Below are 55,631 nucleotides of genomic sequence, written 5' to 3'. Positions count from 1 at the left end.
GCGCCGGGCCCACATCATCAGCTACATCGAGGATGGCGCGCTGCTGAGTGAACTGTTCACCCGGGACGGTTCCGGCACGCTGGTCAGCAGCGACAACTACGAGCAGATCCGCCAGGCCCGGGTGGAGGATATCGGCGGTATCCTGGAATTGATCCAGCCGCTGGAGGAACAAGGCATTCTGGTGCGTCGTTCCCGGGAAATGCTGGAGACGGAAATCGACCGGTTCGTGGTGGCCGAGCGGGATGGCACCATCGTCGGCTGTGCCGCGCTCTATCACTACCCGGAGGAGGGCGCGGGGGAGCTGTCCTGTTTCGCCGTGGATCCGGCCTACCGCCGGGCTGGCCGGGGTGATGAGCTCCTGGCCCGGATCGAGAAACTGGCCCGGGGCCTGGGGATCCACAAGCTGTTCGTGCTGACCACCCAGACCGAGCACTGGTTCCGCGAGCGGGGGTTCCAGCCCACCAGCGTGCAGTCCCTGCCCGGGCCCAAGCTGGCGTCCTATAACACCCAGAGAAATTCGAAGGTCTTCTTCAAGTTGCTGTAACCCGGGGATCAGTAGCAAAAGGGGATAGATCTGACTAAGCTGTGGCTAGGGGTCGGGTGTATACTGTGACCCATTGCCCGCCGGAGACCAGGTCACCTGGGCGTGACCCGGATTTCCAAGCCTGTCCGGTGCTGTCGGCCTATGTGCCAGGGACGTGACCGGCCCGGGATGCGCCCGCGCCGGTAGTGCGAGAGATCAGGGTGTTCATGGATTCAAGAGAACGTCGAAGCAGTCCCCGCCAGCCCATCAAGCTTGCCGCCCAGATCGATCTGGGCACCGGCGAGACTTGGCCGTGCCAGATTGCCGATTTTTGCGCGGAAGGGCTGTTTGTCCGCTATTCCGCAGACACTTCCCGGAAGCTGGAGCAGGCTCTGGCCGTCGCGTCCCGCCCCGAATTCATCATCCGTTTCCGAAGCCTCGACGGTCACCAGCGCTATGAGCTGAGTGTCAGCTTGGCCCGCCGCATCGAGGGGGCCATGGGCGTGCATTTCACCCAACCCAATCCGGAGGCGGTGGCGGCCATGCTGCAGCAGTGTGGCGGCTCGCGCAACCTGGAGCGCGCCTCGCTGCGGGCGCCCAACGACCGCACCCAGTTCGTGCTGCACCAGTGCGCCAAGGCGATGGTCCAGTACATCGAACCGCTGATGGCGGCGGCCTTCCCGGCCATGGTCGAGGCCCTGAAACAGGCGGCCCACAAAGCGGCCAGCGACCAGCTGGCGAACGACTACATGGACGCCACGGGCCAGATCCAGAGTCGCCAGCGGGTGATCTGGCACCCGATGTCCCGGCATCTGGAGTCGCCGCTCAAGCCCGCTTCCCGGGGCTTCCCCGGTGCGGAGCTGTCGGTGGTGGACAAGGGCGAGTTCGAGGACTGGCTTACCCTGAGGGTCATGGTGACCAAGGCGGATACCCTGTACCGGGGTGACCTGCTGCAACTCAAGCTCCGGCTGGACAAGCTGGGGGTTGCCAACGCCACCGGCCACCACAACCCGCTCGGGCCGGCGCTGGTGTGCGAGGCCTTTCATGCCGGGCTGGGACAACTGAAACTGTCCCGCGAGGTCGAGAAGGTGTGCCTCAAGTCCTTCGAGCAGACTGTCCTGCAGCAGCTGGGGCCCCTCTACCAGGAGCTGAACAACATTCTGATCCGGCACGGAGTGCTGCCGGACCTGGACCTGAGCAAGTATCTGAGTGAAAAGTCGGTGAAGAAGGCGGAGTCGGAACCGGCCAATCCGCCGCCACCACGGCGTGAAGCACCCGAGCCGGCTTCCGAGGGCGTGACCGCACCGGCGGCGCCGGTGCGCCCGGCCGCCACCGACACCAGTGCCGCCGGCCAGGCCTTCCGGGGGTATGCTCAAGCGGCCCAGACCGCGTTCGCCACCGTCAGGAACCTGGTGTCCACCCTGACGGCCAGCCGTCGGGCCCGGGGTGACCAGGCGCCGGTGGCCTTCCCCGCCCATGCCCGTCCCCTGTCCACCGGCGAACTCCAGCGCGAGCTGCAGGAACTCCAGCTCCAGGCTGCCGAGGCGCCGGCCGCAGACGAGTCGCTGTTGCAGCGGGTGGTCGAGCGTGTGCGCGCCAGTGGTGACTACCGGCTCGACGAGGAGCAGCAGCAGACCCTGGACGTGGTCGACCGTTTCTTCAAGAGCGTGGTGGAAAGTCCGAAACTGAGCGACTACGCCCAGACCTTGATCCGGCAACTGGAGGTGCCGGTGCTGAAAGTGGTGATGCGCGACCCCTCCTTCTTCGACGACCAGGGCAGCCCCGTGCGGGGCGTCATGGACCGGCTGGCCCAACTCGGGGTCAAGGGCGGGCGGGTGAACCCGGTGGTCCGTCGTCGCGTGGAAGAGCTGATTCAGAAGATCGCCACCGAATTCCAGCAGGACACCGGGGTGTTCGAGCAGACGGTGGCGGAACTGGACACCCTGATCGACCGCCAGAACCTGGTCTACCGGCGCAATGTCGAGCGGGTGACCGCAGCGGCCGAGGGCGCCCAGAAAGTGGCCGAATCGAAGCAGGCGGTGGCTGAGGTGCTGGACCAGCGCCTGGCCGGGCGCCGGGTGCCCCGGGCCCTGTTGAGCCTGCTCGACGGCGGCTGGCGGGACCTGCTGTCTCTGACCTGGATCCGGCAGGGGCCGGACAGTCAGCTGTGGCAGGACTATTTGGCGGTCATCGACTCGCTGCTGACCTACGCGGACGACCCGGACAGCAACATCAACCTGCCGGAGTTGCTGCGGGTGATCCAGGATGGCCTGGCCTCGATTTCCAGCAACCACCTGCCATCGTCGCAGATTCGCGATGAGCTGAAACAGTTCCTGGTCCGGCGCCCGGACCAGACGCCGGAAATGGTGGAAATCCCCGCCGCCCGGCCCGAGGCCGACCCCAAGGCAAGCCTGTCGGAACGGGAGCAACGCAGCCTGCAGCGCTGGATGAACCGGGCCCAGCAGCTGCGCACCGGTGACTGGCTGCGTGACCAGGAAAATCCGGAGCAGCCCCAGTACATCCGCCTGGTATGGATTGCCCGGGGGTTCAGCCGCTTCGTGTTTGTGAACCATCAGGGCATGCGGGTGGTGGAGCTGGAGCTTGAACAGCTGGCCCGGCAGATGCGCAAGGGCATCATCGTGCCCGACAGCCAGTATGAGCGGCCGCTGGTGGACGAGAGCATCGACCGGATGGTGCGCAAGGTCTACGATCAGCTGTCCTGGGCTTCGACCCATGACGAGCTGACCGGCCTGCTGGGGCGGCGCGAGTTCGAGCGTATGCTGGACCAGCAGCTGGCCCGGCGGGAAGATGAACGGGCCCTGGTGCGACTGGATCTGCGGCGCTTCCGTATTCTTAACGACACCGCCGGCTATCAGGCCGGCGACGACGCCCTGAAACAGGTGGCGGACCTGCTGCGGACACACGTGGGGGACGGTATGCCGGTGGCGCGCCTGGCCGGCAATGAGTTTGCCATGCTGGTGCCGGCAGAAACCGCGCTGGACTCCGCGACCGGCCTGATTCAGGCCATCGAGGCCGCGCCGTTCCAGTTCGGTGGCCGGCGCTATCCGGTATCGGCCAGTGCCGGCGTGGTGCCGGCGTTCCCGGCCCTGGTCAACGCCGAGCGCTGGTTACGGGCCTCGGAACAGGCCCTGGCCCAGGCCAAGCAGCAGGGGCCCGGCAAGGTGGTGGCGTTCACCCCGGATGCCTCCGACCAGGCCCGGCAGGAGCAGATCGCGGCCCGGGTGGCCAGCCTCGGCGATCTGGACGAGGAGCGGATGCTTCTGCGCTGCCAGAAAATCATCCCGCTGCACCCGAAAACGGCGATGTCGCCCCAGTACGAAATCCTGATCAGCATGTACGACGATGCCGGCACTCTGATCACCGGCCACGATTTCGTCCGCATGGCGGAACGCTACGATCGGATGCAGGCGGTGGACCGTTGGGTGGTCGGGCACATGCTGGACTGGTTGCGCGAGCGGCGGCCGGACCCTAGGCACCTGGGGGGCGTGTGCATCAACATCTCCGGACACAGCCTGAACGATCAGGCGTTGCTGGAGTTCATCTACGAAAAACTGAGCGAGAAAACGGCACCGATTGAACGGCTCTGGTTCGGCCTGACCGAGGCTTCCGCCATCAGCGATCTCGACAGCGTTGCCGAGTTCATGGTTGAAATGAAGGAGCTGGGGTGCCGGTTCTGCCTCGGCAATTTCGGGGCCGGTCCCAACTCCTTCCACTTCATGCGGACGTTGCCGGTGGACCTGATCAAAATCGACAGTGCCTTCACCAACCAGCTGAACAGCAGCGAGACGGACCGGGCGGTGGTGCGTTCCATGGTGGACATGGCGCATTACATGAACCGGGAAGTCATCGCCTCCCAGGTTGAATCCCGTGAGGTTCTCGATATCCTGAGGCAATTGGGCGTGGACTACGCCCAGGGATTCGTGGTGGAAAAACCCCGCTCCCTCGACAGCCTTCTCTGAGTCTGGGATCAGCCCGTCATGTCAAAGCGTCATCCGATCATCGCGGTGACCGGCTCCAGTGGTGCCGGTACCACCACCACCGGCCACACCTTCAGCCGCCTGTTCGCCAGCGAAGGCATCAACGCCGCCATGGTCAGCGGCGACAGTTTTCACCGCTACAACCGGGAGCAGATGGCCCGCCTCGCCGCCAAGGGCCAGTTTGGCGAGCGCAACCACTTCGCCCTGGCCGCCAATCACATCGACAAGCTCGAAGCCCTGTTCTACGACTACAGCCACACCGGCAACGGCCGCTACCGTCAGTATGTCCACGACGAGGACGATGACCTCATCGCCGAGGGGCACAAGCCGGGCACCTTCACCCCCTGGGGGCCGTTGCCGGCGGACACCGACCTGCTGTTCTACGAGGGGCTGCACGGCGGCGTGATCAGCGATGCGTACAACATCGCCCAGTACGTCGACCTGCTCATCGGCGTGGTGCCGATCGTCAACCTGGAATGGATTCAAAAGATCCACCGGGATACCCACAAGCGCGGTTACAGCCAGGAAGCGGTGGTACAGACCATCATCAACCGGATGGAGGACTATGTGCACGACATCGTGCCCCAGTTCTCCCACACCCACATCAACTTCCAGCGGGTGCCGCTGGTGGACACCTCCAACCCGTTTGTGGTCCGAGACGTACCCAGCGAGGACGAGAGCATGGTGGTCATCTGCTTCCGGGACCCCACCGAGATCGACTTCGTGCGCCTGCTGCAACTGATCCCGGGCAGCCAGCTGTCCCGTCACGATACCCTGGTGATCCCCGGGCCCAAGATGGGGCTGGCGCTGGATCTGATCGTCCGCCCGATTATCCAGCGACTGCTGCTGCGGCGCGCCTACGCCTGAGCTAGCGGGCCAGGGTGCCGTCGCGGTAGTCGCGCAGGGCCTGCTGGATCTCCTCCTCGGTGTTCATCACAAACGGACCGTACTGCACCACCGGCTCCGCCAGCGGCCGGCCTGCCACCAGCAGCACCCGGGCGCCCGCGTCGCCGGCTGTCACGCTGACACGGTCGCCGGTGCCGAGCACACTGGCCGCGTGGCGAGCCAGGGGCGTTCCGGCCAGGTGAGCCTGCCCCTCGTACAGATAGAGGAAGGCGTTGTGGCCGGCGGGCACCGGCAGGTTCATCTGGCCGCCAGGGTGCAGGTCCAGGTCGGCGTAGAGGGGCTCGGTGCCGGGGCGTTGTATCGGGCCGCGGTGCGTCTGGCCGGCCAGGGCCAGGGTACCGGCAATGAGCCGGACCCGGCCGCCGTCAAGGGGGATCACCGGGATATCCTCCGGCTGCAGGTCCCGGTAGCCCGGCGCGGTCATCTTGTCCCGCGCCGGCAGGTTCAGCCAGAGCTGGAAGCCCCGCATCAGCCCCTCCTCCTGCTGGGGCATTTCCGAGTGGATGATACCGCGACCGGCGGTCATCCACTGGACGCCGCCGCTGCGCAGCTCGCCGCGGTTGCCCAGGTGATCCTCATGCAGCAGGTGGCCCTCGATCATGTAGGTGACCGTCTCGAAGCCCCGGTGCGGGTGGGGTGGAAAGCCGCCGATGTAGTCCGCCGCGTCCGCCGAGCCGAACTCGTCCAGCATCAGGAACGGATCCAGACGCGCCGACGGGCGTTGTCCCAGGGAACGGCGGATGCGGACGCCGGCGCCGTCGGAGGTTTCCCGGGCGATGATGGTGTGTGTGACGGCACGTTCTGCCATGGTGGACCTCCTGCCGGCCGGATCAGCCGATGACCTCGGCGATGTGCTGCCGGGCGCGTGCCAGGGCCTGGGATTTCTGTTCCTCGCCCATGTTCAGACCTTCGGCGTAGATGAAATGCAGGTCTTTCAGGCCCAGGAAGCCGAGGAAGGTGCGCAGGTACGGGGTTTGGGTGTCGTTCGGGGTGCCGGCGTAGAGGCCGCCGCGGGCCGCCAGGATGTAGACCGGTCGGTCTTCCAGCAGGCCGACCGGACCGTTCTCGGTGTACCGGAAGGTCACCCCGGCCCGGGCAATGTGGTCGAAATAAGCCTTGAGGGCCGAGGGAATGCCGAAATTGTACATGGGCACACCCAGCACCAGGATGTCGGCATCCCGGATTTCCTGGATCAGCGAATCTGAATAAGCGACCACCTGCTGCTGGTGGTTGTCCCGGTCCTCGGCGCCGGTCAGGAAGGCACCAAAGCGTCCGGCGTCCAAGTGCGGAACCGGCTCGGCGGCCAGGTCGCGGCGGGTGATGCGCAGTTCTCCGTGAACTTCTTGCAGCCGCGTCAGGGCCTGCTCGACCAGGTGCGAGGATTGACCGTCCTGGCCGTAGATGCTCGCGGTCACGACAAGAATGTGTTTCATGTTCGATATCTCCTGTGCAGAAACGATGACTGTCTGGGGAGATATTGAACTGCGACCGGAGTCAAGATGAAAACGGAGAATCTTGGAGGGATTGTTCAGATTTTTTGAAGGAACGCGGCCGCCCAGGCGGGCGGCCGGCGTTCACGGTTCAGGTGACGTTGCGGGAGTAGAAGATCTCCAGCATTTCCCGGCGCAGGCGATCCTCGATGGATTGCGCTTCACGCGGGTCCAGGTCGCTGGCGTTGACGCCGAACACGTAGTTGTCCAGCTTGAAGTCCTTGAGCATCATCTTGGTGTGGAACAGGTTTTCCTGGTACACGTTCACGTCGATCATCTGGTACGCGTTCTGCGTGTCCTCGGTCAGGTAGTTCTGAATCGAGTTGATGTCGTGATCGATGTAGTGCTTGGTGCCGTCCACGTCGCGGGTGAAGCCGCGCACCCGGTAGTCCACCGTGACCACGTCCGAATCGAAACTGTGGATCAGGTAGTTCAGGGCCTTGAGCGGGGAGATCAGGCCACAGGTGGAAACGTCGATGTCCGCCCGGAAGGTGCTCACGCCGTCGTGGGGGTGGCTTTCCGGATAGGTGTGCACCGTAACATGGCTCTTGTCCAGGTGCGCCACGATGGTGTCCGGCAGCGGGCCCGGGGACTCCTCGTTGTCGGCCTTGCCGTCGCTCACCTCGTGCTCGGCGATCAGCATGGTGACGGAGGCGCCATGGGGCTCGTAGTCCTGCCGGGCGATGTTGAGGATGTTGGCGCCGATGATCTTGACCACGTCGGTGAGGATCTGAGTCAGCCGCTCGGCGTTGTACATCTCGTCGATGTAGTCGATGTATGCCTTGCGTTGCTCTTCGGTCTGCGCGTAACAGATGTCGTAGATGTTGAAGCTCAGGGATTTGGTCAGGTTGTTGAAACCGTGAAGCTGGAGTTTGGTTTCCATGCTCAGCCCCTCTGGATTCTGGAGTTGGATGATCTGAGAGCCGGACGCTGTCCGCCCCGCCGAGGCCGCCACCGACGACTGACCAGGTTGTTCACCTTTTGCGCAGACCGGTGGATGAGGCGCGTATTATGCACATCGCGTATGGCGTTGAATAGTGCCTGCGATACATTTTGGCGGCCCCCGGCCGGCCGCGGCCGCGCCGGGCTCCCGACTAATCCTCCGCGTCGCGGATTTCAAAGCTGTGGCTGATCTCCACGCCGGCCTTTTCCAGCATGATGGAGGCGGAGCAGTACTTCTCCGCGGACAGGCTGACGGCACGCCGAACCTGGTTCTCCTTCAGGTTGCGGCCGGTCACCACGAAGTGCAGGTGGATCCGGGTGAACACCGCCGGCACGGCATCGGCCCGTTCCGCCTCCAGCTCGGCGTGACAGGCGGTCACCTCCTGCCGGCTCTTGCGGAGAATGCTCATGACGTCGAACGAGGAGCAGCCGCCCAGCCCCATCAGCAGCATTTCCATGGGCCGGGGGCCGAGGTTCTGGCCGCCGTGGTCGGGCGGGCCGTCCATCTGAACACTGTGGCCGCTGCCACTGGTGGCCCTGAAACTGGCGTTACCGGTCCAGTCGACGGTTGCTTTCATGGTGTCGCGATCTCCATGGCAAGGGGTTGGCGATATCGAAGGCGGATGCTAGCACAGAGGCGGGCGGGGCGGCAGCCGGTGTCCGGTCAAGGCCGGCGTGGTTTCCGGTTGCCGGATACCCACCTTCTTGCTATAAGTTGCCCTGTTTTTGAAGAAAAGTTAACGAACCCGCAAGGAAAGTGGGGTAAACAACAAGTATTCGGACCGTCAGCAGCTGAGGAGGCATGACCCGCACCATGGCCACTATCGTCAAGCCGGTTGAACAGAAGACCAAGCACCTGGACTATTTCCTGTCGCAGTGCCACCGTCGCCGCTACCCGGCCAAGAGCACCATCATTTACGCCGGCGACAAGAGCGATTCGTTGTTCTACATCGTCAAGGGATCGGTCACGGTCATCATCGAGGACGACGACGGGCGGGAAATGATCATGGCCTACCTCAACGCCGGGGACTTCTTCGGCGAAATGGGGCTGTTCGACAACATGGATTCCCGCAGCGCCTGGGTCAAGGCCAAGACCGAATGCGAGGTGGCTGAAATCAGCTACACCAAGTTCCGGGAAATTGCCCAGCAGGACCCGCGGGTCCTCTACTTCATCGGCGAGCAGATGGCCTCGCGCCTGCGCCAGACCACCCGTAAGGTGGGCGACTTGGCGTTTCTGGATGTGACCGGGCGGGTGGCCCGTACCCTGCTGGATCTGTGCAAGGAGCCGGATGCCATGACCCACCCGGATGGCATGCAGATCAAGATCACCCGGCAGGAGATCGGCCGGATCGTGGGCTGTTCCCGGGAGATGGTGGGCCGGGTGCTGAAGACCCTGGAAGACCAGGGACTGGTCCGGGTCAAGGGCAAAACCATGGTGGTGTACGGAACCCGCTGACCGGGGGCCGTGCCCGAACCGGTCGCCCGCCACAAAGGCCGCTGCTTGCAGCGGCCTTTTGCGTTCCGGTCCGGGGGCTTTACGGGTGGGCGGCGACGAACGCGCGGACCGACCGGCAGACCGCCTCCGGGTGGGTCAGTGGTGCCCAGTGGGGCGCGTCCAGTTCCTGGCGGGTCAGCTTGCCGGTCCAGCGTACCAGCGAGTCGGTCAGCGGCGGGCTGACGTAGGCGTCCTGGGTTGGCACGATCACCTGTACCGGGCAGTTGGCCCGGCGCGGCCGGGGCCGCAACAGCCTGGGCAGGACGTTGGCGCGGTAGAGCTTGACGCCGAACCGGCCGTCGGCTTTCTGGCTGGTGCGGTAACGGGCGTCGGCGATGCCCTCGTGCCGGCGCAGGTAGGCGGGCCAAAGGCGGTCCAGGCCGGCCAGCCAGATCAGCTCCGGCAACAGCGGCAGCTGAAACAGCAGCACGTACCAGGAGCGGCCCAGCTGACGCAGGAGCTGGGCGGTGCCGCCCTGGCCCGGGGCGCCCCCCAGCCGTTCCCGTAGCCAGTAACCAACGTGATCCAGGCAGGGGCCGGAGATGGCGGTGTAGGAGCGCAGGCGGGACGCCAGTTCCGGCGCGGTGGCCGACTCCCAGCTCTGGATGGCGCCCCAGTCATGGGCCACCAGATGAAAGGGGCGGCCGGGAATCAGGGTGTCCACCACGGCTCGCAGGTCCTGCGCCAGCAGCGCCAAGCGGTACTCCCGGGTTCGCCCGGGCTTGCCGGAGCGGCCGGCACCGCGGACATCGTAGCGGATCACCAGAAAGTCCCGGCTCAGGTCCGCGGCGACCCTGTCCCAGACCCGGTGGTTGTCGGGGTAGCCGTGCACCAGGACCAGGGGGGTCGCCCCCCGGGGGCCCTCGGCCACGGCGTGGATGTGCAGGTCACCGTTGGTGACCGGGTATTCTCGCGGCTTGTTCACGGGGCACCTTGTGCTGTTCCTCAATGGAGGCATCAGGCTAGCAGGTGCGGTACCCCGGGCGGGGCATCGGAACGGGCCAAATGCCGGTCCGCCGATGTCAGTCCACCAGCGCCACCGATTTGACTTGCATCCACACTCCCTGCCCGGGCCTGAGCCCGAGCTGGTGCACCGAACGGGTGGTCAGGCGCGACAGGAAGGGCGTGGCACCGACCCTCAGCCGGACCAGGCTGGTGCCGGGGCTGACGTCGGTTTCCACCCGCTCGATACGGGCGGGCAGCAGGTTCTGGATGCTTTGGTCCCGGTGTTCCTGCAGCGCCAGGCTGACGTCCCGGGCCAGCACCTGGACCCGGAGCCGGTCCCCCGGCCGCATGGGACCTTCATGCCGCAGCCAGAGCTGGCCCTGGCCGAAGTCGAACAGGGCCAGATGCCAGTGCTCATCCAGATGGCGGAGCCGGCCCTCCAGGATGACGCCGGCATCGTCGTCCAGACGGAACGGGGGGTCGGTGCGGGCCAGGGTCTCCTGCAGCGGGCCCTGGGCCACCACCCGGCCCCGGTCCATCATCACGAGATGGTCGGCAAGCCGGGCCACCTCGGCGGTGGCGTGTGAGACGTAGACCACCGGGATCGCCAGGGTATCCTTCAGCCGCTCCAGGTAGGGCAGAATCTCCTGCTTGCTGGCCCGGTCCAGGGCTGACAGTGGCTCATCCATCAGCAGCAGGCGCGGGCTGGTGAGCAGGGCCCGGGCAATGGCCACCCGCTGCCGTTCGCCTCCGGACAGGCCGGCGGGCATGCGTGACAGCAGGGCCTCCAGCCCCAGCCAGTGCACCGCGTCGTCGAATACGATCCGTCGCTGTCCGGCAGGGGTGCGCCGGTATCCGAATTCCAGGTTGCGGCGCACGGAAAGGTGAGGGAACAGGTGGGTTTCCTGGAACACATAGGCCAGGGCCCGTTGGTGCACGGGCTTGTGGAACCCGGCGGTTTGCCAGGGTTCGCCGAGCACGGTCATCTCACCCGGAGCCCGTTGCAGCCCCGCCATGCAGCGCAGCAGGGTGGTCTTGCCGCAGCCAGAATGGCCGAACAGCGCGGTGATTCCGGTGCCGGGCAGGGTCAAGTCCACGTCCAGCTCGAAACCGGGGTAGGCGTGCCGGAAACGTGCGTGAACGGTGTCCGGGCCGGTCATCGCAGGGCGCCCGTCCGGGCCCGGCCGTTGAGGGCGTACAGGCTGACCAGAACCAGGAAGGAAAAGGCCACCATGGCGCCGGCCAGCCCGTGAGCCTGGGCGTACTCCAGGGACTCCACGTGATCGTAGATGGCGACCGACAGAACCTTGGTTTCGCCGGGAATGTTGCCGCCGATCATCAGCACCACGCCGAACTCGCCGACGGTGTGCGCAAAGCCCAGGACCGCCGCAGTCAGGAAACCGTTGCGGGCCAGCGGCACCGCCACCAGCAGGAAACGCTCCCAAGGCGCGGCGCGCAGCGTCGCCGCGGCTTCCAGAAAACCCTCGCCCACCGCCTCGAAGGCGTTCTGCAACGGTTGCACCGCGAAGGGAAGGGAATAAATGACCGACGCCACCACCAGCCCCTCGAACGTGAACGGCAACAGGCCGAGCCCCAGCTCCCGGGTCAGCTGGCCGACCCAGCCGTCCGGCCCCATCACCAGCAACAGGTAGAAGCCCAGCACCGTAGGCGGCAGCACCAGGGGCAGCGCCACCACGGCCGCCACCGGCTGTCGCAGCCAGTGCCGGGAGCGGGCCAGCCACCACGCGATGGGGGTGCTCACCAGCAACAGCAGCACGGTGGTGACAGTGGCCAGACGCAGCGTCAGCCAGACCGGATCCCAGTCGGCGGCCAGCATCACGGTGCGACGTCGTAGCCGTACGAGCGGATGATGGCGAGCGCGGTTTCGCCCCGGAGCCACGCCAGCCAGGCGCTGGCGGCGTCCTTGTCCGCGCCCCGTGTCAGCAGGAGGGCCTGCTGCTCAATGGGGGCGTAGTACGCTTGGGGCACGGTCCACAGGGTGCCGTCGTTCGGCCAGGCCCGTACCTGGGACAGCGCGACGAAGCCGGCCTGGGCATTGCCGCTGGCAACGAACTGGAAGGCCTGGGCAATGGAATCCCCCCGCACCAGCCGGGGCTGCAGACGGGCCCAGAGCCCGAGATGTTCCAGCACCTGCTGCGCCGCCAGGCCGTAGGGGGCGGTTTTGGGATTGGCGATGGCCAGACGGGTAAAACGGGCCTCGGCCAGGTAATGCTCGGCATCGGTGAAGGTGCCCGGTTGCGGGCTCCACAGTGCCAGCTTGCCCCGGGCGTAGGTGAAGCGGCTACCCGCGACCGCCAGCGGGCTGTCCTCGAGCAACGCCGGCCGGCGGCCGTCGGCGGCCATGAAGACATCGAACGGGGCACCGTTCCGGATCTGCGCGTAGAGTTTGCCGGTGGAACCGAAGCTGGCGGTGACGGTGTGTCCGGTCTCCGCCTCGAACCGCTCGGCCAGGGCCCGGGTGGTATCGGTGAAGTTGGCCGCGACCGCGACGGCCACGTCGCCGGCGACGGCGGGGGTGACGGCCGGCAGCAGCAGGAGCAGGGCAAGGGAGCGAAGCAGGAGGGGCCGGGGCACGCGCATGGGAATTCCTTATATATAAATGTATATAACGATAGCGTGATACTAGGTGGCATCCGGAGGTTGCGCAAGCCGGGCGTGGTTCAGGTGTCGGTATCGGGCGCGTTATGGAAGGCGCTGGCCAGCAGCTCGAACTCCGGAAGCTCAAGCAGCCGCTGCTCCAGGCGCCGGTAGCGGGCTAGGGTGTCCTGGCCGAGCGCCGACAGCTGGGCGCCACCACCGCGTCTGCCGCCGGTGGCGGTCATGACCAGGGGCGACACGGCGCAGCGGTTCATGGTTTCCACCAGCAGCCAGGCGCGGCGGTAACTGAGGCCCATGGCCCGGGCGGCGGCGGAAATCGACCGGTGTTGGTCAATCAAAGCCAGAAGCTGTGCCTTGCCGGGGCCCATGGCGACCTCGTTGCCGACCTTGAGGCGCAGTCTGGGTTGGGGGATGCGGGTGTCGGGCATGACTCAGAGCGTGGGTTCCAACATCGCGGTGTCCGTGGTCTGGGGCAGGGTCCGGCACAGGCTCAACAGGTACGACCAGACCTCGTCTCGGTGGATTTCGTTGAGCATCTCATGCCGGCCGCCGTCGAACAACCGCAGCGTGACCCGTTCGATGCCGGCCTCCCGGATGGCCTGGAAATGGCGGCGGATGCCGCGGCCCATTTCCCCGACCGGATCGGCGGTGCCGGAGAACAGGTGTACCGGCAGGTCGCGGCGCCAGCGCACAGGCGCCAGGGTCAGCATACCGGCCAGGAAATCCTGCCACAGCCCGACGCTGCAGGCGAAGCCGCAAGCGGGGTCGGCCAGGTAACGGTCCACCTGGGCCGGGTCCCGGCTGAGCCAGTCCGCCTCGGTGCGGTTGGGGCGAAACCGGCGGTTGAACTGGCCGAAGGTCAGGTGCTGGATCAGCCGGCTGCGATGGCGTTGGCCGCGCAGCCGGCGAAGCACCCCGAGCAGGGCCAGGGCGGCCCGCAGCTGGGGCCGGTGGATGCGGTTGGTGGCGCTGAGAATGAGGGTGTCCAGTGTCTCGCCGTGGGCCTGGGCGTAACCCTGGGCGATGAACGAGCCCATGCTGTGCCCGAGCAGGTTGACAGGGCGGCCGGGGACGCGGGCGCGGGCTTCGGTGATGACCTGGCCCAGGTCGGCCAGGACCTTGCGCCAGCCGTCCCGGTCGGCGTAGTGGCCCAGGTCTCGGGCCGGGCCGTCGGGGTCATGGCCCCGGTGGTGATAGGTGATCACCGCGAGGCCCCGCGCCGCGAGCCAGCGGGCCAGCTCCGCGTATCGGCCGCCGTGTTCGGCCATGCCGTGGCTGATGACCAGCACCGCCGTCGGCGCCGGAGGCGCGTAGAGGGTGCCGGTGATGGGGTGGCCGTCAGCGGCGCTCAGTGTCAGCGGGTATTCGTTCATGGCCCGTGCCCGGTGTCCTTGCTGTGTTATCGGTTGCCGGGCGTTGCCACTCCGGCGGTTTCCACAGGTGTCCGAGTCGAGACCATACGCTGCCGGGGCGGCTCATGTCCCGGAACAGGTCCACGTATTCGTGTGTCCACAGCACCAGCAGGTTATTGGAGGGCACCGGCCGGGTGATGCCGTATTCCGGCGGTGCGTTCTCGTCCTCGTCGACGAAGCTGCCGAACAGCCGGTCCCAGAGGATCAGGATGCCGCCGTAGTTGCGATCGATGTAGCCAGGGTTGCGGCCGTGGTGGACCCGGTGGTGGCTGGGGGTGTTGAACAGCCATTCCAGCCAGGGAGGCAGGCGGCCCACCAGGGTGGTGTGGATGAAGAACTGATACACCAGAGAGCCGGCATAGGCGACGCCGATCCATACTGGGTTCAGCCCCAGCCAGGCCAGGGGCAGATAGAACAGCCAGTTGCCGTTGAAAATGTTGGTGGCGTTCTGACGCATGGCGGTGGAAAAGTTCATCCGTTCGGAGGAGTGGTGCACCACGTGGGCGGCCCAGAACCAGCGCATCCGGTGGCTGGCCCGGTGCATCCAGTAGAAGCAGACGTCCACACCGAGGAAGGTCAGGGCGGCGGTTGTCCAGTTCAGCTCCGGGTCGAACAGCCGGTGGTGGTAGCACAGGGCATAGACCGGGAAGGCGAGGACGCCGGCGAACAGCAGCTCGGTGAGCTGGTAGCCGGCTCCCAGGGCAAAGTTCCGCACCGCCTCGCGCGGGTCCATGCGCCGTGGGTCGTGCCGGATTTTGCCGTATTCCCAAAGGGTGACGGCGATGAACACGGGGGTGGCCACCACGAAGATCAGCTGGCGCTCGTCCAGCGCCAGCCAGGGGGCCAGGGTGTGCCAGAGGGGCAGCAGGCCGCTGTGTTCCAGCACGGCCTGCATCATGTCGATCAGCGCCATGAGCGATCCTGATGTTGTTTTTGTCGTGGCTGTCATGATCGCACGGCCGGAGCCGGGACGAGTGTCCCTTCGCGCCAGCCCGGTTGGCGGTTTGCGCCACCGCCCTCAGCGATGGCGACGATAGAGATCGGCAATGGGGTCGAGCTGGGGCTGCCACTGGGCCAGCTGGGTCTGCATCTCCTTCGGCAGGCGTTGGCGCCGCGGCCAGGGCACCGGGTACTGCGGAGGCAGGAACAGCGGAGCCAGCAATGCTCCGGCGGTCAGGTCGGCCCGGGAGAAACGGTCACCGGCCAGGTAGGGCGGGTCGGCCAGGGCGCGGGACAGGTCGTCGAGCGCGCAGGTGAGCGTCTGGGCGGCGGCCTCGGCCGTGCGGGCGTTGATTTTCATCCACTGGCGCATGGCTTCGTCCACCCGGCTGAAGGCAAGGCTGAGCAGAATCCGGTTGTAGAAGGGTGTCCCGGCGGCCAGCATCGGTACCATCAGCTTGGGCCGCTGCAGCAGATAGTGGTAGGACCAAGTCCGTACCGCCGGCCCGACCTCCTCGTCCAGGCGCTGCTCCCAGCGTTGCGCCATCGCCCGGGCCGCCGGGTCGGCGGGGGTCAGCGGTTGTTCCGGGAAGGTGGCGTCGAGATAGTCGAGGATGGCGGCGGAGCCCTGGATGATCTCGCCGTCGTGCTCCAGCACCGGCACCGAGCTGCTCTGGCCGGTGAGCTTGCGGATAGTGGCCATGTGCTGGCCCGGCAGCAGGTTTACCGGCTGGTAGCGGATGCCCTTGTGGTCCAGGGCCCAGCGGACCTTTTCGCTGTAATGGGAGATGGCAAACTGGTAGAGCCGCACGGTCATGGTGTCATCCTCGTGGTCCGACGAAACCGCTACCATACCCGGGATTGGTCATGGGCTGAAGCATGGTCTTGGCCGGCCTGTCGGCCTACAATGACGGCCCAGTTCACGGATCAAGGGAAAGATCATGAGTGTACGACGCTTTGCAGGGATGCCCGTCGTGGTCCTCTGCGGACTGATGTCTGCCTGCGCCACCGGCCCCGGTGCCGGCTCCGTGCCCGCGTCCACCTACCAGTGCGGACAATTGACGCTCTCGGTGGCGGAAACCGGCGACAACGGCCTGCTCGGGCTGGATTACCCGGGGCACCGGGTGCTGCTCAAGCCTGTGGTGAGTGCTTCCGGGGCCCGGTACCGGGCGCCGGGGGACGACAGCACCTGGTTCTGGAGCCGGGGCGACCGGGCAACACTGAGCCTGGGCGGCGAACGCTACCCGGAATGCCTGGTGCCGGGAGCCATCGAGCAGCCGTTTTCCGGCCACGGCAACGAACCTTTCTGGCAGGTTCGGGTGACGCCCGGGGAGCTGCACCTGCGGCGCCCGTTCGAACCCGAGAGCGGGGCCGACACTTTCACCATCGACACCGTGACCGCCAATCACCACGGCCAGACCCTGGTTGCCGGCGGCGGCACCGTGCGGCTGACCATCGCCCGCCAGCTGTGCGAGGACTCCATGTCCGGCGCCCAGTACCCGGCGCAGGTCCGGCTGCAGCTGGACGGCGAGGTGCTGGAAGGGTGCGGCGGCGACCCCGAGCGGTTGCTGCGGGGCGCGGAATGGCAGGTCACCGACCTGGCCGGCACCGGCATGCTCGAGCGCTCCCGGGTGACCCTGGCGTTCCTGTCGGGCGGGCGCCTGGCGGGGCAGGCCTCCTGCAACCGGTTCACCGGGCGCTACCAGCTGACGGGCGAAGGCCTGGCGGTGGACTCGCTGGCCACCACCCGCATGGCCTGCGCCCCGGCACTGATGCACCAGGAGCAGCATTTTCTCGAACGGCTGACGGCGGTCCGTTACGCCCGGATCGACCGACAGGGACGGCTGCGCCTGGAAGGCCCCGGTGGTGAGGCGATCACGGCGGTTCAGGGGGCGGGCCAGGTGACGCCGTAGCCATCCAGGATCCGCGCCAGCCGCCCGGACGCGCGCAGCTCGCGGATGCCGTCGGAAAGAAGGCGGGCGTACTCCCGCGAGCGGGGATTGGCGGGGGAAAAGGCGATGTAGATGGGGGCCTCCGCCAGGCCGCCGGCGACACGGAGCTCAAGCCCCGGCAGCTCGTTGGCGAGGGTCCAGCGCATGACGTCCCGATCCTCCGGCAGCACATCGGCCCGGCCCTCAAGCACCAGCCGGATGGCCCGGTCCAGGGGCGAGGGGCCGGACAGCACCCAGACCCGGCCGTTCTCATCCTGATGGTCGCGGATGTAGGTGTCCAGCTCGGCGGAGTAGGAATAGCCGTTCAGAACCACCAGTACCCGGTCCGCGAGGGAGTCGGTACCGGCGTAGCGCCAGAGGCTGTCGGGGCGGGTGAACAGGTCGATGCGGGAGTAGCCGGCCGGCTCCTCCGGGAACACGAACGCCGGCGCGTCGCCGACGAAGGCCCCCACCACCCCGTCCACCTTGCCGTACTGGGCCAGCTGCAGCGACCGGGCCCAGCTGATGTTCTGGTAGTCCACGGTCATGCCCGCCGCGCCGAACACCGCCCGGGCGATGTCGATCATGTAGCCCTCGGGGGTGGCGCCGGCGACGCAGTTGTGGGGGCACCAGGGGTCGGCGGCGAGCACGATCCGGGCCTGGGCCGGGACCGTGTCCGCAGCCACGGCTGCCGCCTCGGTGGTCCGTGTCCCGGGCTCCGGCGGCTCCTCGGAGGAGCAGGCCGCGAGCCACAGGATCAGTGTCAGCAATAGCCCCTTGCGCATAGCCAGCTCCGGCGCCCCGCGTCCTGGTGTGCTCCTTACAGCATAGACGCTCGGGCGTCGGGGGCCTAGGTGTGTCGATGGCCGGACGCCGCCGTGGGGACCAGGGCCCGGGTCAGGTCGGTCATCGCCAGTGCGCCGACTTGGCGCCCGTCGCGCACCACCCGGAACACCCGGGCGGTGTCGCCTCCGGAGCGGGCCAGCACTGTTTCCAGGTTGTCGCTTTCGGCCAGGTCGCCGGCGTAGGGGGCGTCCGGATCGAACTCGGTGGTCATCACCGAACGCACCCGCAGTACCCGGGCTCGGTTGATGTCGGCGATGAAGTCGACGATGTACGGGTCGCCGGGGTTCAGCAGAATGTGCTGAGGGTCGCCCTGCTGGACCACTTCGCCGTCCTTGAGAATCACCAGGTGGTCCGCCAGTTTCAGAGCCTCGTCCAGGTCGTGGGTGATGAACACAATGGTCTTCTTCAGCTCCGCCTGGAGCTCCAGCAACAGGTCCTGCATGTCCGAGCGGATCAACGGGTCCAGCGCCGAGAACGCCTCGTCCAGCAGCATGATCGGCGCGTTGGACACCAGCGCCCGGGCGATCCCGACCCGCTGCTGCATGCCGCCGGACAGCTGGTGCGGGTACTGGTTTTCCTGGCCTTCCAGGCCGACCCGGGCCAGCCATCGGCGGGCTTCCTGCTCGTAGTCGTCCAGTTTCCGGCCGCGCACGTCCATCGCCATGCCGGCGTTTTCCAGCACCGTCCGGTGTGGCAGCAACGCGAATTTCTGGAACACCATGGACATGGTTTCCCGGCGCAGCTGGCGCAGTTCCGCCTCGTTCAGCGCCAGCACGTCGCGGCCATCGACCCGGATTTCGCCGGCGGTGGGCTCGATCAGCCGGTTCAGGTGGCGGATCAGGGTGGACTTGCCGGAACCGGACAGGCCCATGATCACGGTGATGTCACCCTCGCGGATATCGATGTTGATGTCCCGCAGTCCCAGCACATGGTTCTGTCGCTCCAACAACTCCGCCTTGCCCATGCCCCGGCGGACGTACTCCAGGGCCACGTCAGGCTCCTTGCCGAAGATCTTGTACAGGTTACGGATGGAAATTTTTACCTCTTGGCTCACGGTCCGACCTCATGGCTTCTGTGCGGCGTTGATACGGTTCAGGGAGGCTTTGGTGACCCGGTCCAGAATCACCGCCAGGATGACGATGCCAAGGCCGGAGACCAGGCCGACGCCCAGTTCCAGGTTGCGGATACCACGCAGCACCAGCACGCCCAGGCCCGGTGCCGACACCAGCGAGGCGATCACCACCATGGCCAGGCTCATCATGATGGTCTGGTTGACCCCTGCCATGATGTTGGGCAGGGCCAGCGGGATCTGGACCTTGAACAGTTTCTGTCGGGGCGTCATGCCGAACGCATCGGCGGCTTCGATCACATCCTTGTCCACCAGCCGGATGCCGAGGTCGGTGAGGCGGATCACCGGCACGATGGCGTAGAGGATGATGGCGATGCCGTAGAGCTTGGACTCGGTGACACTGAACAGGAAGATCAGCGGAATCAGATACACGAACGGCGGCAGGGTCTGGAGCATGTCCAGCACCGGCAGGGTCAGGCGCTGCATCAGGTCGCTGCGGGACATGGCGATGCCGATCGGCACGCCCAGCAGCACGCACAGAAAGGCGCACACGAAGATGATGGCCAGGGTCTGCATGGCGTAGTCGTAATGGTCGATGAACGCCAGCAGCAGCACGCTCAGGGCCACGAAGCCCACCAGCCGCCAGGATCGGGTCACCAGGTAGACCACCGCCAGCAGCAGCGGCATGACCAGCCACCAGGGGGTGTTGAGCATGACGTAGAGGGCGCCGTCCAGGAACCAGCTCAAGGGCTGGGTAATGGGGTCGAGCACCACGCTGAGGCTGTCCTTGATGTTGAGAAAACCTTCCTCCAGCCCCTTGGTCAGCTCCCGGGATTGGGGAAACGCCGGGCAGGCTTCGTTCAGAGCATCCATGGAAGGGAAGGGCAGGTCCCAGACCGAGCCGGGTGCGTCGGCCTCATCGCCCCGAGCCCGAGCCAGCAGCTGGGCCATGGACATGGGCGCGGTGCTCTTGCCCTCGGAGCACCAGTCCTCCAGGCCGAGGGAGGAAAACAAAAAGTCGTAGGTTGCCATGGGTTATCAGGTTCCTGTGCGAGGTTACGCCAGGTGAATGGACAGCGGACAGGGTTGGCGGCACCGGGCCTCGGGCCCGGTGCCGGTTACGTTCACTGGCTGAACAGGGCGGACAGCTTCGTGCGCGCGGCGTCATTGAGCCAGCGGGACCAGGTGTCCTTGTAGTGGGTGAGGAAGTACACGGCGGCTTCCTCGGCGGAGGCGTTGTTCTCCGCTTTCCAGGCCAGCACGCTGCTCATGGCGTCGGTCCGGAAGGTCATCTTGCCGAGCATCTCCGCCACCTCCGGCTCACGTTCGGCGAAGTCCGCGGTGTAGGACGTCAGTACCGGGGCGGCCGGGAAGTCGGAGACTTTCGGGTTCGGGTTGTCCGGGTTCTGATTGGCTTCATGGGCGGCCTTGTCGTACCCGCCCAGATCGACGCGGGTCATGTCGAAGCGGCCCAGCGGCACGGTCGGGCCCCAGTAGTAACCAAACCAGGGTTCGCCGTTCTGCACCGCTGCGGCCATGGACGAGGCCAGGGTTTCACCGGAGCCGTGGTTGAACACCTCGATGCCGGCGCCTTCCAGGTCCAGGGCCCGCACCAGGTTGTCGTTGACGATCCGGCAGCCCCAACCGTCGGGACAGTTGTTGAAGCGGCCGCCGACCAGTTCCGGGTGGGCCAGGATGCCGTCAATGGTTTTCAGCTCGGGGTGGGCTTCGGCCAGATAGGTGGGAATCCACCAGCCTTCGACACCGCCGGGGTCCAGCACCTTGCCGGCGCGCACCACCTTGCCCTCGGCTTCCAGCCGCTCGTACACCTCGCCGGTGGAGTTCAGCCACAGCTCGGTCACGATGTCCGGCTCACCGTTCTCCGCCACCGAGGTGATCGCCGGTACGGTGTCGGAGGGAACCACGGACACGGTACAGCCGTAGCCCTGTTCCATGATGAACTTGGCCACGTTGGTGACCACCGAGGCCGACGCCCAGTTCATTTCGGTGATGGAGACTTCGCCGCAGTCGTCGGCCTGGGCCAGTCCAGGCAGAACGGCCGCGCACAGCAGCGCGGCACGGGTAAACTGTTTCATGTTGACCTCTCCTCGGGTGATTTTCTTGAAAAATATTTTTTCTGCTAAGGGTTGTTGCCACTCTGTACTGCGCGAATGGCGCGTTTCCCTGGGATTTTGCCCCTCATAAAACCTTAGTGCAGAAATACATAGACCTCTAAGGATAAGAAAAATGAAGGTATGTTCAAGTTCCCGACATAAAAAGGTCGTTTCCAGGGACCGGCGAGCGCCGGCCGGCCACTGTCAACGGCCTGTAGTAAAGCCCTGCTAGGGTCGTGCGGTTGCCGGACCAGGAGGCTGATATGACCGAACTGCGGAAACTGACCCCTCACCAGGCCATTCCCGAGGAGCAGTCGCGGCGGGATGCCCGTCAGCGTCAGCGCCTGCGCACATTTCTGCCGGAGCTGATCCAGTTGGAACGGTTGCTGGCGGAGGCGCCCGAGTCGGTGTCGGTCCGGGTTCCGCAGCGGGTGACGCTGGCCGACCTGACGCTGCCGATCTATCGGATCGATCTGGGGGCCGAGCGCCGCGACGTCCCCGCCCTGCTGCTGGTGGGCGGGGTGCATGGGCTGGAACGGATTGGCTCGCAGGTGGTGATGGCCTGGCTCCACACCCTGCTGAGCCGGCTGGCCTGGGACGATCACCTGGCCCGCCTGCTGACGCAGGTTCGGGTGACCGTACTGCCGATCCTCAATCCCGGTGGCATGTTCCTGAACCAGCGCAGCAACCCCAACGGTGTCGACCTGATGCGCAATGCTCCGATCACCGCCCAGGACCGCAGCGCCTTCTTGCTGGGCGGGCAGCGTTTGTCACGACGCCTGCCCTGGTACACCGGCGACCCGGAGCAGGGGATGGAACCGGAAAATCAGGCGCTGGCGGCGGTGATCGAGGAGCTGCTGCCCGGCCGGCCGTTCAGCGTTTCCCTGGATTGCCACAGCGGCTTTGGCTGGCAGGACCAGATCTGGTTTCCCTACGCCTACCGCCGGCGCCCGATGCGCCGCATCGGATCACTGATGGCGCTCAAGCTGATCTGGGAGCAGGCCTACCCGAACCACACCTACCGGTTCGAACCTCAGTCCCGGCACTACCTGACCCACGGTGACCTCTGGGACTATTTTTACAAACAGGTCAATCGCAACAGTGCCGGGGTGTTTCTACCCCTGACCCTGGAAATGGGCTCCTGGCGTTGGGTCCGCAAACGTCCCCGCCAGCTGTTCCGGCTCGACGGCCTGTTTAACCCGCTGGTGCCGCACCGGCACAAGCGGGTTCTGCGCACCCACCTGTGCTGGATCGACTTTCTGTTGCACGCCGCCGCCAGCCATGAAAACTGGTTGCCGGATCCGGACCAGGAGGCCATGCTCCGGGAAGCGGCCATCATGCACTGGTATCGGGATGTGAACTGACATGCACTGGATTCTGTTGCGTGGACTGACCCGGGAGCAGGCACACTGGGGGGACTTCCCCCGGCGTCTGGAGGCGGCGTTCCCCGGGCACCGGTTCCACACCGTGGATTTACCGGGCACGGGGGTAGCCTTTCGGGAAACCAGCCCGGACACCATTCCGGCGATCCGTGAATGGGTGTGCCGGCAGGTGGCGCACATTCCCCGGCCGGTAAACCTGCTGGCCCTGTCCATGGGGGGCATGGTGGCGCTGGACTGGGCCCAGCACGCCCCCTGCGGCGAGATCCAGAACCTGGTACTGATCAATACCAGCTCGGCTTTCAGCCCGCCGTGGCAGCGGATGCGGCCGGGTGCCTGGCCCCGCATCCTGAGACTGCTGGCCTACCGGGAACTGTTTGACCGGGAGCGTGCGATCCTGGCGTTGACCAGCAACCGCCCCGTGCCCTTGGCTTTGGCCAAGCGCTGGTACAGCATCCAGCGCCAGCGCCCGGTCAGCCTGGACACCGCCTTCCGGCAGTTGCGCGCGGCGGCTGGTTTCCGGCCCCGGCGCACGCGCCCGCTGCCGGATGCCCTGTTGCTGGCCAGCCGCCGGGACCGGATCGTGCACTGGCGCTGCAGCGCCCGGCTGGAGTCCCTGTGGCAGTGGACCCTGAAGCTGCATCCGGACGCCGGCCATGACCTGCCCCTCGACGACCCGGAGTGGATTCTGGCGCAGCTTTCGGCGTGGTTGCCAAGGGCCTGATGGTTGCTTGACGCAACTCTTTTTTCCGTTCAGTCTCAGGAAACCGAAATCACGACACAGGGCTGACACGGAGCCGACAACAATGAAAATCTACGAAACCAGAACCGCCCCCAACCCCCGCCGCGTGCGCATGTTCATGGCCGAGAAGGGCCTGCTGGACGAGGCCGAATTCATTGAGGTGGATATCCAGAAAGGAGAGAACCTGACGCCGGAATTCATGGCCCGCAACCCGATGAAGAAGGTGCCGGTGATGGAGCTGGACGATGGTACCTGCATCGCCGAAACCATGGCCATCTGCCGCTACTTCGAGGAGGCCTACCCCGACACCCCGACCCTGCTCGGCGACACGCCCCTGGAAAAGGCGCGGATCGAGCAGTGGCTGCGCTGGCTGGATTTCTACTTCTTCCTGCCCACCGGCATGTGCTTCCAGCACACCACCGGCTACTTCAAGGACCGCATGAACCCGATCAAGGCGTGGGGTGAGGAGTGTGGCCAGGGCGTGGTCCGGTTCATGCAGTTCCTGGACCAGCATCTGGAAGGGCGGGAGTATCTCTGCTGCGACCGCTTTACCGCCGCCGACATCAATGCCTTCACCACGGTGGCGTTCGCCCGGGTCATCAACCTGCGGATTCAGCCGGAGCAGGTGCACCTACAGGCCTGGTACGACCGCATCAAAGCCCGTCCGTCCGCCCAGGCCTGAGGCGCTCAGCCGGCATCCCCGCCCGCCGGTGCCGCCAGGGCCACGGCCAGCTGGTTGCGGCCCTGGCTCTTGGCCCGGTAAAGGGCCCGGTCGGCCCGCCCGATCAGGGCTTCCGGGCTGGTGTCGCCCCGGTAGCCGGCAATGCCGAGACTGATGGTCTGCTGCTGGCGGGTGTCTTTCATCGGCATCGGCTGGTCCGCCAGTGCCGCGAGAATCTTGCGCCCCACCTCCCGGGCCCCCCGGACACCGGTGCCCGGCAGCAGGATCAGCAGCTCCTCGCCGCCCCAGCGGCATAGGGCATCGCCCCGGCGCAGGCAGGCCCGGATGCGCGTCGCTGTTTCCTGCAGCACCCGGTCGCCGGTTTCATGGCCGAACCGGTCGTTTACCCGCTTGAAGTGATCCAGATCCCCGAGAATCACCGAGAACCGGTGTTGGCCGTTGCGTTCCGCCTGATGGATTTCCTGGCGGATCAGCGGCAGAAAGGCGTGTCGGTTCAGCAGCCCCGTCAGCTGGTCGGTGGTGGCCATTTCCTTCAGGGCCTGTTCGCTCAGAAACTGCTGTACGGAAAGCCCCCGCAGCGCCTCGCTGACCAGCAGGCCCACCACCAGCACCACCCCCGGACCAAACAGGTAGGGACCGAGCTCGGTCAGGGGAATGGCCAGCACGCCAGCGGCGGCCACGAACAGCAGCAGCGGCAGCAGGAACTGGAGCAGCCAGTCCCGCAGGCCCCGGGTGGTCATCAGGGTGACGCCGAAGAAGGCCACCATCAGCCCCTTGCTGATCTGCTGCAGGCCCGCCTGGGCTTGTTGGTAGTACAGTAGGAACAGGCTGAGCACGGTGAACATCAACGACAGTGACATCAGGCGCAGAAAGGCCTTGGCGGACCAGCGCGGCCGGCCCGTATAGTGACCGGCCAGGGTCACCAGGGCGGCGGCGTAGGCAGGGGCCCGCAGCAGCAGGTCCAGGCCGCTGGCGTCGGCCACGGGGACCCCGCGCAGCGCATGGCTGAACTGGTAAGCCAGCAGCGTGGCCAGCATTGCCCACGCTGCCAGTATCGCGAACTGACGCTCCAGTCGGTCGCGGTGGTGAGCATGGGCGTCCTGCCACCGGGCGGGGATCTGGGGGATGTTCAGGCGCAAGGGGCGAACGCTCCGGCGTCGGTCACGTTGTTTGAATTCTACGTCTGGTTGAGTGCTACGGATGCGCTCGGAGCGAAAATTCTTGACCGTGTGTCCGGTCGGCACAAGCCCTTATAGGCGATATACCCCTCAGGACATCCCCCTATTCTGGGGCGGGCGGCGCTATTCCAGCAGGAAATTGGTGTGCCCGTCCAGGGCATCCGGCTCACCCGAGCCGTCCTTGAGTGCCACGCCGGAGCAGCCGAGCCGCCGGGACTCCCGGATCAGCCAGGCCAGTCGCCGTGTGGCGTCGTCGACTGAGAGCCCGCCCGGGCGGATGTTCGAGATGCAGTTGCGCGCTGCATCCGTCAGGCCCACCCTGGGGTTCCAGGTGTAGTAGATGCCGAGACTGTCCGGAGCGCTCAGCCCCGGCCGCTCGCCCACCAGCAGCACCAGCATCCGGGCGCCGAGCAGCTCGCCGATTTCGTCCCCCACGGCGACCCGGCCCTGCTCCACGAGACAGACCGGTGACAGCGACAGTCCGTCGGCCCGGAGCGCGTCGACGATCCGGGCCAGCATGGCCGCGGCATGATGCTGAACCGCGGTGGAGGACAGACCATCGGCCAGGACCAGGGCCACGTCGGCGGCGGCCCCCTCGCTGGCCAGCCGTTTCAGGCGGGCGCCGGCGTCGGCGTCGAGGCGCCGGCCCAGGTCCGGCCGCTGGAGGTAGGTCGGTCGGTCCGGTGCCCGGCTGTGCAGGGGAATCACCGTCAGGCCGAGGTCGTTCAGCTCGGTGGTCAGTGCGTCCCTGTTCAGAGGGATGTGGACTGCGTCCCGGGCCTGGGCGTGACACAGCTGGAACTCCAGGTGGGCCCGGGTGGGTAGGCTGATACCGGCCCGGCCCAGGGCAATGCGGGCCGGGGTGAAGCGTTTCAGACCGGCCCAGTCATTCTCGGTGATGCCCCGTTTCCGGCGCGGATTTGAATCGGTCATGCGCATATCCTCCCCGGAGCTAGAGATGTCGGGCGATGTGAGCGAAGGCGTTTGGCAGGCCCGCGCCCGTCTTCAGGCGCCCCCCGGCGTCGGTGATCCCCATGCGCTCCAGCCAGGCCTCGAACTCCGGTGCCGGCCGCTTGCCCAGCACCTGGCGCAGGTACCAGGCGTCGTGGAACGAGGTGGTCTGATAGTTGAGCATGATGTCGTCGGCGCCGGGAATCCCCATGATGAAGTTGAGGCCGGCGGCGCCCAGCAGGGTCAGCAGCACATCCATGTCGTCCTGGTCCGCCTCGGCGTGGTTGGTGTAGCAGATGTCGCAGCCCATCGGCACCCCAAGCAGCTTGCCGCAGAAATGGTCCTCCAGACCGGCGCGGATGATCTGCTTGCCGTCGTACAGGTACTCCGGGCCGATAAACCCCACCACGGTGTTCACCAGCAGCGGGTCGAAACGCCGTGCCACGGCGTAGGCCCGGGCCTCGCAGGTCTGCTGGTCGACGCCATGGTGGGCGTCGGCAGAAAGGGCACTGCCCTGGCCGGTCTCGAAGTACATCACATTCTGCCCCACTGTACCGCGCCCCAGCGCCAGCGCGGCCTGGTGCGCCTCGTCCAGAAGCGACAGGCTGACGCCGAAACTGGCGTTGGCCGCCTCGGTGCCGGCAATGGACTGAAACACCAGGTCCACCGGCTCGCCCCGGTTGATGGCTTCCAGATGGGTGGTGACGTGGGTCAGCACGCAGGACTGAGTTGGAATGTCGTAGCGTCGGATGACGTCGTCGAGCATCCGCATCAGCCGGGTGACCGCGTGGTAGTTGTCGGTGGCGGGATTGATGCCGATCACCGCGTCGCCGTTACCGTACAGCAACCCGTCCAGGACGCTGGCCGCGACCCCGGCCGGGTCGTCGGTGGGGTGATTGGGCTGCAGCCGGGTCGACATCCGCCCCTGCCGGCCAATGGTCGAACGGAACGCCGTCACCACCTCACACTTGCCGGCCACCAGAATCAGGTCCTGAACCCGCATCAGCTTGGATACCGCCGCCACCATCTCCGGCGTCAGGCCCGGCGCCAGCGCGGTGAGCACCGACGTGTCGGCCTGCTCGGACAGCAGCCAGTCACGGAACTCGCCCACGCTCAGATCGGCCACCGGGGCGAAGGCGGCCGGGTCGTGGCTGTCCAGAATCAGCCGGGTCACCTCGTCGCGCTCGTAGGGAATCAGCGGCTCTTCCAGAAAGCGTCGGAGCGGCACCTCCGCCAGACAGTACTGGGCAGCCACCCGCTCGGTGGCATTGGTCGCCGCGATGCCGGCGAGGCAATCCCCCGAGCGCAGCGGGCTGGCCTTGGCCATCAGCTCCCTGAGGTCGCGGAACCGGTAGCGCCTCTGGGCCAAGTCGACCTGATAGTTCATGTCTTCCTCCGGGTGGCAAGCAGGACTTGGTCGAACAGGAGGTGATGGTGCATTTCGAAACCATCCACTCAATCACCATAGCGGATCATGGCCAGGGCTCAAGCACTTGGCCTGCGCGGGCCGGAGTGCCCCGTTGTGGGGCGCTTCGGTTCTCAGAATCCCCTACCCAAGCCCCCTCCGGCGCGTTACCCTTCCGGCCAGAGAACACCGGATTGCGAGCCGCGAGCTCAGGAGCGTGAGATGACTGGACAGCCGTCCCTGGCCTGTGTCCTGGCCAGAATTGACGAGGCCAACCGGGCCGATCCCAACACCGAACAGGTGGATGGGCAGACCTTGCCCCGGGAGTACGCCTACAGCCTGCACATGACCCGATGGCTGTTTGCGCTGGAGCCGAACCCGTCGGAGCGAATGCAGATTGCCTGCCGGGCTCAGCACATCGAACGCTGGATGCTGCCGCGCGGCGAGTTTCCGGACGGGCGGGCCGGCTACTATCAGTGGCGTCAGTCCTGTGGCCGCAGGCATGGTCGGCGGGCGGCGGAGATCATGGCGCAGTGCGGTTACCCGCCGGAGGCGTGTGAACGGGTGGCGGTGATTCTCAGCAAGCGCGAGTTGCGCCGGGACCCGGACACCCAGCTGCTGGAAGACGTGGCTTGTCTGGTGTTTCTGGAGCGCTACTTTGCGGACTTCTACGAGGAAAAAACGGACTACGACCGGGACAAGTGGTTGCGCATCGTCCGCCGCACCTGGGCCAAGATGACGCCGAGGGGACACGCCGCCGCCCTGGCGCTGGCCGGCCGTCTGCCCGCGCACCTGCAGGCACTGCTGCAGGACGCGCTGGCGCCGGCGGACTGATCAGTCCTCGGGAAAGAACAGGGCCCGGAGCTGCTCGCCCGGTTCCGGCGCCCGCATGAAGGATTCGCCCACCAGGAAGCCGTAAATCCCCCGCGCCGTCATGGCCGTCACGTCCCCGCGACTCATGATGCCGCTTTCGGTAATGGTCACGCGGTCCCCGGCGATGCGGTCGTGGAGCCCAAAGGTGGTATCCAGGGAGACCTCGAAGGTGTGCAGGTTGCGGTTGTTGATGCCCACCAGCGGGGTGTCCAGGGTCAGGGCATCGTCCAGCTCCTCCGGGGCATGCACTTCGACCAGCACGTCCAGGCCGATTTCGTGGGCGATGCCCTCCAGTTCCTGCATCTGGTCCCGGGTCAGGCAGGCGGCGATCAGCAGGATGCAGTCGGCGCCGATGGCACGGCTTTCGTACACCTGGTAGGGCGCCACCATGAAGTCCTTGCGGAGCACCGGCAGGTCGCAGGCGGCCCGGGCCGCCCGCAGGTTGTCCTCGTGCCCCTGGAAGAAGTCGTGATCGGTGAGCACCGACAGGCACGCGGCCCCTCCGCGCTCGTAACTTTCGGCGATGGCCTCGGGGTGGAAGGGGTCACGCAACACGCCTTTGCTCGGGGAGGCTTTCTTGATTTCGGCGATGACCGCCGGCCGCTGCTGGCGGATACGTTGGGCCAGGGCCTCGGCAAAGCCCCGTGCCGATGGCTGGTCGCCGGCACGGGCCTTCAGGTCCGCCAGCGGTGCCCGGCGCTTGCGGTCGTCGATTTCCTGCCACTTGCGGTCGACGATCCGGCGTAGGATGGTGGGTGTTCGGTCGTTGTGACGGTTGCTCATGTTCATGGCCTCAGAAACAACGGGAGAAGTCGACCAGCTCGGACAGCTTGCCGGCGGCCAGGCCGGAGCCAATGGCGTCCAGCGCCATGTCGACACCCTCGCGGGCGGTGTCCGCCAGACCGGCGACGTAGATGGCGACGCCGGCGTTCAGGGCAATCATGTCCCGGGCCTTCTCGCTCAGCTCGTCGTGGCCGCGGCCGAAGGCTGCCTTGATCAGCGCCAGGGACTCGTCCGCCGAGTCCACGGTCAGGCCCACCAGGGACTGGCTCTTGATGCCCAGGTCCTCTGGTGTGATGTCGTACTCGGTGATTGTGCCGTCCTTCAGCTCCGCCACGTGGGTCGAGCTGGCCAGGCTGATTTCATCCAGCCCGTCCTTGGAACAGACCACCAGAATATGCTCGGAGCCCAGGCGTTTCAAAACTTCCGCCATGGGCCGGCACAGCTCCCGGGTGAAGACGCCCAGCAGCTGGCGCTTGACGCCGGCGGGATTGGTCATGGGGCCGAGAATGTTGAAGAGGGTGCGGCACCCCAGCTCCCGGCGGGGACCGATGGCGTGTTTCATGGCGCCGTGATGGGCCGGTGCGAACATGAAACCGACGCCGATCTGCTCGACGCAGCGGGCCACCTGCTCCGGCGTCAGATCGAGGTTGATGCCGGCTTTTTCGATCAGGTCGGCGCTGCCGCTCTTGGAGGAAACGCCGCGGTTGCCGTGCTTGGCGACGTAACCTCCGGCGGCGGCCACCACGAAAGCGGAGGCGGAGGAAACGTTGAACAGGTTGGCACCGTCGCCGCCGGTGCCAACGATGTCGACCAGGGGCTCGGCGTTGACGGTCACCGGGGTGGCCAGTTCGCGCATGACTTCGGTTGCCCCGGTGATCTCGTCAATGGTTTCGCTTTTCAGGCGCAGCCCCATCAGGAAGGCACCGATCTGGGCATCGGTGGCTTCGCCGTTCATGACGATGCGCATCACCGATTTCATTTCGTCCCGGGACAGGTCCAGGTTGGCGGCAATCCGGTTCAGGGCTTGTTTCATGTCCATGGCGATTCTGGCCTCTCAGCGGGTTCTCAGGAAGTTGCGCAGCAGCTCGTGGCCCTGCTCGGTCATGATCGACTCGGGGTGGAACTGCACGCCTTCGATCGGCAGGGTCTTGTGACGGACGCCCATGATTTCCTCCACGGAGCCGTCCTCGTGGCGGGTCCAGGCCGTGACTTCCAGGCACTCGGGCAGGCTGGCCTGGTCGATCACCAGGCTGTGGTAGCGGGTGGCCTGCAGGGGATTGTTCAGGCCTCGGAACACGCCTTCGTCCCGGTGGTATACCGGTGATACCTTGCCGTGCATGACGCGGCCGGCGCGGATGATGCGGCCGCCAAACACCTGGCCGATGGCCTGGTGACCCAAACAGATGCCCAGGATCGGCAGCTTGCCGGCGAAGTGCCGGATGGCGGCCATGGATATGCCCGCTTCGTTGGGCGTGCAGGGCCCGGGGGAGATCACCAGCCGCTCTGGCCGGAGCGCCTCGATCTGCTCAAGGGTGATGTCATCGTTGCGGTACACCCGCACCTCGGCGCCCAGCTCCGCCAGATACTGCACCACGTTGTAGGTGAAGGAATCGTAGTTGTCGATCATCAGCAGCATGGTCGGTGCCTCCGCCTCAGTGGTCGAAATCGTGGTAGGTCATGGCCACGGCCCGGAAAATGGCGCGGCCCTTGTTCATGGTTTCCTTCCACTCGAGTCGTGGCACCGAGTCCGCCACCACCCCGGCTCCGGCCTGGATGTGCAAGGTCTGGTCCTTGATGACCGCGGTGCGGATGGCGATGGCCGTGTCCATGTTGCCGTTGAACGAGAGGTAGCCGACGGCGCCGCCATAGACGCCCCGTTTGACCGGTTCCAGCTCGTCGATGATCTCCATGGCCCGAATCTTCGGGGCGCCACTGAGGGTGCCGGCGGGCAGGGTGGCCCGCAGCACGTCCAGGCAGCTGGTGCCTTCCTTCAAGCGACCGGTGACGTTGGAGACGATGTGCATCACGTGGGAGTATCGCTCGACGATCATCCGGTCCGTCACCTTCACGGTGCCGGTTTCGGACACCCGGCCGGCGTCGTTGCGGCCCAGGTCGATCAGCATCAGGTGCTCGGCGATTTCCTTCGGGTCGGCCAGCAGCTCGGCTTCCAGGGCCCGGTCCTCGGCCTCGGTGGCGCCGCGTCGCCGGGTGCCGGCGATGGGCCGGACGGTGACTTCGCCGTCTTCCACCCGGGCCAGGATTTCCGGTGAGGAGCCGACGATGTGGAAGTCCTCCAGGTCGAGGAAGTACATGTAGGGGGAGGGGTTGAGCACCCGCAGCGACCGGTACAGGTTCAGTGGCGGCGCCTGGAACGGGATGGACATGCGCTGGGAAATGACCGTCTGCATGACATCGCCATCGAGCACGTAGTCCTTGATCCGCTGCACCGCCGCTTCGAACCGGTCTTGGCTGAAGCCGGAGACGAAGTCGCTTTCGTCCACCGCCGTGCCGCGCAGCGGCTCGGGCGTGCGTGGGGCATCGGCGGTGCGCCGGTGCAGGCGGGCTTCCAGGGCGTCGATCCGGGCCTGGGCGCGATCATAGGCTTGAGGCTGAGCCGGGTCGGCGTGCACGATCAGGTGCAGTTTGCCGCGCAGGTTGTCGAAGACCACCACCTGATCGGACACCATCAACAGGATGTCCGGGGTGCCGATCCGGTCCGGCGGGCAGCTGTCTTTCAACCGCTTTTCGATGTAGCGCACGGTGTCGTAGCCGAAATAGCCGACCAGGCCGCCGTTGAAGCGGGGCAGCTCCGGTAGGTCCGGGGTGTGGAAGCGCTGCTGGAAGTGTTCGACGAACGCCAGGGGATCCTCGGCCTCGGTCTGTTCCACCACCTCGCCGTTGCGGTGCAGTTCGATCCGCTGCCCGAACACCTTGAGTACCTCCCGGCTGGGCAGGCCGATGATCGAGTAGCGCCCCCATTTCTCCCCCCCCTGAACCGATTCGAACAGGTAAGAGTAGGGGCCGCTGGCCAGTTTCAGATAGGTGCTCAGGGGCGTGTCGAGATCCGCCAGGACCTCACGGTGTACGGGGATGCGGTTGAAGCCGGCTTGGGCAAGCTCGGCGAATTGCTCGGGCGTCATGTCATGGATTCCTGAAGTCTGATCTGCTTGGCTGCGCGGGACTCGGACGGACCGGGTCCTGCGCGGGCGGTTGCGGGCCGGACAGGCAACGGGTGCCGGTCAGCCACGGGGCCGGGTCAACCGGTGCGCCATCGCCACCATCGTGTTGCGCGGGTTGTCAGGATGCCTCGCGCTGCAGTCAGATTCAGTCCCTGCACGGCAGGAATCTCCCGAGAAAACAGATGCTCTACCAAACGTCGTGGGGTGAGATTACAAAAGCTCGGTCAGCGAATCAACAACCGCGTCCGCACCCAAGGCATCCACCGGCTGGCCAAAGTTGTAGCCATAACGAACCGCCACGCAGGGGATGCCGGCGGCCTGGGCCGCGTTTACATCGGCGGCGGAATCCCCCACCATCACCGTGGTGCCCCGGGTGCCGCCGAGCTGTGTCATGGCGTGCAGCAGGGGCGCCGGGTCTGGTTTCTTCACCGGCAGGGTGTCACCGGCGACACTCAGTTCGAACCACCGGGCCAGGCCCACCCGTTCCAGCAGAGGTGCCACGAACGGTCCGGGCTTGTTGGTCACCACCGCCAGCCGGCAACCGTGTGCTTCCAGATGCGCGAGGCAGTCGGTCACGCCAGGGAACACCCGGGCGTGCTGGCCGTTGAGCTGCCCATAGTGGTGGTAGAAGATGGCCAGGGCATCCTGAAACAGGGCGTCGTCGCGGGGGGTCGCCGGCTGCCAGTCGATGCGACCGGCCAGGGCGCGGCGCACCAGAATGGCAGCACCGTTGCCGACCCACTGGCGCACCTGGTCGAGGCCGGCGGGGGCGCGGCCCAGGTGTTCCAGCATCCGGTCCACCGCCGCCGCCAGGTCCGGCGCGCTGTCCACCAGGGTGCCGTCCAGGTCGAACAGGGCAACGCCCGGCCAGCGGGCGTTGAACAGACCTTTCAGGCTCATCAGGCCAGCACCTTGCGGGCCTGTTCCAGCTCCGCGCGCATGGCGTCGATGGTGGCCCGGTAGTCGTCGGTGTTGAAGATGGCTGAGCCGGCCACGAAGGTGTCGGCGCCGGCCTCGGCGATCTCGCGGATGTTGTCGACCTTGACACCGCCGTCGATCTCCAGGCGGATGTTGTAGTTGCTGGCGTCGATCCGACGGCGGGCCTCGCGCAGCTTGTCCAGGGTCGACGGAATGAACTTCTGGCCGCCGAAGCCCGGGTTGACGGACATCAGCAGCACCATGTCCAGCTTGTCCATAACGTAGTCCATGTAGCTCAGCGGCGTGGCCGGGTTGAACACCAGGCCGGCCTTGCAGCCGCCGTCACGGATCAGTTGCAGGGATCGGTCGATGTGGTTGCTCGCTTCCGGGTGGAAGGTGATGTAGGTGGCTCCGGCGTCGATGAACATGCGAATCAGGTCGTCCACCGGCGACACCATCAGATGCACGTCGATGGGAGCGGTCACACCGTGCTTGCGCAGGGCCTCACAGACCATTGGGCCGATGGTCAGGTTGGGGACGTAGTGGTTGTCCATGACGTCGAAATGGACGATGTCGGCGCCGGCGGCCAGCACCGTGTCGACTTCCTCGCCAAGGCGGGCGAAGTCGGCGGAGAGGATGGAAGGGGCGATCAGGTACGGATTCATGTCGTCTCTCTCAGGGTTCGCTCGGTGCAGGGCGCATCCGGTGGCGTGCCGCCGGTCCGGCGTGGGGCCCTGCCAGGGTGTCCGGGAAGCTGCTAGTCTACCAGCTTGAGTGTGGGATTTCGTTGTCCGGAGGTGGGGATCTGTGCGTAGGGTGCAACGGTGCTGGATGCGGGCGGGCCGCGTGCTGGGGGTGTGGGCGCTGATGCTGGGGCCGGCACTGGCGCAGTCACCGGCGCCGGCGGACGCCGAGCCGGCGCCCGAGGCTCCGCGCCTAGCGGTGCACACCGGGCTGGCGGAAGGCGCATTGCAGCGGCGTTTCCCGGACCGAGTACGCTGGCTGGAACCGGAGGGCGGGGGGCAGACCCTGGCGCTGTGGTTTCCCGAGGGGCGGCCGGACGCGCGGGGCGCGCTGGTGCTGATGGCGAACGAAGGCGAGTCGGCCGGTACCGATCTGGTGCTGGCCGTGGCGGAGGCGTTGGCGGACGCCGGCTGGGCGGTGCTGACCCTGGGGCTCGAACCGCCGACGGAGTCGGTCCGGGCACGGCTGGAACGCGCGCCGACGGTCCCGGGCCAGACGCCGCCACCGGCCCCCGGCGTGATGATTGATGTACTGGCGACGCCCGCGTCGGAAGGGGCCGAGGCGGACTACCGGGCTAGGGTCCAGGGCCAATTGCAGGCGGCGGTGGCCTGGCTGGCGGGCCAGGGCTACGGGCCACTTGGGGCGGTGGGGATCGGTCGCGCCGCTTTTTACGTGGTCGCACCCGATCTGGGCCAGGCGTCGGTCCCGTTCCGGGTCTGGGTGGCGCCGGCCTTCTACCCCGGACGTGAGTCCGAGCTTGCCCAGCGGCTGGCAGCGCCCCAGGGGCTGGCCTTGCTGGAACTGTACCCCGTGGTCGAGGCCCGCTCGGGGCGGGAGCGCTGGGTGACGGCCCGGCGGGCCGGGTTCTCGGATTACCAGCGTCAGCCGGTGGCCATGGCGGTGCCGCCGGGGCCCGCGGCGGCCCAGGCCCTGGCCAACCGGATCCTGGCCTGGTTGGGGCGCCGCAGCGGGTCCTAGCTCCGGTGCCGGCGCTTAATCAGTTCCCAGGCCTGCTGATAGCGCAGCAGCCGTTCCTTCGCCAGCGCCAGCTCCCGGTTTGACCGCTGGCGCTGGGACAGTTTGTCGGGGTGGCACTCCGAAATCCTGCGGCGGTAGGCCTGCTTCAGCTGAGGCAGCGAGGCGTGTCGGGACAGGCCCAGCAGTTGGCAGGCCTGATCGTAGTTTTCCGGCGCCTCGGGGAGCAGGTCGCTTGGCCAGTACGCGGCGCGGTAGCTGGCCAGCAGGTCGTCGCTGACCGTCAGCGGCAGGCCGATCTGGAGGATGGCGTCCTCGCACCGGTGCTGCCGAGGTTTGCTCGGCGGCCCCTGCAGCTGGGTGGCGTGGCACAGGCAGGCCGCCACCCGCAGCGCCGGTGCCGGCCACAGCCAGTGACTCAGGTGCAGCGCCAGGCCCCGCCACGCTGGCAGCCGCTCCACACCCTTACCCTTCTGGAACCAGCGGATGGCGGTCCGTCGCTGGCGCCGGCTCAATCCAAGGGCGCGGATCACGTCTTCGGCGTAGTCGATGTCGGCTTCGGTGACCCGGCCGTCGGCCCGGGCAATGTAACCCAGCAGGAAGAACAGCGGGCGCCGGCACCAGCGCGGCAACCGGTACCGCGCGATCAGCCGAACGGTTTGGTGCTCGTGACTCGCCAGTTGTTCCAGCAGGCGGGCAAGCCGGCGTTGCAGCCGGGGGGGCATCTGGGGGTCGGGGGGCGAGGCCATGGCGTCAGTCACCGTGCTGCGCCGACAGGCGCCGGTCCAATGCCTGCAACCGTTCCGGCGTGCCGACATCGATCCAGGCGCCGGCGTGGTAGCAGCCCCGGACCCGATGCCGGGCCATGGCCCGGCGCAGCACCGGGCCGAGCTTGCCAGTGCGGTCGTCGAGGCCGTCGAACAGGCGGCGGTGCAGCAGGCTGATGCCGGTGAAGGTGCACGTTTCCGGGCCGTCACCGTACAGCCGGCCGGAGGGGTGCAGGTAGAAGTCGCCGCCCGGGTGGTGATCGGGGTTGTCGGTCACCACCAGCACCGCGTCGGCATCGGTCACCGGGGTCAGGCGGCTCAGGGGGAAGTCGCTCCAGATGTCGCCGTTGACCACCAGGAACCAGTCCGAGCCGCCCTCGGTCAGCAGCGGCAGGGCGCGGACGATACCGCCGGCGGTTTCCAGGGGCTGGCCTTCCCGGGAGTACCGGATCGACAGGCCAAAGCGGCGGCCGTCGCCAAGGGCGGCCTCAATCTGCTCGCCCAGCCAGGCGTGGTTGATCACCACCTCCCGGAAGCCGGCCCGGGCCAGGTGCTCCAGGTGATAGGCGATCAACGGTTTGCCCCCGGCGCACAGCAGGGGTTTGGGGGTGGTCAGGGTCAGCGGTCGCATCCGCTCGCCCTTGCCGGCGGCAAGGATCATGGCCCTCACGGTGCGGGCACCTCCGGGGCCGGGCCGATCACCGCTTCGATCCGGGGCATGATTTCGTTCACCAGCCAGTCGTGGAAATGGCGCAGGGCGGGCTGGCGGGCGCTGGCCCGGACCAGGTAGCCGACGGTGCGGGGCACGTCGTTCAGATAGCCGGCCTTGCCGTCGCGGATGGCCAGCCGGGCAAAGATGCCGGCCGCTTTCAGGTGCCGTTGCATCCCCATCAGCTCGAACCACTGCCGGAAGGTGTCCGGGTCGGCCCGGTGCAGGCCGGCGTCCCGAGAAGCCTGGCGGTACTGTTCCAGCCACTGACACAGGCGCGTTTCCGGCCACTGGATGTAGCAGTCCTTGAGCAGGGAGACGGCGTCGTAGGTCACCGGTCCGGTGACCGCATCCTGAAAGTCGATGACGCCCGGGCGGCCGGTGCCGGGGCGCACCAGCAGGTTACGGGAATGGTAGTCCCGGTGCACGGTGACCTCGGGCTGGGCCAGGGCGCTTTCCCTGAGAAAGGCGAAGGTGGTGTCCAGCAGGCAGCGCTCGGCGTTGCCCAACGACAGGCCCAGGTGCCGGCTCAGTAGCCAGTCCGGAAACAGCGCCATCTCCCGGTCCAGCAACGCGGCATCGTAGGGGGGCAGCGGGTAGCCGGCCGGCGGCGCCAACCGCTGAATCGCCACCAGCTCCGTCAGGGCTTCGGCGTACAGCCGGTCGGCATTGGCGTCGGTCAGCTCCGCCAGCATCAGACGATCGCCGAAGTCTTCCAGCAACAGGAATCCCTGGTTCAGATCCTCGGCCTCGATTGCAGGCACGGCGATGCCGGCGGTGTGCCAGTGCCGCGCGATGGCGACAAAGGGGCGGCAGTCCTCGTGCTCGGGGGGCGCATCCATGACGATGTATGGCTGGCGCGGTTGCCCCGGCTGCTGGCGCCACACCCGGAAATAGCGTCGAAAACTGGCGTCGCCGGAGACCGGTTGCGGCTCGGCTTCGCCGAAGCCGTCGAGCTGCCGGAGCCAGCGGGTCAGTGACTGCAGGCGCGTGTCCATAGGCGGTGAGTGTCAAATCCCGATTGTTGTTGGCACTGACAGCGAACGTTATCAGAGCGGCCGGGGACGGTAAAACGGTTTTGCCGGGACTTTCCGTTAACAAGGTAACAGGGCCCGTGTAAACTAGGCGGCTCGAATTCACCCTAGGCAATGCCAACACCCGGAACAGGAATCCTGCCACCGTGCCACGCGTGATCCACAGCCAGACGACGCCGGTTGAGCGGCGGCCCAGCCGGAACCTCCGGCGGCTGATGATGGCCCTGGCCGGGCTGGCGGGCGGGCTGTTCCTTGGCGCGGCCGGTGCCCGGGCGGGGCAGGCCCCGAGCGCGGCGGAACTCGACTGGCGGCCCCGGGCGGAGCTGCCCGAGTCGGTACAGCAGCGGCTGCCGGTGTTCTGCGACGGTGGCTACCTGCCGTCCGGCGCGGGCCTGGACTCGCCATTGGCCGACGATGGCGTCGACCCCGGGCAGCCGCTTCAGGCCAGTGGCCTCAATGCCCGGTACGAGATTGACCGGACCCTGCACCTGGAGGGTGACGTACGCATTCGTCAGGGTGCCTTTGAAGTCACCGGGGAAGAGGCCCGCTACGACCAGGCCGCCGGCCAGGTGTCGGTGCTGGGCCCACTGGTGAGCCGGGGGCAGGGCTTTTTGCTGACCGGCGAGTCCGCCGAATACAACGTCGACTCCGGTCGCTTCGACATCAACACCGCCACCTTTTTGCTGCACGGTCCCGAAATGCGTGGCTCCGCGGCCCGGCTGTCGCGCATCGGCGAGAACGACGTCCGGATCGAGGAGGGCGTGCTGACCACCTGCGGACCGCACCGGAACGACTGGGCTCTGGTGGCCTCCGACATTCGTCTGGACCGTGCCGAGGGCTTCGGCACCGCGCGCCACGTGCGACTGGAAGTGCTGGATACGCCGGTGTTCTACTGGCCCTGGGTGAGCTTCCCCATCGACGACCGCCGCAAATCCGGCTTCCTGTATCCGCAGTTCGGTTCCTCCAGTGCCGGCAGCGGCCTGTTCCTGGCACTGCCTTACTACTTCAATCTGGCGCCCCACTACGACGCCACGCTCACGCCCCAGTATATTCACGGCCGTGGCCTGTTCACCGAGGCCGAGGGCCGTTACCTGAGCCGGTTCGGCCAGACCGACCTGCAGCTTGGCTACATCGCCGACGACAGCGCCTACGCCAACGACAACCCCGGCGAAGACGGCGAACGCTGGGCGCTGGCGGCCACAACCCGGGCGGAGTTCGGGCGGGGCTGGAGCGGCTACGGGGACTTTGCCGTAGTCAGCGACAACGACTATCTGGGGGACTTGAACCGAACCCTGGCGATCGACCGCGCCACCCATCTGGAACGCAGGGGCGGCGTCCGCTACCGGGACGGATACCAGAGCCTGGACGCCTATTTGAGCGACTATCAGACGCTCAGCGACTACCTTGTCGACGCGGATACGCCCTACGCCCAGCTGCCCGACATCCGCTACAACGCCAGCCTCGGCGGAACCGGCTGGCAATTGAACCTGGACAGCCAGTACACCTATTTCCAACGGGACAACGACCAGCTCAGCGGCCTGGACGCCGCCAATGGCCAACGGCTGCGTGCGGTGCCTGAACTGGCGCTGCCAGTGCGCACGCTGTGGGGGTTCAGCCGGCCCTCGGTCAGCCTCGACTACACCCGCTACGAGCTGGAAGACTACAGCCTGGGTGACGGCAGCATCGAACGTGCGGTGCCGGTGCTGGAGTGGGACAACGGCCTGTATTTCGACCGGCAGGGGCAGCTGTTCGGCGAATCCTACCACCAGACTCTGGAGCCGAGACTCTACTACGCCTGGGCTGATGCCGACGCGGACCAGAACGACATCCCGGCCTTCGACACCGCGCTCCGGAGCTTCCGGTTCGATCAGCTGTTCGAGCCGGACCGGTTCAGCGGCGGTGACCGGGTGGGGGACGCCAACCAACTGACGGTGGCCATCACCAGCCGTTTTCATGATCTGGCGAGCGGTGCCGAGCGGGCCCGGATCAGCCTGGGTCAGGTGCACTATTTCGACGACCGCGAGGTGACCCTGTTCGGCGCCGGGGGCGGCACCCGCAGCCGCTCGCCGCTGGCCGGCGAGCTGGTGCTCAACCCCCTGGACGCCCTGGAAATCCGCAGCTCCGGGCTCTGGGATCCGGACACCGGCGACACCGAGGAAGGCCGCAGCCAGCTGATGTTCCACTCCCGGGACTATCGTTACCTGGCGAGCCTGGGCCACACCTACAGCCAGGATGAACTGGAACAGACCGACGTCGCCGGGGTGCTGCCGCTGACCGACCGCCTGAGCCTGATCGGCCGCTGGGTCTATGCCGAGGACCTGGGGCGCACCGTCGGCTCGCTGGCCGGCCTTGAATACAACAACTGCTGCTGGAGCGTGCAACTGGTGCACCAGAACTACCTGACCGATGACCAGACGCTGGAGACCCGCGTGCTCTTCCAGATCCAGCTCAAAGGGCTGGGGGGCACCGGTGGCGCATCGGCCAAACTGTCGGAAGCCATTGACGGGTTCGACGAACGGGAGCGCCGGCGTTTCGGAACTCCCTGACACGTTGCCGGACCAACAAACGCACGCCGCCCGGCGTGCGTCCTGAATGCAAAACGAGGTGACTATGAAGGCGACCCTTCGCCAGAGTATGACAAGTGTACTGGTGCTGCTGATGCTGGTTCTCGCCCTGCCGGCCCAGGCGGAGCGGACGCTGCTGGACCAGGTGGTGGCCATCGTCGATGACGACGTCATCCTGCAGACCCAGCTGGACGACCGCATCGACACCATCGTGGCCCGGCTTCAGGCCCAGGGGACCGGCCTGCCGCCCCGGCAGGTGCTGGAAGAGCGGGTATTGGAACAGCTGATCACCGAATCCATCCAGCTGCAGATGGCGGACCAGATGGGCATGCGTGTCAGCGACAACGAGCTGAACGAGACCATGGCCAACATCGCCCGCCAGAACGGCCTCAGCCTGGCCGAGTTCGAGCAGCAACTGGCCCGCGAAGGCGTCAGCTACCGGCAGGCCCGGGAACGGATCCGCCAGGAAATGCTGATCAGCCGGGTCCAGCAGCGCCGGGTTGGCAGCCGGGTACGGGTGACCGATCGCGAGGTCGAGAACTATCTCCAGGCCCTGGCGGCCCAGGGTGGCCAGGATGCGGAATACCACCTGGCCTACATCTTCATCGCGGTCGAGGACCCGACCGACGAGGCTTCGGTCCAGGCTGCCCGGGACAAGGCCGAGCGCCTGCGCCAGCAGATTCTCGACGGTCGTGACTTCCGCGAGGTGGCGGTGGCCGAGTCCGACGCCAGCAACGCCCTGGACGGCGGCGACATGGGCTGGCGCTCGGAAAGCCAGCTGCCGTCGCTGGTGGCGCCGGTGGTCCCGGAACTGCCCGTGGGTGAACCCTCGCCGGTGCTGGAGAACACCAGCGGTTTCCATCTGGTGATGGTGATGGACAAGCGCGGCGGGGAGCAGACGCAGGTGGTGCAGCAGCATCGGGTCCGCCACATTCTGGTCCGCCCGTCCGAGGCCTTGACCGAACAAGAGGCCGAAGCCAAGGCCCGGGACCTGTACCGCCGGCTTCAAGAAGGCGCGGACTTCGCCGAACTGGCCAAGGCCGAGTCCGACGACCCGGTCTCCGGCTCCGACGGCGGCAACCTGGGCTGGGTCAGCCCGGGCCAGATGGTGCCCGAGTTCGAGCAGGCCATGCAGGAAGCCCGGATCGGTGAACTCAAGGGACCGTTCCGTTCCCAGTTTGGCTGGCACATCCTGCAGGTTCAGGAGCGCCGGCAGAAGGACATCAGCAACGAGGTCCGTGAAGCAGACGCCCGCCAGGCCATCTACCGACGCAAATTCGAGGCGGAACTGCAGAACTGGTTGCGGGAGATCCGCGACGAGGCCTTCGTCGAATTCAAGGACGGTTACGGCCCGGCCAACGCCGGCGACGACGGGGCGGCGGCGTCATGACCGCGCCGGTGACCCTGGCCCTGACCGCCGGCGAGCCCGCCGGGATCGGTCCGGAGCTGTGCCTGATGCTGGCCCGGGAGGCGCGAGACACCGGCCTGGTGGTGGTGGCCTGTGAAGCTCTGCTGGCGGAGCGGGCCCGGCGCCTGGGGCTGGACGTGACGTTGCATCCCTGGCAGCCCGGCGAGCCGGCCCGGTGTGAGCCCGGTCATCTGTCGGTCTGGCCGGTCGCCGGCTGCGTCAGCCGGGCAGCCGGGAAGCCGGACCCCGCCAACAGCCGCTACGTGCTTGCCACCCTGGAAACGGCCGCGCGCGCCTGCCTGGACGGCGTGCTGGACGGTATGGTCACCGGGCCGGTGCACAAAGGGGTGATCAACGAGGCCGGCGTGGCTTTCAGCGGCCACACCGAGTTTCTGCAGGCGCTGTGCGGCGTCGAGCGGGTGGTGATGATGCTGGCCACCGATGAACTGCGGGTGGCGCTGGTCACCACCCATCTGCCGCTGAGGGAGGTGGCCGACGCCATTACCCCGGAGCGCCTGGGCCAGGTTGCCCGTATCCTGGACCGGGACCTGCGGGCTTGGTTCGGGCTGGAGCAGCCCCGGATCCTGGTGGCAGGCCTCAACCCCCACGCCGGCGAGGGCGGCCACCTGGGCCGGGAGGAGATTGAGGTCATCGAACCGACCCTGGCGCGGCTGCGCCAGGAGGGACTGAGCCTGACCGGCCCGCTGCCCGCCGACACCCTGTTCACCCCGCACTGGCTGGAGCAGGCGGACGCGGTGCTGGCCATGTACCACGACCAGGGGCTGCCGGTCCTCAAGTATCAGGGCTTTGGCCGTGCGGTGAACGTCACCCTGGGGCTGCCGATCGTGCGTACTTCGGTGGATCATGGCACCGCCCTGGACCTGGCCGGAACCGGCACCGCCGACGCGGGCAGCCTGCACACCGCGATCCGGGTGGCCGGGCACATGGCCCGCTGCCGCCGCCGGGCCGGGGAGGTCGGAGCATGAGCCGGCCACAGGGGCATAAGGCCCGCAAGCGTTTTGGTCAGAACTTCCTGCACGATCCCGGCGTGATCGAACGAATCGTACGGGCGATCAACCCCGCTCCGGACGATGCCCTGGTGGAGATCGGTCCGGGCCTGGGCGCCCTGACCGAGGAACTGCTGGCACTCAATCCGCGGCTGCAGGTGGTGGAACTGGACCGTGACCTGATCCCGGTGTTGCGCACCAAATTCTTCAACTATCCGGACTTTCGCATCCACGAGGCGGACGCGCTCAAGTTCGACTTCCGTTCGCTGGTGCGCGACGGCCAGCCGCTGCGCATCGTCGGCAACCTGCCCTACAACATTTCCACCCCCCTGATCTTCCACCTGCTGTCCCAGAGCGGGGTGGTGAAGGACATGCACTTCATGCTGCAGAAGGAAGTGGTGCAACGGCTGGCGGCCGTGCCCGGCGACAGCCAGTACGGCCGCCTGGGGATCATGGCCCAGTACTTTTGCCGGGTGCAGCCGCTGTTCGAAGTGGGGCCCGGTGCCTTCCGGCCTGCCCCCAAGGTGGACTCCGCCGTGGTCCGGCTGGTGCCCTATGACACCCTGCCGCATCCGGCGCGGGATCTCGACACGCTGCAGGCGGTGGTCCGGACCGCCTTCAACGCCCGGCGCAAGACCCTGCGCAAAGCCTTGGCCGGACTGATCGGTGCGGACCGGCTTCGGGCCCTGGGCATCGACGACGGCCTGCGCCCGGAGAACCTGACCCTGGCGGACTATGTCCGCATCGCCGATGCCCTGACCGGGGATCGCACCGGACCGATTCCGGAGGTGGGTGATGACTGACTACGCCGTGGGTGACATCCAGGGTTGCCACGGCCCCCTGCGCCGGTTACTGGCCAAGGTGGACTTCTCGCCGTCGCGGGACCGACTGTGGGTGACCGGGGATCTGGTCAACCGGGGGCCGGAGTCGCTGGCGACCCTGCGCTACATCGAGAGCCTGGGGGACGCGGCGGTGGTGGTGCTTGGTAACCACGACCTGCATTTGTTGGCGGTGGCGCTGGGCGGGCACTCGCCGCGGGCCAAGGATACCCTGCAGGAGGTGCTGGAAGCGCCGGACCGCGACCGTCTGCTGCATTGGCTGCGCCGGCAGCATCTGTGCGTTTACGACCCGGACCGGATGTTGGCCATGGCCCATGCCGGCGTGCCCCACATCTGGAGCTTGGCGCAGGCGTTGGCCTGCGCCCGCGAGGTGGAAGCGGTGATCCGGGGCGACCAGGCGGCGGAGTATTTCCAGCATATGTATGGCAATGAGCCGGCGTGCTGGCACGAGGATCTGACCGGCAGGGCCCGCTGGCGGGTGATCACCAACTACTTTACCCGCATGCGTTTCATCGCCCGGGACGGCACCCTGGAGCTGGCGACCAAGGAGGCCGCCAGTCAGGCTCCCGAGGGGTTTGCCCCCTGGTTCGACTGGCCCAGGGACGACGGACTCCGGGTGGTGTTCGGCCACTGGGCCGCCCTGTCGGGGCAGACCGGCCATGACCGTTTCATCGGCCTGGACACCGGTTGTGTCTGGGGCGGCGCCCTGACTCTGATGAACCTGGACAGCGGAGAGAGGATTCACTGTGACTGCTGAACACGATACGCCGTCCCTGCGCTGGCCGTTGCCGGCCGGCGCCATCCTTGGCCTGCTGGCGGTGGTGGCCGGCGCCTTCGGCGCCCACGGCCTGCGCGGACTGGTCGGCGAGCGCCAGCTGGAGGTGTTCCAGACCGCCGTGAGCTATCAGATGTATCATGCCCTGGCGCTGGTTCTGGTGGCGGTGCTGGCCGGCCAGGGCTGGCCCGGCCGCCGGCTGGCCTGGGCCGCCGGCTTCCACCTGGCCGGCATCCTGCTGTTCAGTGGCAGCCTGTACCTGCTGGTCCTCGCCGGCCAGCCCTGGCTGGGACCGGTGACGCCGCTGGGCGGGCTCTGTTTCATGATTGGCTGGGCCCTGCTGGCGGCCGCCGGCCTGGGCCGTCCGTCCACACGCTGACGAAGGAGATTCCGCGCATGATGCAAGTGATCGTCAACGGCGATCCGCTGGCCCTGCCGGCGGGCTCGACCGTCACCGCACTGATCGAACACCTGGGCCTGGCCGGCCGGCGCGTGGCGGTCGAGGTCAACGAGGACATCGTCCCCCGCAGCCGCCACGACGAGGTGACCCTGCAGGCGGGTGACCGGATCGAGGTGGTGCACGCCATCGGCGGCGGCTGAACCGTGCCGGCCACCCGTTCCCCGCATGTTTTCCCAACAACCCGGATAGGCTATGACTGACACCATCGAACACCCCCTCCCCGAAGACCGCCCCCTGGAAATCGCTGGCCGCGTCTACCGCTCGCGTCTGTTGGTCGGCACCGGTAAATACCGCGACCTGGCGGAAACCGGCCGAGCCATCGAGGCCAGCGGCGCCGAGATCGTCACCGTGGCGGTCCGTCGGACCAACCTGGGACAAAACCCGGACGAGCCCAACCTGCTGGATGTCATTTCGCCCGAGCGTTACACCATCCTGCCCAATACCGCGGGCTGCTTCACCGCCAAGGACGCAGTCCGGACCTGCCGGCTGGCCCGGGAGCTGCTGGACGGTCACGATTTGGTGAAACTGGAGGTGCTGGGGGAGGAGAAGACCCTGTACCCGAACATGACGGAAACCCTGGTGGCGGCCGAGACCCTGATCCGGGACGGTTTCAAGGTGATGGTGTACTGCTCGGATGACCCGCTGCTGGCCAAGCGGCTGGAGGATATGGGCTGCGTGGCGATCATGCCGCTGGGGGCGCCCATCGGCTCGGGCCTGGGCATCCAGAACCGCTACAACATCCGTCTGATTGTCGAGAACGCCCGGGTCCCGGTGCTGGTGGATGCCGGCGTGGGCACGGCCTCGGACGCGACCATCGCCATGGAGCTGGGCTGCGATGGCGTGCTGATGAACACCGCCATCGCCCAGGCCCGGGACCCGGTCCGGATGGCCGATGCCATGCGTCTGGCCATCGAGGCGGGTCGGCAGGCCTACCTGGCGGGACGGATGCCGAAGAAGCGCTACGCCAGCGCCTCGTCGCCGATTGATGGCACCTTTTTCTGAACTCGGGCACAATTCCCACCACCCCCACAAGAGCGGCGGCACCACGGTGACCGCCGCCGACAACGAAACTCAGAGCGCTGTAATCCTGTCATGACCGACCAGAAACCGAGTCGCCGAGAGGCGATCCTGCATGCCCTGGTGGCGCTGTTGGAAAACGACCCCGGGGCGCGCATCACCACCGCCGGCCTGGCCCGCACCGTGGGCGTGACCGAAGCGGCCCTGTACCGGCATTTCCCAAGCAAGCGGAAGATGTTCGAGGCCCTGATCGAGTTTGCCGAGGAAGCGGTGTTTTCCCGCTGCCAGCTGATCCTTCAGGAACAGGAGGATGTCCGCACCCGGCTCAAACAACTGGTGCACTTGGTGCTGGTGTTCGCCGAGCGCAACCCCGGCCTGTGCTGTGTGCTGACCGGCGATGCCCTGATGGGCGAGAACGCGTCCCTGCGCAAGCGGGCGTCGCAGTTCTTCGAGCGCCTGGAGACCCAGGTGCGTCAGGCCCTGAAGGAAGGAGAGATCCGTCAGGGGCTGCGCCCCAGGACCAGTGCCGCCCGGGGCGCGGATTTCATCATGGTGTTTGTGGAGGGGCGCATCCAGCGCTTCGTCCGCTCGTCCTTTGCCCGGGCCCCGTCCGGTGACTTCGAGGAAGCCTGGGCCCTGATCGCCGAGGGCACCTGGGGCTGAAACCGCCTACGCGTACCCCGAGGCCGCCCGGAGAAGGTCCCGCACGCGGGGCCAGATCTCCGGCGCGGCGATGACGATGTCCTGCCCCCAGAGATCCTCCGGATAGCCCTCCGGTACCGTGCCGAAATGGCCCACGGTGGCCCCCGCTTCCGCCGCGATCAGGCGGGCGGCGGCGAAATCCCATGGGCTGACTGTCTCATAGTAGGCATCCAGCCGGCCGCAGGCCACCCAGCAGATGTCCAGCGCCGCCGAGCCGATACGACGCAGGTCGCGGCACTGGTGGATCATGGCGTCCAGCCGGCGCAGCAGCGGTGCCAGATTGTCCTTGGTGTAGGGAAAACCGGTGGCGAACAGGGACTGGCGCAGATCCGAGGCGCCGCTGTGCCGGATCGGCTGGCCGTTGAGGGTGGCACCCTGACCGCGCGTGGCGCGGAAGGTTTCACCGGCGAACGGGGCATGGACCACGCCGGCCTGCACCTGCCCCCGTTCCGCGAAGGCGATGGAGACGGCCACCTGGGGATGACCGTAGGCGTAGTTCACGGTGCCGTCGATGGGGTCGACGATCCACAGTGGGGTGTCCAGCTCCCGGGCCTGACTCAGATCCGGCATGGTCTCCTCGGACAGAATGCGGTGATGCGGGAAGCGCTGGCGAATGGCGTCGGTGATGAATTCGTCCGCCATCACGTCGGCGTGGGTGACCAGCTCCGTCTGATGCTTGTAGTCGGTGCGCAGGGTGTTCTGCTCGCGTTCGCGGCGGATCAGCTCACCGGCCTCCCGCGCGAGGGTCTCGGCAACGTCGGCAATGGCGGAAAGGGAAAGAGATTCGGACATGGCACCCTCAGTTTGCATGGAACTTGAGGGTGCCAGTCTAGCACGGTGGGGTTACAGGCTGCCGAACCAGCGGGCCATCTTGTCCATGGCCAAAACCAGGCGCGGGCAAGCCTGCTTGACGAAATCGTCGTCCAGTTCGCGCTCGGCATAGTCACCCTGGGCCAGCGTCAGGGCCGCGGCACCGTCGAAATCCACGAACGCCAGGCGGGCGCCCAGATGGTCCGGCACGAAGCCGAAATCGCTGGACGGCAGGATGGCGACGCCGGTGTCCTCAAGCAGGGCTGTGCACAGGGCCTGGGCGGTCATGATGTCCTTGCGCGCCAGCCGCTCGCGGAAATCGGAGAAGTCCGGGAACAGGTAGAAGGCACCCTCCGGTTTCTGCACCACCGCCCCCATCTCGGTCAGGCGCCGGTGCATGTACTCACCGACCACCTTGAGCACCCGGCGCGACTGCGTAAGGTACTCGTCGATGTCCGCGCCGCCATTGAAGGCGGTGATGGCGGCATGCTGGATCGGTGCGCTGGTGGCCGTGTAGGTCTCGCTGGCGATGATCGCCATGGCGTCCAGCAGCGGCCGCAGCTCGGGCGGGAAAATGAAGGTGCCCAGGCGCCAGCCGCCGGCACCGGCCCACTTGGACAGACCGGTGCTGATGATGGTGCCTTCCGGGTAGTAGCGGGCGATGGACTTGTGCTTGCCCTCGAAGTGCACCTCGCCGTAGATCTCGTCGGACAGCAGGATCAGCTTGTACTTGCGGGCGACGTTGGCGATGGCCAGCAGCTGGTCGTCGGTGTAGGTGCAGCCGGTCGGGTTGGACGGGTAGTTCAGAATCAGAATGCGCGGCCGTGACGGGTCGTCCCGGCAGATGATGTCCAGCTCCTCGGCGGTCAGCTGCCAGTTGTTCTCCGCGTGGGTTGGCAGCCAGTGCACGGAACGGCCAATGATCCGTGCTTGGGGCGCGTAGGAGACCCAGCTCGGCCGCGGGATCAGCAGGTCGCCGTAATAGGCCAGCTGCAACATGAACAGCAGCTCTTTGGAACCCGGACCGATCAGCACGTCTTCCCAGGTGCAGCGCATGCGCTCGGTGCGGTTGATGTAACCGGCGATGGCTTCCCTCAGGCCACGCAGGCCCTTCACCGGCAGGTAGTCCTTCTCGTGGGCGTGTGCCTTGAGGGCCTCGACCACGCGCTCGGGGACCGGAAACGGGGACTGGCCGAGTCCGAGTTTGATGATGTCCTTGCCTTCGGCTCGAAGCTGGTTGCTCAGCTCGTTGATGCGGAGGGTGGCGGAGGGCTGGATGCCCCGTACATTCAGGTTGATCGCGTAGCGGTGGTCGTGTGTGATGTCCATGGATCCGGTCTGTTGGTTGGAAATGACCGGACCAGTATAGAAAACCCAAACATATCTGTGGTGCCCGTGCGGATACGTGTTTGCCGAAGCACCGCACGGGCGGCCCGGGTCAGCGGGCGCGGATCCACACCTCCACACGGCCGTTGCGGGCGCTGCCCCGTCCGCCCACCGGCATGTAATGGCCATAGCCGGTGTAGGCCACGTCCCGCACGCCCAGGTCAGCCAGCGCCCGGCGTACCGACAGCGCCCGCAGTTCGGAAATCATCTGCGCCCGCAGCTCGTTGCTCTGGGTATCGGCGAAGCCGATCAGCAGCAAATCCGCCGCGACACGTCCTTCCCGCTCAAGATACTGACGTACCCGTTCCAGGTCCCGAAGCGCCTTGTTGTCCAGTTGGGTTCGGCCTTGAGCGAAACGGAAATTGACGGTCAGACGCTGATAATTCCGGGTCAGGCGCTGAAAGGTTTCCGGCACGCTGTCGTCGAACTCCGGTTTGACCGCGATCGGGTTCTGGGAGATGAACCCGGACTGCGCCACCCGTTCCTGACCGTCTGGGCCTAGGGCATAGGCCACCAGCTGAGCCGCCATCGGTGTGGTTCGGGCCCCGGGGGTGTACATGAACAGGCGCCGGGACAGCGGGTAGTCCTCGCTGGCGACGGTCAGCTGGTTTGGCTTCAGGGCCGGCGCCTTGCCCTCGGAAATGGCCAGCAGCTTACTCTGGCGTACCGAGGCCAGGCCGGTGAAACCGATACCCGAGGGGTCCCGGCTGACATCGTCGGACAACCGGTCGTTGGACTCGTAGCGCCGGGCCGAGGCGGCCAGGGTGTAAGAGGAGCCCAGCACCAGGGACTTGAAGGTGTCCCAGGTGCCGGAGCGCTCGTCCCGGGCGTACAGGTGAATGGGGCGGTCCGGCCCACCCAGCTCGGACCAGTTGCGGATCTCGCCGGCAAAGATCCGGGCCAGGGTGTCGATGCTCAGCTGAGTCACCGGGTTGCCGGGGTGGACGAGGATGGCCAGGCCGTCGATGGCGATGACATGCTCGCTGTCCAGGGACTTAAGGTTTGCCCGGTGACCGAACTGTTCGACTTCGCTGTCCTTGACCGGACGGGACGAGGCCCAGATGTCCGCACGGCCTTCCGCCAGAGCCTTGAAACCGGTGCTGGAGCCGTGTGCCGCCACCAGCACCTCCACGGGCTTGCCGTCAACCCGGGCCTGGACCAGGCGCTCGTTCGCGTGTCCGGTCTCGGTGACCGTGACCGGCCCTTCGCCACGGGTTTCCAGGTAACCGCCGACCAGCAGGGGAGCCAGGCTGGCGCCGACGGTGTTGGAGCCATGGATCTCCAGGTCGGCGGCGGAAATGGGGGTGGCGAGAACGACGGCGGTCAGGGCCAGGGCGGCCCGCTGGAGTGGCATACCGAACCGTGGTGTCATTGGCTGAATCCCTTTGAAGACAGTGGCTTGTAATAGGCGGAAAGAATGCTTCAGACATGTGACCGTTGTGTGTCAGGCCGGCATGGTGGCGGCCGGCGATACGGTTCCGGGCTGTTGCGGCCGCCAACGGCGGCTTTGACAGACGTCAATTCCAGACCAATCCCCGGCAAGCGACGCGCCGTTTTGCAAGATTTGGCTAGGTGATCACCCCGGCTTGCCTTAAAAAGGGGGCACCCTTGCGACAGGTTGGAATGCTATGGCGGGTGAGCTGTCAGCCGGATTCGAGCTGGACGCCTTTCTGAGACTGAATCAGGCTTCATGGCCGGAATGGCTGGCTGCCCTGCGGCTTCTGGCTGGCCTGAGGGAGGGGCAGACGCGGCCTGGGCGGGCGCCCGTCGGGGCGGTGTCGGCGGTGTCGTGTGCGGCCGGCACGGTGCTGTGCCTGAACGCCTGCCGACGGATGCGTCTGGGTCCCTGGCGGCGTTCCGGTCCCCTGTGGGTTCGGGTACTGAGCGGCCCGGTGCGGGTGGTCGGCGACGGGGAGGTTTTCCAGGCTGGGGCCGAGGACGGGCGGCTGGTCATGGTCCGCTCAGGCCCGGTGGTTGTCGAGCTCGGCCCGGGCAGCCGGGCGCTCCTGGTGGTGCCCGCTCCGGGGATCGGCCCGGCTGGGGCTCCGCCGGCGCCGACAACGGCCCGAGGTCTGGTGGACGACTACCTGTTTCGTGCCGGTTTCTTTCTAGACCATGCGGACGCGGTACGGGGTACCCGGGAGCTGATTGACCGGCTGACCGGGGCCTTGGCCGCGGACGCCGCCATCCGACCCGGCCCCTGCCTGGACCGTCGGCTGCGGCGGGCCATCGATCTGATTCAGGAGCAGCGGGGCTGGGTCTTTGACCTGCCCGAACTGGCCCGCCACGCCGGTGCCAGCGAGCGCAACCTCTACTACCTGATGAAACGCGAAACCGGCATGACCCCCTATCGCTTCTACCAGCGTTGCCGGCTGATCCGGGTGCGCCGCCGTCTGGTGGACTGCCGCTGCGAGCTGCCTCATATTTCCTGGTATGCGGCGGACGAGGGCTTTTCCCACCTGGGGCGTTTTGCCGCCCTCTACCGTCAGCACTTCGGTGAGCTGCCCAGCGAAACCGTGCAGTGGCGCCGCCGGCTGTTGCAGGTGGCGGGTTCCCGGGCCGAGGCGGTGGTCCTGTCCTGAGGCCAAAAAAAGCCCGGCTACCGCCTGGGCGGAAGCCGGGCCGGGAGGCCGGGGCCGGTCAGTGGCCGATCGCCGGCTGGCCAGCGGCCGGCTGGTCGTACTCATCCTGAGCCGAGCCGTGGTGATCACGGGCCAGCAGGATGTAGAACGCCGGCAGCACGAACAGGGTGAACAGGGTACCGATGCCCAGGCCGGCGCTGATGGTCAGGCCAATGGCGAACCGGCTCTGGGCGCCGGCACCAATGGCGATCAGCAGCGGCACCATGGCCACGATCAGGGCCAGGGAGGTCATGATGATCGGCCGCAGCCGGATGGCGGCTGCCTCGATGACGGCCCGCACCTTGTCCAACCCGCGCTCCTTCTGGAGCTGGTTGGCGAACTCCACGATCAGGATGCCGTTTTTGGACACCACCCCGATCAGGGTGATCAGTCCCACCTGGGTGTAGATGTTCATGGAGGCGAAGCCCAGGACGATGAACGCCATGGCACCGGCCACCGACATGGGCACCGATACCAGGATGATCAGCGGGTCGCGCCAGCTTTCGAACTGGGCCGCCAGCACCAGGTAGATCACCAGCAGCGACAGGAAGAAGGTCACCATCAGGGCGTTACCCTGGGTAGCCAGCTGTCGGGTCTGCCCGGTGTAGTCGTAGCTGAAGCCCTGAGGGAAAACCTCGTCGGCCGTTTGCTCCATGAAGTCCATGGCCGTGCCCATGGCCACACCGGGCATCACCACACCCTGCAGGGTCAGCGAGTTCAGCTGGTTGAACTGGGTGCGGTTGGACGGCTCGACGTCGTGGCTGAAGCTGACCACGCTGGCCAGCGGCACCAGGTCGCCGGTGTCGGCCCGGATGTAGTAATCCTTGAGCGCCTGCTCATCCAGCCGGAAGCGCTGGTCGACCTGTGGAATCACCTGGTAGGAGCGGCCCTCCATGCTGAAGCGGTTGATGTAGCCGACGCCCAGCATGCTGGCCAGGGCCTGGCCAATGTCCTGCATCGACAGGCCGAGGTCGGCGGCGCGGTCGCGGTCCACATGGATGCGGGTGACCGGCCGGTCGAAGTTGATGGACTTCTGCAGGAACATGAAATTGCCGCTGGCCATGGCCCGGCCCAGCAGCTCATCGGCCACCTGGTCCAGTTGCTCGTAGCTGTTGCCGGTGGTGATCACGAACTGGAACGGCAGGCCGCCGCCGGAACCCGGCAGCGACGGCCGGGGGAAGACCGCGGTCTGCAGGCCGGTGACCTTCTTCAGTTCGGCGTCGAGCAGCGGCTGGGCCTCGAACTGGGTGATGTCGCGCTCGCTCCAGGGCTTCATCTTGAAGCCGCCAAACACCGCGTTGGGACTGGTGATGCCGATGATCATGAAGTCTTCATGGTAGCCGGGCACGCCGGACATCCGTTGCTGAACCTCATCGCCGTGTTCCTGCAGGTAGTCCAGAGTGGCCGTCTGTGGCCCCAGGCCCTGATAGAACAGGATGCCCTGGTCCTCGGTGGGGGCCAGCTCGTTCTGGCTCATCATCACCATGAAGTAGATGGAGCCGAGCACCACCACGGCAAAGAACACCACCACCGATTTGGTCTGCATCAGTGACGCCAGGGCGGCTTTGTAGCCGTTGGACAGGCGGGTGAAGAATTTCTCCACCAGCACCTCGAAACGGCCGGGGTTGCCGTGGGGCTTGAGCACCTTGCCGGACAGCATGGGCGACAGGGTCAGCGCCACGATGCCGGAAATCACCACGGTGCCGGCCAGGGTGAAGGCGAATTCAGTGAACAGTGAACCCACCAGGCCGCCCATGAAACCGATCGGCGCGTAGACCGCCACCAGGGTGGTGGTCATGGCGATGATCGGTACCGCCATTTCCCGGGCACCGTTGATGGCAGCATCGAACCGGGACTCACCCTGCTCGATGTGCCGGTGCACGTTCTCCACCATGATGATGGCGTCATCCACCACCAGGCCGATGGCCAACACCATCGACAACAGGGTCAGAAGGTTCAGGGAGAAGCCGAACATCAGCATGATGAAGGCACCGCCGATGAGGGACAGGGGAACCGCCACCGAGGGCACTATTGAGGCGCGGATGGAGCCCAGGCACAGGAACACCACCACCAGTACGATCACCAGCGCCTCCACCAGGGTTTTGATGACCTCGTTGATGGAGTCCTCGATAAAGTCGGACGCATCATAAGCCAGGCGCACGTTCAGACCGGACGGCAGCTGGCTCTCGATGTCCGGCAGCGCGTCCTTGACCAGGCCGGCGACGGTCAGGGGGTTGGCGCCGGGCGCCAGCTCGATGGCCACGTAGGTGGCCGGCTGGCCCTTGTACAGCGCCAGTTCGTCGTAGGTCTCGGAGCCCAGCTCAACCCGGGCAATGTCCTGCAGGCGGATCTGGGTGCCATTCTGGGTTTTCACCACCAGGTTGCGGAAGGCGTCCGGGTCGGCCACGTCGGTGTCGCTGGTCATGGCGATTTCCACGTACTGGCCCTTGGTGTTGCCGACCGCGGCCTGGTAGTTGTTGGCGCGCAGTTTGGCCACCACCTCCGTCGGCGTCATATCCACCGCGGCCAGGCGCTCGGGGTCCAGCCATACCCGCAGTGCGAATTTGCGCCCGAACAGGCGGGCCTTGCCGACACCGGGCAGGGCCTGGAGCTTGGGTTGGACCACCCGGGTCAGGTAGTCGGTGATCTGCGGTACCGCCAGCTCAGTGCTGTAGAAGGCGATGTACATGAGCGCGGTGGAGTCGCCGGTGGTGGAGGTGATGACCGGATCCTCCGCCTCCGACGGCAGCACGTTGCGCTGACTGGCCACCTTGGCCTGGATTTCCGCCAGCGCCGCGTTGGCGTCGTAGTTCAGCACCATCTTCGCCTCGATGGTGGACACGCCCTGGGAGCTGGTGGAGGTCAGGTAGTCAATGCCACTGGCCTCGGCGATCGCCTGCTGCAACGGCGTGGTGATGAAGCCCTGCACCAGGTCCGAGCTGGCGCCCGGGTAGGCGGTGGTTACCGTGACCGTGGTGCTTTCCAGTTCCGGATACTGACGGATCTCCATCTCCATGGCGGCCCGGGCACCGAGCAGCAGGATCAGGAGGCTGACGACCGTCGCCAGGACCGGTCGGTGAATGAAAATGTCGGTGAATCGCATTACTCAGATGCCTCCTCCGGCTGCCCGGACGCTTCCTGAATCTCGACCCGCTGACCGGCCCGCAACCGCAGTAGGGCCTTGGCCACCACGGTTTCGCCGGCATCCAGGCCGGACAGGATGGCGACGCGGCCGTCCCGGGCCTGGCCGGTGGTGACGGAACGGCGGCTGACGATCTGTTCGCCCTGGTCGTTCTTTTCCACCACGAACACGAAGTCGCCGTAGGTGTTGTAGGAGATGGCCGTGCGCGGTACGGTCACCACCTCGACATCCTCCGGCTGCTGGGTGAGGATGGTGGCGAACATGCCCGGCCGCAGCAGGTGATCCTTGTTGGACAGGGTGGCGCGAACGCGTACGGTGCGGGTTTCCGGGTTGACGGAGGTGTTGATGGCGCTGATCTCACCGTGGAACTGACGGTCCGGCACGGCGGCAACCGTGGCGGTGACCGGGTAGCCGGTGGCAATCTCCGGCAGGTATTTCTCGGACAGGGTATAGTCCACGTAGATGGGATCCAGCATGTTGATCTCAACGATCGGGGTACCGGTGGCGATGTATTCGCCCTGGTCCACCATGCGGATCCCCAGAGTGCCGTCAAACGGCGCCCGGATGATCTTCTGGTTGAGTTGGGCCTGGGCCTCGTTGACCCGGGCCCGGGCTGCGTCGAAGTCCGCTTTGGCCTGGTCGTACTGGGATTGGGACACGGCCCGCTTCGGCAGCAGGTCGGAGACCCGTTTGAATTCCTGCTCCGCCAGCTGAGCTTCGGCCCGCCGGGTGCGCAGCGCCGCCTCGTCGATTTCCGCGTTCAGGCGCACCAGGACATCGCCCTGTTTGACGGTGTCGCCGGACTCGAAGTGGATGCTCTGGACCACGCCCGCCACTTCGTTGGCGACCTCGATGCCGTTGATGGCCTCGATGCTGCCAACCGCCTTGATGGTGGGGGTCCAGTGCTCGGCCCGGGCCACGGTGGCGGAGATTTGCGCGGGTGGCTGGGGCTGGGACAGCTGCTGCTTCAGTTGTCCGAACTGGTAGAACTTGTACCCGAAGATACCGCCGAGGACGACGCCGAGGAAGAGAATCACAATAATGAAGCGGGAAGCTGTGCGCATAGTTCAGATCCTGGAATCTGTATCCATTTGGTATTAGCCGGCACCATGCCGTATTCGGGGAATACGGACGTCCATGGGCTATGGCTGTGAGTCTGTGTGAATCTGGTTAACAAACCGTGACGCAGTTCGGACGGCCAGTCGTCCGATTGAAACATAGCATCCTATAAAAATAGGGCGACGGCTGTCACCGTTTTCCGTGGGCGGATGACGAGGGGCCGGTCGAACCCTCAAAGATACAAGCCAATCGAGGAGGCATCAATGCAATGGATTTTGGGCCTGGTGCTGGCC

General features: G+C 66.6%; 54 protein-coding genes (2 of these 54 cut by a window edge). 21 read left to right on the top strand and 33 right to left on the bottom strand.

All coding sequences use genetic code 11. From position 1 onward, the window contains the following. The 3 genes from argA to BTO32_RS12505 form a co-directional block, all read left to right on the top strand. On the top strand, positions 1-544 hold the 3' end of the coding sequence (gene argA / locus BTO32_RS12515) for an amino-acid N-acetyltransferase (protein ID WP_076724952.1). 764 nt of this gene lie to the left of the window's left edge; the window shows 544 of its 1,308 coding nt (coding positions 765-1,308); its start codon lies off the left edge, out of view; it ends in the stop codon at positions 542-544. A 206-nt stretch (positions 545-750) separates the two neighbouring features. Then, positions 751-4,503: a DUF1631 family protein gene (locus BTO32_RS12510; RefSeq protein ID WP_076725103.1), complete on the top strand. Its 3,753-nt coding sequence runs from the start codon at positions 751-753 to the stop codon at positions 4,501-4,503. 18 nt (positions 4,504-4,521) lie between these two features. Beyond that, on the top strand, positions 4,522-5,388 hold the full coding sequence (locus BTO32_RS12505; protein ID WP_076724951.1) for a phosphoribulokinase: 867 nt from the start codon (positions 4,522-4,524) through the stop codon (positions 5,386-5,388). A gap of 1 nt (position 5,389) precedes the next feature. Here the strand turns inward: BTO32_RS12505 and BTO32_RS12500 are convergent, their stop codons facing one another. The 4 genes from BTO32_RS12500 to BTO32_RS12485 all read right to left on the bottom strand — a co-directional run bounded on the left by BTO32_RS12500 (position 5,390) and on the right by BTO32_RS12485 (position 8,437). After that, positions 5,390-6,235 carry a pirin family protein gene (locus BTO32_RS12500; RefSeq protein WP_076724950.1) on the bottom strand — a complete coding sequence of 282 codons (846 nt, stop codon included), beginning with the start codon at positions 6,233-6,235 and terminating at the stop codon, positions 5,390-5,392. A gap of 22 nt (positions 6,236-6,257) precedes the next feature. Continuing rightward, on the bottom strand, positions 6,258-6,860 hold the full coding sequence (locus tag BTO32_RS12495) for an FMN-dependent NADH-azoreductase (RefSeq protein ID WP_076724949.1): 603 nt from the start codon (positions 6,858-6,860) through the stop codon (positions 6,258-6,260). A 148-nt stretch (positions 6,861-7,008) separates the two neighbouring features. Next, positions 7,009-7,800, bottom strand: a complete 792-nt coding sequence (gene speD / locus BTO32_RS12490) for an adenosylmethionine decarboxylase (protein ID WP_076724948.1) — start codon at positions 7,798-7,800, stop codon at positions 7,009-7,011. Between the two features lie 211 nt (positions 7,801-8,011). Further along, positions 8,012-8,437 carry an OsmC family protein gene (locus tag BTO32_RS12485; RefSeq protein ID WP_076724947.1) on the bottom strand — a complete coding sequence of 142 codons (426 nt, stop codon included), beginning with the start codon at positions 8,435-8,437 and terminating at the stop codon, positions 8,012-8,014. Between the two features lie 236 nt (positions 8,438-8,673). On the opposite strand from BTO32_RS12485, the gene crp reads away from it, so the two are divergent. Next, the gene (gene crp, locus BTO32_RS12480) at positions 8,674-9,315 is read left to right on the top strand and encodes a cAMP-activated global transcriptional regulator CRP (RefSeq protein WP_007153756.1); all 642 of its coding nucleotides are present in this window, start codon (positions 8,674-8,676) and stop codon (positions 9,313-9,315) included. Positions 9,316-9,394: 79 nt separating this feature from the next. Here crp and BTO32_RS12475 read toward each other — a convergent pair whose 3' ends face one another. From BTO32_RS12475 to BTO32_RS12440, 8 genes are all read right to left on the bottom strand, one after another. Beyond that, entirely contained in the window at positions 9,395-10,279 is an 885-nt protein-coding gene (locus BTO32_RS12475) for an alpha/beta fold hydrolase (RefSeq protein WP_245820325.1), read from the bottom strand. A gap of 97 nt (positions 10,280-10,376) precedes the next feature. Next, positions 10,377-11,459, bottom strand: a complete 1,083-nt coding sequence (modC, locus tag BTO32_RS12470) for a molybdenum ABC transporter ATP-binding protein (RefSeq protein ID WP_076724945.1) — start codon at positions 11,457-11,459, stop codon at positions 10,377-10,379. Continuing rightward, a complete protein-coding gene (modB, locus tag BTO32_RS12465) occupies positions 11,456-12,136 on the bottom strand; it encodes a molybdate ABC transporter permease subunit (RefSeq protein ID WP_076724944.1) in 681 nt (226 codons plus the stop codon). Before modB ends, modC begins: the two co-directional genes overlap by 4 nt. Next, positions 12,136-12,900 carry a molybdate ABC transporter substrate-binding protein gene (modA, locus tag BTO32_RS12460; RefSeq protein ID WP_084206841.1) on the bottom strand — a complete coding sequence of 255 codons (765 nt, stop codon included), beginning with the start codon at positions 12,898-12,900 and terminating at the stop codon, positions 12,136-12,138. The genes modB and modA overlap by 1 nt, the downstream gene beginning before the upstream one ends. An 80-nt stretch (positions 12,901-12,980) precedes the next feature. Continuing rightward, positions 12,981-13,346, bottom strand: a complete 366-nt coding sequence (locus BTO32_RS12455; protein ID WP_076724943.1) for a winged helix-turn-helix domain-containing protein — start codon at positions 13,344-13,346, stop codon at positions 12,981-12,983. 3 nt (positions 13,347-13,349) lie between these two features. Continuing rightward, the gene (locus BTO32_RS12450; RefSeq protein ID WP_076724942.1) at positions 13,350-14,291 is read right to left on the bottom strand and encodes an alpha/beta fold hydrolase; all 942 of its coding nucleotides are present in this window, start codon (positions 14,289-14,291) and stop codon (positions 13,350-13,352) included. Then, positions 14,257-15,243 carry a sterol desaturase family protein gene (locus tag BTO32_RS12445; RefSeq protein ID WP_076724941.1) on the bottom strand — a complete coding sequence of 329 codons (987 nt, stop codon included), beginning with the start codon at positions 15,241-15,243 and terminating at the stop codon, positions 14,257-14,259. The genes BTO32_RS12450 and BTO32_RS12445 overlap by 35 nt, the downstream gene beginning before the upstream one ends. Before the next feature lie 105 nt (positions 15,244-15,348). After that, positions 15,349-16,086, bottom strand: coding sequence for a glutathione S-transferase family protein (locus BTO32_RS12440; protein ID WP_076725101.1), 738 nt, complete (start codon positions 16,084-16,086; stop codon positions 15,349-15,351). A gap of 124 nt (positions 16,087-16,210) precedes the next feature. On the opposite strand from BTO32_RS12440, the gene BTO32_RS12435 reads away from it, so the two are divergent. Next, positions 16,211-17,182: an META domain-containing protein gene (locus BTO32_RS12435; RefSeq protein ID WP_076724940.1), complete on the top strand. Its 972-nt coding sequence runs from the start codon at positions 16,211-16,213 to the stop codon at positions 17,180-17,182. On the opposite strand, the gene BTO32_RS12430 is transcribed toward BTO32_RS12435, so the two are convergent. From BTO32_RS12430 to BTO32_RS12415, 4 genes are all read right to left on the bottom strand, one after another. Further along, positions 17,155-17,985, bottom strand: a complete 831-nt coding sequence (locus BTO32_RS12430; RefSeq protein ID WP_076724939.1) for a substrate-binding periplasmic protein — start codon at positions 17,983-17,985, stop codon at positions 17,155-17,157. The two genes, BTO32_RS12435 and BTO32_RS12430, sit on opposite strands and share 28 nt — an antisense overlap. A 65-nt stretch (positions 17,986-18,050) precedes the next feature. Beyond that, on the bottom strand, positions 18,051-19,100 hold the full coding sequence (locus tag BTO32_RS12425) for a quaternary amine ABC transporter ATP-binding protein (protein WP_076724938.1): 1,050 nt from the start codon (positions 19,098-19,100) through the stop codon (positions 18,051-18,053). A gap of 9 nt (positions 19,101-19,109) precedes the next feature. Next, on the bottom strand, positions 19,110-20,147 hold the full coding sequence (locus tag BTO32_RS12420) for an ABC transporter permease (RefSeq protein WP_076724937.1): 1,038 nt from the start codon (positions 20,145-20,147) through the stop codon (positions 19,110-19,112). Positions 20,148-20,239: 92 nt separating this feature from the next. Next, the gene (locus tag BTO32_RS12415) at positions 20,240-21,211 is read right to left on the bottom strand and encodes an ABC transporter substrate-binding protein (RefSeq protein WP_076724936.1); all 972 of its coding nucleotides are present in this window, start codon (positions 21,209-21,211) and stop codon (positions 20,240-20,242) included. Positions 21,212-21,492: 281 nt separating this feature from the next. On the opposite strand from BTO32_RS12415, the gene BTO32_RS12410 reads away from it, so the two are divergent. The 3 genes from BTO32_RS12410 (at position 21,493) to BTO32_RS12400 (ending at position 24,032) form a co-directional block, all read left to right on the top strand. Further along, entirely contained in the window at positions 21,493-22,593 is a 1,101-nt protein-coding gene (locus BTO32_RS12410; RefSeq protein ID WP_076724935.1) for a M14 family zinc carboxypeptidase, read from the top strand. Position 22,594: 1 nt separating this feature from the next. Beyond that, positions 22,595-23,332, top strand: a complete 738-nt coding sequence (locus tag BTO32_RS12405) for an alpha/beta fold hydrolase (protein ID WP_076724934.1) — start codon at positions 22,595-22,597, stop codon at positions 23,330-23,332. 82 nt (positions 23,333-23,414) lie between these two features. Then, on the top strand, positions 23,415-24,032 hold the full coding sequence (locus BTO32_RS12400) for a glutathione S-transferase family protein (RefSeq protein WP_076724932.1): 618 nt from the start codon (positions 23,415-23,417) through the stop codon (positions 24,030-24,032). 5 nt (positions 24,033-24,037) lie between these two features. On the opposite strand, the gene BTO32_RS12395 is transcribed toward BTO32_RS12400, so the two are convergent. The 3 genes from BTO32_RS12395 to BTO32_RS12385 form a co-directional block, all read right to left on the bottom strand. Continuing rightward, the gene (locus tag BTO32_RS12395; RefSeq protein WP_076724931.1) at positions 24,038-25,171 is read right to left on the bottom strand and encodes a sensor domain-containing diguanylate cyclase; all 1,134 of its coding nucleotides are present in this window, start codon (positions 25,169-25,171) and stop codon (positions 24,038-24,040) included. 162 nt (positions 25,172-25,333) lie between these two features. After that, positions 25,334-26,143: an ethanolamine ammonia-lyase subunit EutC gene (gene eutC / locus BTO32_RS12390; RefSeq protein WP_076724930.1), complete on the bottom strand. Its 810-nt coding sequence runs from the start codon at positions 26,141-26,143 to the stop codon at positions 25,334-25,336. A gap of 19 nt (positions 26,144-26,162) precedes the next feature. Then, the gene (locus tag BTO32_RS12385; RefSeq protein WP_076724928.1) at positions 26,163-27,548 is read right to left on the bottom strand and encodes an ethanolamine ammonia-lyase subunit EutB; all 1,386 of its coding nucleotides are present in this window, start codon (positions 27,546-27,548) and stop codon (positions 26,163-26,165) included. Positions 27,549-27,788: 240 nt separating this feature from the next. On the opposite strand from BTO32_RS12385, the gene BTO32_RS12380 reads away from it, so the two are divergent. Then, positions 27,789-28,400: a DUF4202 domain-containing protein gene (locus BTO32_RS12380; protein WP_076724927.1), complete on the top strand. Its 612-nt coding sequence runs from the start codon at positions 27,789-27,791 to the stop codon at positions 28,398-28,400. Here the strand turns inward: BTO32_RS12380 and trpC are convergent, their stop codons facing one another. The 6 genes from trpC to rpe all read right to left on the bottom strand — a co-directional run bounded on the left by trpC (position 28,401) and on the right by rpe (position 33,984). Continuing rightward, on the bottom strand, positions 28,401-29,222 hold the full coding sequence (trpC, locus tag BTO32_RS12375) for an indole-3-glycerol phosphate synthase TrpC (RefSeq protein WP_076724926.1): 822 nt from the start codon (positions 29,220-29,222) through the stop codon (positions 28,401-28,403). 10 nt (positions 29,223-29,232) lie between these two features. Then, on the bottom strand, positions 29,233-30,261 hold the full coding sequence (gene trpD, locus BTO32_RS12370) for an anthranilate phosphoribosyltransferase (RefSeq protein WP_076724925.1): 1,029 nt from the start codon (positions 30,259-30,261) through the stop codon (positions 29,233-29,235). A gap of 15 nt (positions 30,262-30,276) precedes the next feature. Next, positions 30,277-30,858, bottom strand: a complete 582-nt coding sequence (locus BTO32_RS12365) for an anthranilate synthase component II (RefSeq protein WP_076724924.1) — start codon at positions 30,856-30,858, stop codon at positions 30,277-30,279. Between the two features lie 16 nt (positions 30,859-30,874). Beyond that, entirely contained in the window at positions 30,875-32,362 is a 1,488-nt protein-coding gene (gene trpE, locus BTO32_RS12360; protein ID WP_076724923.1) for an anthranilate synthase component I, read from the bottom strand. A 249-nt stretch (positions 32,363-32,611) separates the two neighbouring features. Further along, a complete protein-coding gene (locus tag BTO32_RS12355; RefSeq protein ID WP_076724922.1) occupies positions 32,612-33,301 on the bottom strand; it encodes a phosphoglycolate phosphatase in 690 nt (229 codons plus the stop codon). Next, entirely contained in the window at positions 33,301-33,984 is a 684-nt protein-coding gene (gene rpe / locus BTO32_RS12350; RefSeq protein WP_076724921.1) for a ribulose-phosphate 3-epimerase, read from the bottom strand. Before rpe ends, BTO32_RS12355 begins: the two co-directional genes overlap by 1 nt. A gap of 142 nt (positions 33,985-34,126) precedes the next feature. On the opposite strand from rpe, the gene BTO32_RS18215 reads away from it, so the two are divergent. Then, positions 34,127-35,041, top strand: coding sequence for a DUF3530 family protein (locus BTO32_RS18215; RefSeq protein ID WP_139339063.1), 915 nt, complete (start codon positions 34,127-34,129; stop codon positions 35,039-35,041). Here BTO32_RS18215 and BTO32_RS12340 read toward each other — a convergent pair. The 3 genes from BTO32_RS12340 to BTO32_RS12330 are packed head-to-tail and all read right to left on the bottom strand — an operon-like array spanning position 35,038 to position 37,512. After that, complete coding sequence (locus tag BTO32_RS12340; protein WP_076724919.1) at positions 35,038-35,787, bottom strand: DnaJ domain-containing protein; 750 nt, start codon at positions 35,785-35,787, stop codon at positions 35,038-35,040. The genes BTO32_RS18215 and BTO32_RS12340 overlap by 4 nt on opposite strands. A 4-nt stretch (positions 35,788-35,791) precedes the next feature. Beyond that, positions 35,792-36,475, bottom strand: a complete 684-nt coding sequence (murU, locus tag BTO32_RS12335; RefSeq protein ID WP_076724918.1) for an N-acetylmuramate alpha-1-phosphate uridylyltransferase MurU — start codon at positions 36,473-36,475, stop codon at positions 35,792-35,794. Then, positions 36,472-37,512 (bottom strand): aminoglycoside phosphotransferase family protein, encoded by a 1,041-nt coding sequence (locus BTO32_RS12330; RefSeq protein WP_076724917.1) that lies wholly within the window; start codon positions 37,510-37,512, stop codon positions 36,472-36,474. Before BTO32_RS12330 ends, murU begins: the two co-directional genes overlap by 4 nt. A 254-nt stretch (positions 37,513-37,766) precedes the next feature. On the opposite strand from BTO32_RS12330, the gene BTO32_RS12325 reads away from it, so the two are divergent. The 9 genes from BTO32_RS12325 (at position 37,767) to slmA (ending at position 46,281) form a co-directional block, all read left to right on the top strand. Beyond that, complete coding sequence (locus tag BTO32_RS12325) at positions 37,767-40,094, top strand: LPS-assembly protein LptD (protein WP_076725100.1); 2,328 nt, start codon at positions 37,767-37,769, stop codon at positions 40,092-40,094. Between the two features lie 64 nt (positions 40,095-40,158). Beyond that, entirely contained in the window at positions 40,159-41,502 is a 1,344-nt protein-coding gene (locus BTO32_RS12320) for a peptidylprolyl isomerase (protein WP_076724916.1), read from the top strand. Next, positions 41,499-42,506, top strand: coding sequence for a 4-hydroxythreonine-4-phosphate dehydrogenase PdxA (gene pdxA / locus BTO32_RS12315; protein ID WP_076724915.1), 1,008 nt, complete (start codon positions 41,499-41,501; stop codon positions 42,504-42,506). The genes BTO32_RS12320 and pdxA overlap by 4 nt, the downstream gene beginning before the upstream one ends. Beyond that, complete coding sequence (rsmA, locus tag BTO32_RS12310; protein WP_076724914.1) at positions 42,503-43,330, top strand: 16S rRNA (adenine(1518)-N(6)/adenine(1519)-N(6))-dimethyltransferase RsmA; 828 nt, start codon at positions 42,503-42,505, stop codon at positions 43,328-43,330. Before pdxA ends, rsmA begins: the two co-directional genes overlap by 4 nt. After that, positions 43,323-44,123, top strand: a complete 801-nt coding sequence (locus tag BTO32_RS12305) for a symmetrical bis(5'-nucleosyl)-tetraphosphatase (RefSeq protein WP_076724913.1) — start codon at positions 43,323-43,325, stop codon at positions 44,121-44,123. Before rsmA ends, BTO32_RS12305 begins: the two co-directional genes overlap by 8 nt. Next, positions 44,113-44,520, top strand: coding sequence for a DUF423 domain-containing protein (locus BTO32_RS12300; RefSeq protein ID WP_139339062.1), 408 nt, complete (start codon positions 44,113-44,115; stop codon positions 44,518-44,520). Before BTO32_RS12305 ends, BTO32_RS12300 begins: the two co-directional genes overlap by 11 nt. A gap of 20 nt (positions 44,521-44,540) precedes the next feature. Then, positions 44,541-44,741 carry a sulfur carrier protein ThiS gene (gene thiS, locus BTO32_RS12295; RefSeq protein ID WP_076725098.1) on the top strand — a complete coding sequence of 67 codons (201 nt, stop codon included), beginning with the start codon at positions 44,541-44,543 and terminating at the stop codon, positions 44,739-44,741. Positions 44,742-44,793: 52 nt separating this feature from the next. Next, positions 44,794-45,603 (top strand): thiazole synthase, encoded by an 810-nt coding sequence (locus tag BTO32_RS12290; RefSeq protein ID WP_076724912.1) that lies wholly within the window; start codon positions 44,794-44,796, stop codon positions 45,601-45,603. A gap of 90 nt (positions 45,604-45,693) precedes the next feature. Then, positions 45,694-46,281, top strand: coding sequence for a nucleoid occlusion factor SlmA (slmA, locus tag BTO32_RS12285; RefSeq protein ID WP_076724911.1), 588 nt, complete (start codon positions 45,694-45,696; stop codon positions 46,279-46,281). Positions 46,282-46,287: 6 nt separating this feature from the next. Here slmA and BTO32_RS12280 read toward each other — a convergent pair whose 3' ends face one another. The 3 genes from BTO32_RS12280 to BTO32_RS12270 form a co-directional block, all read right to left on the bottom strand. Continuing rightward, positions 46,288-47,112, bottom strand: coding sequence for an inositol monophosphatase family protein (locus tag BTO32_RS12280; protein ID WP_076724910.1), 825 nt, complete (start codon positions 47,110-47,112; stop codon positions 46,288-46,290). A 51-nt stretch (positions 47,113-47,163) separates the two neighbouring features. After that, complete coding sequence (locus BTO32_RS12275) at positions 47,164-48,459, bottom strand: pyridoxal phosphate-dependent aminotransferase (protein WP_076724909.1); 1,296 nt, start codon at positions 48,457-48,459, stop codon at positions 47,164-47,166. Between the two features lie 109 nt (positions 48,460-48,568). After that, positions 48,569-49,888, bottom strand: a complete 1,320-nt coding sequence (locus BTO32_RS12270) for a substrate-binding domain-containing protein (protein ID WP_245820324.1) — start codon at positions 49,886-49,888, stop codon at positions 48,569-48,571. A gap of 256 nt (positions 49,889-50,144) precedes the next feature. Between BTO32_RS12270 and BTO32_RS18210 the strand changes: the two genes are divergently transcribed. Next, complete coding sequence (locus BTO32_RS18210) at positions 50,145-51,098, top strand: AraC family transcriptional regulator (protein WP_076724908.1); 954 nt, start codon at positions 50,145-50,147, stop codon at positions 51,096-51,098. Positions 51,099-51,156: 58 nt separating this feature from the next. Here BTO32_RS18210 and BTO32_RS12260 read toward each other — a convergent pair whose 3' ends face one another. Next, positions 51,157-54,240 (bottom strand): efflux RND transporter permease subunit, encoded by a 3,084-nt coding sequence (locus tag BTO32_RS12260; RefSeq protein ID WP_076724907.1) that lies wholly within the window; start codon positions 54,238-54,240, stop codon positions 51,157-51,159. Beyond that, a complete protein-coding gene (locus BTO32_RS12255) occupies positions 54,240-55,343 on the bottom strand; it encodes an efflux RND transporter periplasmic adaptor subunit (protein ID WP_076724906.1) in 1,104 nt (367 codons plus the stop codon). The genes BTO32_RS12260 and BTO32_RS12255 overlap by 1 nt, the downstream gene beginning before the upstream one ends. A 258-nt stretch (positions 55,344-55,601) precedes the next feature. On the opposite strand from BTO32_RS12255, the gene BTO32_RS12250 reads away from it, so the two are divergent. Further along, positions 55,602-55,631, top strand: partial view of a DnaJ domain-containing protein gene (locus tag BTO32_RS12250; protein ID WP_076724905.1) — the 5' end (the start) only. 462 nt of this gene lie beyond the right edge of the window; the window shows 30 of its 492 coding nt (coding positions 1-30); the start codon lies at positions 55,602-55,604; its stop codon lies off the right edge, out of view.

The sequence above is a fragment of the Marinobacter lutaoensis genome (genome assembly GCF_001981305.1).
GTDB lineage: Bacteria > Pseudomonadota > Gammaproteobacteria > Pseudomonadales > Oleiphilaceae > Marinobacter > Marinobacter lutaoensis.
Note: the sequence above shows the minus strand (reverse complement) of the source record. Positions and strands in the feature narration are given on the sequence as shown.

What these genes read in the sequence shown, in the direction of transcription:
- BTO32_RS12510 (WP_076725103.1), top strand. Translation starts at nt 751, where the DNA reads ATGGATTCAAGAGAACGTCGAAGCAGTCCCCGCCAGCCCATCAAGCTT.
- BTO32_RS12505 (WP_076724951.1), top strand. Translation starts at nt 4,522, where the DNA reads ATGTCAAAGCGTCATCCGATCATCGCGGTGACCGGCTCCAGTGGTGCC.
- BTO32_RS12500 (WP_076724950.1), bottom strand. Translation starts at nt 6,235, where the DNA reads ATGGCAGAACGTGCCGTCACACACACCATCATCGCCCGGGAAACCTCC.
- BTO32_RS12495 (WP_076724949.1), bottom strand. Translation starts at nt 6,860, where the DNA reads ATGAAACACATTCTTGTCGTGACCGCGAGCATCTACGGCCAGGACGGT.
- speD (WP_076724948.1), bottom strand. Translation starts at nt 7,800, where the DNA reads ATGGAAACCAAACTCCAGCTTCACGGTTTCAACAACCTGACCAAATCC.
- BTO32_RS12485 (WP_076724947.1), bottom strand. Translation starts at nt 8,437, where the DNA reads ATGAAAGCAACCGTCGACTGGACCGGTAACGCCAGTTTCAGGGCCACC.
- crp (WP_007153756.1), top strand. Translation starts at nt 8,674, where the DNA reads ATGGCCACTATCGTCAAGCCGGTTGAACAGAAGACCAAGCACCTGGAC.
- modC (WP_076724945.1), bottom strand. Translation starts at nt 11,459, where the DNA reads ATGACCGGCCCGGACACCGTTCACGCACGTTTCCGGCACGCCTACCCC.
- modB (WP_076724944.1), bottom strand. Translation starts at nt 12,136, where the DNA reads ATGCTGGCCGCCGACTGGGATCCGGTCTGGCTGACGCTGCGTCTGGCC.
- modA (WP_084206841.1), bottom strand. Translation starts at nt 12,900, where the DNA reads ATGCGCGTGCCCCGGCCCCTCCTGCTTCGCTCCCTTGCCCTGCTCCTG.
- BTO32_RS12455 (WP_076724943.1), bottom strand. Translation starts at nt 13,346, where the DNA reads ATGCCCGACACCCGCATCCCCCAACCCAGACTGCGCCTCAAGGTCGGC.
- BTO32_RS12450 (WP_076724942.1), bottom strand. Translation starts at nt 14,291, where the DNA reads ATGAACGAATACCCGCTGACACTGAGCGCCGCTGACGGCCACCCCATC.
- BTO32_RS12445 (WP_076724941.1), bottom strand. Translation starts at nt 15,243, where the DNA reads ATGGCGCTGATCGACATGATGCAGGCCGTGCTGGAACACAGCGGCCTG.
- BTO32_RS12440 (WP_076725101.1), bottom strand. Translation starts at nt 16,086, where the DNA reads ATGACCGTGCGGCTCTACCAGTTTGCCATCTCCCATTACAGCGAAAAG.
- BTO32_RS12435 (WP_076724940.1), top strand. Translation starts at nt 16,211, where the DNA reads ATGAGTGTACGACGCTTTGCAGGGATGCCCGTCGTGGTCCTCTGCGGA.
- BTO32_RS12430 (WP_076724939.1), bottom strand. Translation starts at nt 17,985, where the DNA reads ATGCGCAAGGGGCTATTGCTGACACTGATCCTGTGGCTCGCGGCCTGC.
- BTO32_RS12420 (WP_076724937.1), bottom strand. Translation starts at nt 20,147, where the DNA reads ATGGCAACCTACGACTTTTTGTTTTCCTCCCTCGGCCTGGAGGACTGG.
- BTO32_RS12415 (WP_076724936.1), bottom strand. Translation starts at nt 21,211, where the DNA reads ATGAAACAGTTTACCCGTGCCGCGCTGCTGTGCGCGGCCGTTCTGCCT.
- BTO32_RS12410 (WP_076724935.1), top strand. Translation starts at nt 21,493, where the DNA reads ATGACCGAACTGCGGAAACTGACCCCTCACCAGGCCATTCCCGAGGAG.
- BTO32_RS12405 (WP_076724934.1), top strand. Translation starts at nt 22,595, where the DNA reads ATGCACTGGATTCTGTTGCGTGGACTGACCCGGGAGCAGGCACACTGG.
- BTO32_RS12400 (WP_076724932.1), top strand. Translation starts at nt 23,415, where the DNA reads ATGAAAATCTACGAAACCAGAACCGCCCCCAACCCCCGCCGCGTGCGC.
- eutC (WP_076724930.1), bottom strand. Translation starts at nt 26,143, where the DNA reads ATGACCGATTCAAATCCGCGCCGGAAACGGGGCATCACCGAGAATGAC.
- BTO32_RS12385 (WP_076724928.1), bottom strand. Translation starts at nt 27,548, where the DNA reads ATGAACTATCAGGTCGACTTGGCCCAGAGGCGCTACCGGTTCCGCGAC.
- BTO32_RS12380 (WP_076724927.1), top strand. Translation starts at nt 27,789, where the DNA reads ATGACTGGACAGCCGTCCCTGGCCTGTGTCCTGGCCAGAATTGACGAG.
- trpC (WP_076724926.1), bottom strand. Translation starts at nt 29,222, where the DNA reads ATGAGCAACCGTCACAACGACCGAACACCCACCATCCTACGCCGGATC.
- trpD (WP_076724925.1), bottom strand. Translation starts at nt 30,261, where the DNA reads ATGGACATGAAACAAGCCCTGAACCGGATTGCCGCCAACCTGGACCTG.
- BTO32_RS12365 (WP_076724924.1), bottom strand. Translation starts at nt 30,858, where the DNA reads ATGCTGCTGATGATCGACAACTACGATTCCTTCACCTACAACGTGGTG.
- trpE (WP_076724923.1), bottom strand. Translation starts at nt 32,362, where the DNA reads ATGACGCCCGAGCAATTCGCCGAGCTTGCCCAAGCCGGCTTCAACCGC.
- BTO32_RS12355 (WP_076724922.1), bottom strand. Translation starts at nt 33,301, where the DNA reads ATGAGCCTGAAAGGTCTGTTCAACGCCCGCTGGCCGGGCGTTGCCCTG.
- rpe (WP_076724921.1), bottom strand. Translation starts at nt 33,984, where the DNA reads ATGAATCCGTACCTGATCGCCCCTTCCATCCTCTCCGCCGACTTCGCC.
- BTO32_RS12340 (WP_076724919.1), bottom strand. Translation starts at nt 35,787, where the DNA reads ATGGCCTCGCCCCCCGACCCCCAGATGCCCCCCCGGCTGCAACGCCGG.
- BTO32_RS12330 (WP_076724917.1), bottom strand. Translation starts at nt 37,512, where the DNA reads ATGGACACGCGCCTGCAGTCACTGACCCGCTGGCTCCGGCAGCTCGAC.
- BTO32_RS12325 (WP_076725100.1), top strand. Translation starts at nt 37,767, where the DNA reads ATGGCCCTGGCCGGGCTGGCGGGCGGGCTGTTCCTTGGCGCGGCCGGT.
- BTO32_RS12320 (WP_076724916.1), top strand. Translation starts at nt 40,159, where the DNA reads ATGAAGGCGACCCTTCGCCAGAGTATGACAAGTGTACTGGTGCTGCTG.
- pdxA (WP_076724915.1), top strand. Translation starts at nt 41,499, where the DNA reads ATGACCGCGCCGGTGACCCTGGCCCTGACCGCCGGCGAGCCCGCCGGG.
- rsmA (WP_076724914.1), top strand. Translation starts at nt 42,503, where the DNA reads ATGAGCCGGCCACAGGGGCATAAGGCCCGCAAGCGTTTTGGTCAGAAC.
- BTO32_RS12305 (WP_076724913.1), top strand. Translation starts at nt 43,323, where the DNA reads ATGACTGACTACGCCGTGGGTGACATCCAGGGTTGCCACGGCCCCCTG.
- thiS (WP_076725098.1), top strand. Translation starts at nt 44,541, where the DNA reads ATGCAAGTGATCGTCAACGGCGATCCGCTGGCCCTGCCGGCGGGCTCG.
- BTO32_RS12290 (WP_076724912.1), top strand. Translation starts at nt 44,794, where the DNA reads ATGACTGACACCATCGAACACCCCCTCCCCGAAGACCGCCCCCTGGAA.
- slmA (WP_076724911.1), top strand. Translation starts at nt 45,694, where the DNA reads ATGACCGACCAGAAACCGAGTCGCCGAGAGGCGATCCTGCATGCCCTG.
- BTO32_RS12280 (WP_076724910.1), bottom strand. Translation starts at nt 47,112, where the DNA reads ATGTCCGAATCTCTTTCCCTTTCCGCCATTGCCGACGTTGCCGAGACC.
- BTO32_RS12275 (WP_076724909.1), bottom strand. Translation starts at nt 48,459, where the DNA reads ATGGACATCACACACGACCACCGCTACGCGATCAACCTGAATGTACGG.
- BTO32_RS12270 (WP_245820324.1), bottom strand. Translation starts at nt 49,888, where the DNA reads ATGACACCACGGTTCGGTATGCCACTCCAGCGGGCCGCCCTGGCCCTG.
- BTO32_RS18210 (WP_076724908.1), top strand. Translation starts at nt 50,145, where the DNA reads ATGGCGGGTGAGCTGTCAGCCGGATTCGAGCTGGACGCCTTTCTGAGA.
- BTO32_RS12260 (WP_076724907.1), bottom strand. Translation starts at nt 54,240, where the DNA reads ATGCGATTCACCGACATTTTCATTCACCGACCGGTCCTGGCGACGGTC.
- BTO32_RS12255 (WP_076724906.1), bottom strand. Translation starts at nt 55,343, where the DNA reads ATGCGCACAGCTTCCCGCTTCATTATTGTGATTCTCTTCCTCGGCGTC.